General features: G+C 59.5%; 35 protein-coding genes and 4 pseudogenes. 19 read left to right on the top strand and 20 right to left on the bottom strand.

The window, feature by feature from the left end; genetic code table 11:
• Positions 1 to 705 precede the first annotated feature (705 nt).
• The 3 genes from NKH30_RS30520 (at position 706) to NKH30_RS30510 (ending at position 1,822) form a co-directional block, all read left to right on the top strand.
• Positions 706 to 933: a hypothetical protein gene (locus tag NKH30_RS30520; protein WP_352542989.1), complete on the top strand. Its 228-nt coding sequence runs from the start codon at positions 706 to 708 to the stop codon at positions 931 to 933.
• 307 nt (positions 934 to 1,240) lie between these two features.
• On the top strand, positions 1,241 to 1,435 hold the full coding sequence (locus tag NKH30_RS30515; RefSeq protein WP_352981439.1) for a hypothetical protein: 195 nt from the start codon (positions 1,241 to 1,243) through the stop codon (positions 1,433 to 1,435).
• Positions 1,436 to 1,594: 159 nt separating this feature from the next.
• The gene (locus NKH30_RS30510) at positions 1,595 to 1,822 is read left to right on the top strand and encodes a hypothetical protein (RefSeq protein ID WP_352997822.1); all 228 of its coding nucleotides are present in this window, start codon (positions 1,595 to 1,597) and stop codon (positions 1,820 to 1,822) included.
• Positions 1,823 to 2,039: 217 nt separating this feature from the next.
• Here NKH30_RS30510 and NKH30_RS30505 read toward each other — a convergent pair whose 3' ends face one another.
• Positions 2,040 to 2,234 carry a hypothetical protein gene (locus NKH30_RS30505; protein ID WP_352997820.1) on the bottom strand — a complete coding sequence of 65 codons (195 nt, stop codon included), beginning with the start codon at positions 2,232 to 2,234 and terminating at the stop codon, positions 2,040 to 2,042.
• 283 nt (positions 2,235 to 2,517) lie between these two features.
• Between NKH30_RS30505 and NKH30_RS30500 the strand changes: the two are divergent.
• Positions 2,518 to 2,757 (top strand): annotated as a pseudogene (locus NKH30_RS30500) (DUF982 domain-containing protein); the annotation flags it as partial.
• A gap of 842 nt (positions 2,758 to 3,599) precedes the next feature.
• Here the strand turns inward: NKH30_RS30500 and NKH30_RS30495 are convergent.
• From NKH30_RS30495 to NKH30_RS30420, 15 genes and pseudogenes are all read right to left on the bottom strand, one after another.
• Positions 3,600 to 4,088 carry a hypothetical protein gene (locus NKH30_RS30495; protein ID WP_352637760.1) on the bottom strand — a complete coding sequence of 163 codons (489 nt, stop codon included), beginning with the start codon at positions 4,086 to 4,088 and terminating at the stop codon, positions 3,600 to 3,602.
• Positions 4,089 to 4,157: 69 nt separating this feature from the next.
• A pseudogene (locus tag NKH30_RS30490) lies at positions 4,158 to 4,375 on the bottom strand (cupin domain-containing protein); the annotation flags it as partial.
• A 129-nt stretch (positions 4,376 to 4,504) separates the two neighbouring features.
• Complete coding sequence (locus tag NKH30_RS30485; RefSeq protein ID WP_352819735.1) at positions 4,505 to 5,053, bottom strand: class I SAM-dependent methyltransferase; 549 nt, start codon at positions 5,051 to 5,053, stop codon at positions 4,505 to 4,507.
• Positions 5,054 to 5,177: 124 nt separating this feature from the next.
• The gene (locus NKH30_RS30480; RefSeq protein WP_352981079.1) at positions 5,178 to 6,008 is read right to left on the bottom strand and encodes a PA3715 family protein; all 831 of its coding nucleotides are present in this window, start codon (positions 6,006 to 6,008) and stop codon (positions 5,178 to 5,180) included.
• A gap of 453 nt (positions 6,009 to 6,461) precedes the next feature.
• Positions 6,462 to 6,818, bottom strand: a complete 357-nt coding sequence (locus NKH30_RS30475) for a GYD domain-containing protein (RefSeq protein WP_352819738.1) — start codon at positions 6,816 to 6,818, stop codon at positions 6,462 to 6,464.
• 74 nt (positions 6,819 to 6,892) lie between these two features.
• Complete coding sequence (locus NKH30_RS30470; protein WP_352997818.1) at positions 6,893 to 9,193, bottom strand: AGE family epimerase/isomerase; 2,301 nt, start codon at positions 9,191 to 9,193, stop codon at positions 6,893 to 6,895.
• 1,099 nt (positions 9,194 to 10,292) lie between these two features.
• A complete protein-coding gene (gmd, locus tag NKH30_RS30460) occupies positions 10,293 to 11,363 on the bottom strand; it encodes a GDP-mannose 4,6-dehydratase (RefSeq protein ID WP_352502827.1) in 1,071 nt (356 codons plus the stop codon).
• A 460-nt stretch (positions 11,364 to 11,823) separates the two neighbouring features.
• Positions 11,824 to 12,522, bottom strand: a complete 699-nt coding sequence (locus tag NKH30_RS30455; RefSeq protein WP_352819742.1) for an FkbM family methyltransferase — start codon at positions 12,520 to 12,522, stop codon at positions 11,824 to 11,826.
• A 720-nt stretch (positions 12,523 to 13,242) separates the two neighbouring features.
• Positions 13,243 to 14,019: a phosphatase PAP2 family protein gene (locus tag NKH30_RS30450; RefSeq protein WP_352997816.1), complete on the bottom strand. Its 777-nt coding sequence runs from the start codon at positions 14,017 to 14,019 to the stop codon at positions 13,243 to 13,245.
• A 45-nt stretch (positions 14,020 to 14,064) separates the two neighbouring features.
• Positions 14,065 to 15,402, bottom strand: a complete 1,338-nt coding sequence (locus NKH30_RS30445; protein WP_352819746.1) for an NAD(P)H-dependent oxidoreductase — start codon at positions 15,400 to 15,402, stop codon at positions 14,065 to 14,067.
• A 45-nt stretch (positions 15,403 to 15,447) separates the two neighbouring features.
• Positions 15,448 to 15,981, bottom strand: coding sequence for a dTDP-4-dehydrorhamnose 3,5-epimerase (gene rfbC, locus NKH30_RS30440; RefSeq protein ID WP_352473828.1), 534 nt, complete (start codon positions 15,979 to 15,981; stop codon positions 15,448 to 15,450).
• A gap of 106 nt (positions 15,982 to 16,087) precedes the next feature.
• A complete protein-coding gene (locus tag NKH30_RS30435) occupies positions 16,088 to 17,170 on the bottom strand; it encodes a GHMP family kinase ATP-binding protein (RefSeq protein ID WP_352819748.1) in 1,083 nt (360 codons plus the stop codon).
• A gap of 33 nt (positions 17,171 to 17,203) precedes the next feature.
• A complete protein-coding gene (locus NKH30_RS30430) occupies positions 17,204 to 18,259 on the bottom strand; it encodes an NAD-dependent epimerase/dehydratase family protein (protein ID WP_352819750.1) in 1,056 nt (351 codons plus the stop codon).
• The gene (locus NKH30_RS30425; protein WP_352997814.1) at positions 18,252 to 19,520 is read right to left on the bottom strand and encodes an HAD-IIIA family hydrolase; all 1,269 of its coding nucleotides are present in this window, start codon (positions 19,518 to 19,520) and stop codon (positions 18,252 to 18,254) included. Before NKH30_RS30425 ends, NKH30_RS30430 begins: the two co-directional genes overlap by 8 nt.
• A complete protein-coding gene (locus NKH30_RS30420) occupies positions 19,517 to 20,170 on the bottom strand; it encodes an SIS domain-containing protein (RefSeq protein WP_352542506.1) in 654 nt (217 codons plus the stop codon). The genes NKH30_RS30425 and NKH30_RS30420 overlap by 4 nt, the downstream gene beginning before the upstream one ends.
• A 138-nt stretch (positions 20,171 to 20,308) precedes the next feature.
• Between NKH30_RS30420 and NKH30_RS30415 the strand changes: the two are divergent.
• Positions 20,309 to 20,428, top strand: a pseudogene (locus NKH30_RS30415) (bifunctional Delta(1)-pyrroline-2-carboxylate/Delta(1)-piperideine-2-carboxylate reductase); the annotation flags it as partial.
• A gap of 202 nt (positions 20,429 to 20,630) precedes the next feature.
• Here NKH30_RS30415 and NKH30_RS30410 read toward each other — a convergent pair.
• Positions 20,631 to 20,756: pseudogene (locus NKH30_RS30410) on the bottom strand (helix-turn-helix domain-containing protein); the annotation flags it as partial.
• A gap of 271 nt (positions 20,757 to 21,027) precedes the next feature.
• Between NKH30_RS30410 and NKH30_RS30405 the strand changes: the two are divergent.
• From NKH30_RS30405 to NKH30_RS30370, 8 genes are all read left to right on the top strand, one after another.
• Entirely contained in the window at positions 21,028 to 21,816 is a 789-nt protein-coding gene (locus tag NKH30_RS30405; protein WP_352997812.1) for a WecB/TagA/CpsF family glycosyltransferase, read from the top strand.
• Positions 21,817 to 21,978: 162 nt separating this feature from the next.
• The gene (locus tag NKH30_RS30400) at positions 21,979 to 23,298 is read left to right on the top strand and encodes an oligosaccharide flippase family protein (RefSeq protein ID WP_352922099.1); all 1,320 of its coding nucleotides are present in this window, start codon (positions 21,979 to 21,981) and stop codon (positions 23,296 to 23,298) included.
• A 10-nt stretch (positions 23,299 to 23,308) separates the two neighbouring features.
• Entirely contained in the window at positions 23,309 to 25,033 is a 1,725-nt protein-coding gene (locus NKH30_RS30395; RefSeq protein WP_352997810.1) for a GumC family protein, read from the top strand.
• A complete protein-coding gene (locus NKH30_RS30390; RefSeq protein WP_352473817.1) occupies positions 25,030 to 26,370 on the top strand; it encodes a hypothetical protein in 1,341 nt (446 codons plus the stop codon). Before NKH30_RS30395 ends, NKH30_RS30390 begins: the two co-directional genes overlap by 4 nt.
• Positions 26,371 to 26,666: 296 nt before the next feature.
• A complete protein-coding gene (locus tag NKH30_RS30385; RefSeq protein WP_352818837.1) occupies positions 26,667 to 27,944 on the top strand; it encodes a polysaccharide biosynthesis/export family protein in 1,278 nt (425 codons plus the stop codon).
• On the top strand, positions 27,850 to 29,148 hold the full coding sequence (locus tag NKH30_RS30380) for a glycosyltransferase family 4 protein (protein WP_352473815.1): 1,299 nt from the start codon (positions 27,850 to 27,852) through the stop codon (positions 29,146 to 29,148). The genes NKH30_RS30385 and NKH30_RS30380 overlap by 95 nt, the downstream gene beginning before the upstream one ends.
• 277 nt (positions 29,149 to 29,425) lie before the next feature.
• The gene (locus NKH30_RS30375; protein WP_352542502.1) at positions 29,426 to 30,451 is read left to right on the top strand and encodes a glycosyltransferase family 4 protein; all 1,026 of its coding nucleotides are present in this window, start codon (positions 29,426 to 29,428) and stop codon (positions 30,449 to 30,451) included.
• Positions 30,452 to 30,556: 105 nt separating this feature from the next.
• A complete protein-coding gene (locus NKH30_RS30370) occupies positions 30,557 to 30,961 on the top strand; it encodes a recombinase family protein (RefSeq protein ID WP_352473812.1) in 405 nt (134 codons plus the stop codon).
• 19 nt (positions 30,962 to 30,980) lie between these two features.
• Here the strand turns inward: NKH30_RS30370 and NKH30_RS30365 are convergent, their stop codons facing one another.
• Positions 30,981 to 32,102: a right-handed parallel beta-helix repeat-containing protein gene (locus NKH30_RS30365; protein WP_352997808.1), complete on the bottom strand. Its 1,122-nt coding sequence runs from the start codon at positions 32,100 to 32,102 to the stop codon at positions 30,981 to 30,983.
• Positions 32,103 to 32,412: 310 nt separating this feature from the next.
• Here NKH30_RS30365 and NKH30_RS30360 point away from each other — a divergent pair, with 310 nt between their 5' ends.
• The 6 genes from NKH30_RS30360 (at position 32,413) to NKH30_RS30335 (ending at position 40,064) form a co-directional block, all read left to right on the top strand.
• The gene (locus NKH30_RS30360; protein ID WP_352473810.1) at positions 32,413 to 34,074 is read left to right on the top strand and encodes a GMC family oxidoreductase; all 1,662 of its coding nucleotides are present in this window, start codon (positions 32,413 to 32,415) and stop codon (positions 34,072 to 34,074) included.
• Between the two features lie 34 nt (positions 34,075 to 34,108).
• Complete coding sequence (locus tag NKH30_RS30355; protein ID WP_352997806.1) at positions 34,109 to 35,269, top strand: glycosyltransferase; 1,161 nt, start codon at positions 34,109 to 34,111, stop codon at positions 35,267 to 35,269.
• A 435-nt stretch (positions 35,270 to 35,704) separates the two neighbouring features.
• Complete coding sequence (locus NKH30_RS30350; RefSeq protein ID WP_352542499.1) at positions 35,705 to 37,150, top strand: undecaprenyl-phosphate glucose phosphotransferase; 1,446 nt, start codon at positions 35,705 to 35,707, stop codon at positions 37,148 to 37,150.
• Between the two features lie 410 nt (positions 37,151 to 37,560).
• Positions 37,561 to 38,721 carry a PqqD family peptide modification chaperone gene (locus NKH30_RS30345; RefSeq protein WP_352818828.1) on the top strand — a complete coding sequence of 387 codons (1,161 nt, stop codon included), beginning with the start codon at positions 37,561 to 37,563 and terminating at the stop codon, positions 38,719 to 38,721.
• On the top strand, positions 38,718 to 39,719 hold the full coding sequence (locus NKH30_RS30340) for a nucleotidyltransferase family protein (RefSeq protein WP_352818825.1): 1,002 nt from the start codon (positions 38,718 to 38,720) through the stop codon (positions 39,717 to 39,719). Before NKH30_RS30345 ends, NKH30_RS30340 begins: the two co-directional genes overlap by 4 nt.
• A 105-nt stretch (positions 39,720 to 39,824) precedes the next feature.
• On the top strand, positions 39,825 to 40,064 hold the full coding sequence (locus tag NKH30_RS30335; protein ID WP_352542497.1) for a hypothetical protein: 240 nt from the start codon (positions 39,825 to 39,827) through the stop codon (positions 40,062 to 40,064).
• A gap of 43 nt (positions 40,065 to 40,107) precedes the next feature.
• Here NKH30_RS30335 and NKH30_RS30330 read toward each other — a convergent pair whose 3' ends face one another.
• Positions 40,108 to 40,299, bottom strand: a complete 192-nt coding sequence (locus tag NKH30_RS30330) for a beta-barrel domain-containing protein (RefSeq protein ID WP_352997804.1) — start codon at positions 40,297 to 40,299, stop codon at positions 40,108 to 40,110.
• Positions 40,300 to 40,939: 640 nt separating this feature from the next.
• On the bottom strand, positions 40,940 to 41,121 hold a 182-nt coding region (locus NKH30_RS30325; RefSeq protein ID WP_352997802.1), incomplete at its 5' end, for a transposase domain-containing protein.

Below are 41,121 nucleotides of genomic sequence, written 5' to 3'. Positions count from 1 at the left end.
GTGTTTTCGAAAGAGTTCGCGAGAAGGCAACGGGTCAAGTAGTTCAGTGTTCGATCTGGAGGAATTGAAGCTGCTCGGCCTCGATCCGACAGGCAATCGATTAGGGCCCAGGGGTGACTACGATAAACCTCATTCCCGTTAATCTCCGGCCCCTGTTTCGAGGCAAGAGAATCGCACGCGCGGCCTCGTCGAGGAATTCCGCACGTATGGGCATGTATGGGGCCCTGTCGAGCCGCGACATCTACTTAATGTCTACTTTAGACAGTCGCCGCGAGCATAATTTTTGATAACAGGTCAGGGTCGCGGGATGCCGAGCCGCTTGAAATACCGAGTTGTGCGGGTGCTCGCGATCGTCCCGCCTCAACCGCGCAAGTGCGCCATCATCGCCGGCGAGCGCCATAGCCAAACCGGGAGCGCTTATTCTCGACGGAGCGCCGGGCATTGTCTGATTGTGAAGACGGGGCTTGATCACCAGCCGCCTGAGTGTGTCGTCGCTTGCGCTGTAGTCGTGCCTGAACAGATCAATGACCCTCTGGACCGTGATCGCCTCTGCCCGTGGCAGGTAGAGCGGCCGAAGCCGTTCGCCTGTTTCTGGCGCTGTTTTGACAGGGAGTGCATTGGTCATTCGGCCCATCGCGCTTTTCTGCGGCCCGCCGTTTCGCCCGACATCAGGGAACGATATCGCCCCCCATGTATTAGAAACCCATGGACACTATGGAACCCCACGGCCACGGGATAGCGGTCGATATTTTGACATCGGAAGTTGCCAATGCCAGGCAGCGCATCCACCGGACCGAGCTCGCGCTTCAACGTACTGAAGAAATGCTGGCCGAAAATCTCGCGCTGTGCAGCAGGATACGAACTGCGGTCGAGGCCGCAGACCGCTTGATGGAGATCGATCCCCCCAGCTTTGAACGACGTCGCACGGGTTGAACTGGGCCGGCGTTTCATTCGTCGCGGCCTTGCGGCACCCTGCCGCAAGAGCCTGCCCTATTGGCAGCGTGAGCAAACATTGGACAGAAGCATTCCAACGTTCACGATGTGCAACGCCGACGCCAGACCGACACGAATCTTCAGTTCAAAGAGCGAGGATAATGCTGCGGCAAACGAAGGTGGCACGGAGGGTCTTCGCGCGAGCCAGTTATCCGATCTCCCGCTCAGAAATTTATACTTAATATTCCGACGTCCTGATGGAACCCATTCGTTGCGGGCGAGTTGCGGCTCATTGGGAGGGACTTCCATGGCAACCAGCAACAAAGCAGACCATCAGTCTGTCTCCGAAGCGTTTCGGAAACTGATCCGTTCCGAGGGCTATCGTCATAACGTACAAACGTTCTTAAATCTGGGGGTCGAACCAGAACTGCCGCCAACCCTACAGTCATTACTTGCGGCTATTGATCGGGCCAAAGAGGGGCCGACCGAAGAAGTCCCTTAGCGGGCTGGCTGAGCTCAAAGCGGAAGAGTACAGAGGCTCGCTCCGTACTTGTTTCTCTGGTTCCCGCTAAGAAATTTCCATCAAACATTCTTCTTGATTTTTCCCGACAGAGGATCATGAATGTTCCGCGTGGGTTCTCGCTGAGGTGGGAGGCCTAGTATGAACGTTTGGACGAACTGCCGACCGAGCAAAGTGACTGCCCATAAGCTTGTTAAAGAGCTGATCTTACAAGCCGGTCGCGGCCAAATCATCTCCGTGAAAGAGACCATCGCAGCGGTGCGCCGAGCCGGGCCGCATCTGGTGGAAAGTGACTGCGCGCTGGTCGAGCTTATTATCGAGATTGGCCCAGCCTTTGGCCTGTTCGTCGCGTTCGACCTTCGCGAATAGCCACATGGCAACCCATTGGTTCAACCCTCTATGAGATCGAGAGGGGCACGGGGAACTTCGCGCGAGCTGGTCGTCCAATCCCGGCTCAGAGATTCTCACCAAATTATTCGCTTCCCCTTCGGAACCCTTTCACAACGAAAGTGTTTCAGACCGAATGTGGGAACGACCTTATGCCGGCACGACCAACAGCAGGACAGCCTTTCAACGGCTGATCAGCTCAGAAGATAATCGTCAGATGCTCCGCAACAGGCTTGGTCTCGAAGTCGACGAGAAACTGCCGGCGTCCCTTGCTGCATTGTTGCAGGAGCTTGAGCGGCGAGAGCAGGTCGAGGTTGATTGGAGCGCCACCACTTTGGCAGCGCGGGCTTCTATGGCCTTCGACGAACCAGAAGGAAGCTTCAGTGACCCTCATGGCCATGCTGCGTAGGGGACGTGCCTTCCGAGGGATGATCAGTTCGGAAGACTACTGCCGGAAGCTGCGCAGGCTCCTAAGGTTTGTAGGCGAACCAACTCTGACACCGACGCTTGCCACACTGGCGCGGGAGCTTTCAGAGCAGTCTGAGCTGCGGAAGCTGGAATCGGCCGACAAAATTCCATAGTTGCCCGACATTTCCCCACATGACAACCCACTGGTTCAACCCTCCGATCCCTGTCAAGACTGAGCGTCTCGGGATCATCCGCAATGTCAACAACGCCGAGGCAGCCGGCGAGGAACTGATGAACTGGACCAAGCGTGGCCCTTGTGGGACGTCGCGGTGCGTGTTTGCATGGCCGTGATTTTCGACGAGATGGAACCTGAGAAGGCTCGCAAGGCGTTCCTGGCTGCTGCAAAGAGGAGGGGACGTTACTCCCCCCAATGGCAACTAGCTAACTTGGATGGCGGTAAAGATTCTCTGACCAACACCGCCTTCGCGAAAGGGGCCCGCCGCCGGTGAGGAAGAGAGGCGACGGACCCCCCTACAGCGGCTGCACATCACGAAGAATCCGCTGCCGCCTCTAAACCCGCGAGGGCCTACATCGTTCCGTTAGCTGCGGCTAAACGGGGTTGGTCGGCGGGCTCTTGCGGCTTTAAGTTCCTCTTATGGGTCCTCTCTGGTTCTCTCTGACTTCGGATAGGAGGCGCGGGGGTCGCTTTCGCCGCTTCGGCGGTCCCGTCCGGCTGTGCTTTTCGGACAAACGCAAGGTATGAGTCCGAAGTATGCTACAATTTTCGGACACGCGTTGGCGGCCTCCATCGTCCTTCGGACGTGGCGCTCGGCCAGGCCGCGCGGCTGGTTGTCATCGTCCTCGGCTTCAATTCACATAGTGGCTACGCAGGTATTATTTGAGAAGTTGCACAGCGCATGGAATTTCAAAGGATACACGGCCTTCGCGCTAATACGATAGCATCCCACCTTCCAGCTTCTCAAATTAAGCGCCTATCCTGACGCCAGTGTCCGTAAGGACCACCTGTCCTGGCATTGCCTATCAGTGCAACGACTTCGAGCGGGCCGCCGAGCCGCTGAGCAACTGTTGCACAGGACCAAGCAGCGTGGCCCAAATGGCCCAGCGCAGTGCAGCTCTGCCAGCATGCCTTTGATCGATCAGGTGAAACGCGAAGTGGTCCGCGGGGCGTTTCTCGAAACGGCCAAGGAACAAGGAAACCTACTGCCTCGTTAGCATCTGCGACTGAAAGCCCTACTCTCGGCCGGGCTCGAATCTAACAAAGAGCATCGTCGGCTCTGCAGCATGGCGGCGGTCATGGAACTGGCAAGCGAGGACCCATTGGCTTGTCCGACTATCGTTGCGCCTTCAGCAGACGCTCTAGCGTTGAAAAGTCACTCATGTCGCGGTAGGGCGTCAGGTCAAGATCCTTGGGAATCTTCTTGAGCTTCTCTTCGGAGATCGGTTTTTCGTTCTTTTTGTTGACGGCCTGGTAAGCGGACCAGCCAACACCCGCTGCCTTCACGGCATCGCGTTCGGCTCGAAGGGCGATCTGATGCGCGTGCAGGTAATGAAGCCCGAGTTTGTCCAGGAGCGCCTTTTCAACGATCTCGTGCGTTAGCAGAAATGGGGCAAGCCGGACCTTGGCCGATTTCCAATCCATAGTGCGAGGCATATGGCGATCGATATAAATCGTCCTGCCATCTTTGCTGTAGCCAGCAATGTATGGGATATCGAAATCATGAACGATCTTAACCCGACGATGCAGCGCCCGCACAGCGTCACTCAGTACATCATCGTCCAAGTCTTCGGAAACGTGGCGGACTTCATCTTCAAGCTTCATTTTTTCCACACTGAGACCAGCGGCGCTTCCTCCCATAGACCGGGAGACTTCCCGTGGACGGCCAACTGGGTGACCGGTGCCGGCCGGAAGAACTGCCACGTCGCCGGCCTTCAAGGACAATGTACGGCCCCTGTTGCCCCGAACCGAACCTTGCCGGTTCCGCGCGCAACCCCAAGCACTTCATTTTTGCGGGAATGGTAATGAACGTAGTGGTAGATGCCGTCCCGCCAGCCGCTACTCCAGCCATTGGCCTTGAAAAGCTCTTCCAGCACGGCTGCGGAGTCAACCTCAATGTCAAAGGCATAGGCCCGACGTCCATCCGCAAGGTGCTTTCTGCCGGCGAATCGGGCTCTCCCGGGACTGCGTTGCAGGCAGGCAGCGGGTCTGCGCCCGCTGCTGCCACATGGATGTCATCTCTATGGCTGCGGATTTCGTAAGGCGGGTTTCTCAAGCACGAGCACATGACTACCAAGAGGCGATGTGTGAGTGCTCTTGACCTGGAACCCCTCGTCAGAAAGCGTTTCGATGAATTCGCCATCCGTTCCAGGCGGAACGCGGGCAACGACGTTCGAGGTGCGCCTCACAATATTGGAAAGCACCCTTCGCGCCTTGCCTGGGCCGATGTTGCGCTGCATGTGCTGATAGACGGCCAGCAGCAGGACGATATCGTATTTCGGTAGAAGGATATTGCCGAGGCGCCGGCTGCCAAGATTCAGGCGATCGAACCTGGCATGTACCGGGGAGCCACTCAACAACATCTTTGCGGTCTCGATGTGCGGCTTGGCAATGTCGATCCCGTGGATCGAGCTGGGTTTCAGCTTGGATATCTCATAGGCGACAACACCCATATTGCAGCCAACATCGAGAATGGATTTTCCGGCGTAGTCGACCTTTGCGGAGAATAGCCCGTCAAGTCTGTCGTCCCACGTTCCGGCAAAACCCCTTTTGAATCTTGACCACCACAAATCATCAGCTCCTTTGAGAAGAGCCCCCTTGAGCGCCTCCTACCACGAGAGAATTAACGGTCGATACCCGTTCAACTGGAATTGATGACATTGACGAACCAAGGCAGGGACGTGTGCGGCCGCCTCACAACCCCATCACCTTGAGTGCCGCGGGAACCGCATAGCGGCTGCCATCATAGCGCATCCAGTAGGTCCGCTTCGCAGGCTTGCCAGGATGGGACTGGCATTCGCCACTATGGTCGGGGGAGGGATTATCGGTATTCGACCGCTCAATCGCGGTGATATCGTGATAGCCATGATGGCGCGCCGGGCTTATCGCCAGGCTGACCTGGCTGGAATGAAAGTATCCGGCGCAACTACCATCGCTATCGCCGCCAGAGCCGGCCACCACGAGGCCGTCGAGCACCACGCGTAGCGTATCGCCGGTGAGAGCGTATAGCCGCAGGTCGGTTTCAGTGAAGGGAGCGGTCAGCGAATGGTGCGCCATTTCGATGCGCAGGCCGAATGCGCTGACATTGGGGGCCAGTGCATAGCGGCTGGTGTCGAATTCCACCTTCTCGATGACAATCGCGTCATCGGTCATCAGACCGGGCTGGAGCAGGCGCTGGCGCACGCGCAGCGTATTCCTGTCGACGACCAGAAGCTCGATATCGCCGACATGCAGGTGGTCGCTGTTAGCGCTGTCAATCAGCGGCACTGCGACCAACAGCAGGTCGACATGGGCGGGCCAAATCTTGCAGACCAGGCCAAATGGCGCTTCGCTCTCCGTGAACGTTGAGGTGATGCTAGTATGAGGTTCAAGCGTGAACGAGGTGCCGTCGGCGCTCTTTCGGGCGTTGGGATAGGCCTGCTGCACCAGCGCGGCGGCATCCCCGCAATCGCCCGCCGCGGCCTTGGCGGGCGACAGGCTGGCAAGGGCGGCGCCGAGCAACAGGACAGGCAACACTATTCGCATGGAGTTCTCGCGTCGCAGGGCCGGGTTCGGCCAGGGCCCTTCTACGCGAGATTGGTGGCGGCGCACAGGGCAGGGAAGTGACGGATAGCACCACCCGCTGCGTCAGGACCATAGGTATCCTGGAAAGTCGTAAAGTCCGAGCACCCTTAGGGACGGTGATCATGAGAACGCCGCCCGAGCGGCCAATTTTTGCCAATGCTGTTCGAGCTACCTGAAACAGATACTGACAATGTGATCTCGATTGCCTTGTCGCGCTCCGATTAGATAAAGAAGCGCTCCGAGAAGAAGCCTTTACAAAACCGGACCTCGCCGGTCCGTCAAGCGCACCTTCTAGGGCCCCGTGAGCCGGGCGCGTTCGCTGTCGGCGGTATCAAAGCAGAACCAATGCCGCGCCTGCTTCGGCTTTCCGAAACCGCAGCGTGTCTTTCCTTGAGACTTGGCAGCACGGCGCGTTCAACGGAACCGTGCTGCCTTCAATGTACAGCCAGTTATCCAATCAGCCGGCGGGCTTGTAAACGCGGCAGCCTTTTTGGCGGCTGCGAGCGCCGCCTTCATGTCGAGTTCTTCCAGGACAACTAGCTCGTTTATCCAGCCGCTTGCCCGGACCGCCAGTGCTAGGTCCATCCCATTGGCCTGGTCCGGAACCTCAGCATTGATGACAATATCATAGGCGCCGCGAGTAAACATCATACCGCATACCTTGCCACCAACGCTTTCCAAAACCGCCTTGATTGCAGCTTCTCGGTCTGAGCCTTGCATCAATCCCTTGTAGGAATGGGGCGGACAGTTTCCCAGGATTGTCACTTTCATGGGTATTCCTCCCGATCTTGTACTAGTTTCGTTATTGGTCGTTTGACCAACACGGAGCTATGGCGGACGGTTGGTCAGCCGTAACCCTGCATCGCAACGCTTTTGCTCACATCCAAAGCTGGCAGCGGGAAAGGTTCGACTTGCCCTGCGGTCTTGTCCAGATACTGCATCAACGCCGTCACGAGGTGGTAGAAAATGCTCGCGGGCACCTCCGTCGCCAGTGACCTTCCGCGCTCGTCAATTCTGTCGATCCACAAGCCTAGCGGTGCGGGATCGATATGCCATTTGAAGAGGCGGGCAACACGAGCTTCGATCTCAGGTTTCAGATCAGGCCCGCCGATGCCGTCCAGGGCGACGGCCGCCTTGACGGCTTCGCATTGCGGCCAGCTGCGGGAGAGCCGGTCGAAGGGAATTCCCTGCCGCGACACGGCTGCATAAGCCAAGCCCGTGGCCCGGTTCAATCCGCTGGCGATCGCCGACGAATAGAGCTTCCTTGCATAGGCTGCCAAGTCTTTCTGCCCGCTTGCCCGCGCGAAATCGATGAGGAGCGAGGCCCATTCGAAATGGTGCCCTGGTTCGGTCCACTGTCCCTCCTCTCCCGACAACGGTAGCCAATCGACATCGAAATGTTCCCCAAGCGTCCAGCTCTCCTGATCGAAGAAATGGCACCGGAAGAGATCGACGACACGTGCCGCCCGACGGAGATATGCACGCTCGCCGGTGACGCGATGCCAGGCAAGGAAGGATTCCAGCATGTGCATGTGCGGGTTCGAGAACCGCACCCCCTTCCAGCCGGGGGTCTCGAGGAAGCCGTTCAGACTGACGTCCTCGAGATGGGTGTCGATGAAATGGAAGGTCTCTTGTGCCAGCTGCAGGGCATCCTGATGGCCGCATCGGTGAGCATGGGCAAGCGCCAGGAGCACGCAGGAATGGTCGTAGGCGTCCTCCGTCGGGTCAGCCACGCTGCCATTGGAATTAAGGATGCGCACCCAGCCACCGCGTTCGGTGCGGCCGTGTTTGGCGATAAACTCGATGCCGTGGTCGATGAGTTTGTCGGCCGGTCCAACCCAGCCGCGTTCTTTGGCCACCGCGAACGCGTAAATCTGGCGAGCCATCGTCCGCATGCGCTTGGGTTTGCCCAACGACCTTGCATCGAAACCGAGCGCCTCGTGGAAGCCGCCATACGCATCGTCAACACCTGCAGTGGACCACAGCGGCAAGGTTTCGTTGAAGAGCCAGTGCTCGACCCGCTTGCGCCATGACCCGCTGATGATGAGCCGGTCATCCGACCCTGTGAACTTCGTTTCAAGGCGTCCGCTCTTCTCGAGTTGTTCGACGACTTTCTTCACGTTCTGGCTGTGGCTGACAGGAGCGACGAATACCGCGTCCGGTGTCGTGACCACCGCCACATGCTTCATTCCAATGACTGTCAGCAGTCTGCCCTTGCTTCTGAGATAGGAGTTGCCGCAATCCATGGCGACAACGTCGCCCATTACGACATTGCCGTCGCGGTCCGTCGGGCTGGCTTCCAGCAGCGATTGCCACGATCCAAGGTCGTTCCAGCGGAAGGAAGCCGTAACCATCGCAATACCGCGTGCATGCTCCATGACTGCGTAGTCGATCGACGTCGACGGGACAGCCGAATAGAAGCCATGGGGCAGGTAGATGCCCAAGACGTCCGTCCGTGCAGCCTTATGGGCCCGTTCCGCGGTGTCCCAGATGTCTGGCCGGAACTCGAGAAATGCCTTCCGCATCGTGTCGGCACGAAACAGGAAGATGCCGGCGTTCCAGTAGAATCTTCCCGAAGCCACATATTTGCGGGCCGTCTCGGCATTGGGCTTTTCGACAAAATGTGAAACGGCGGCCCCGCCGTCACCATTTGCCGTAACCTCGATGTAGCCGTACCCGGTTTCAGGATGGGTCGGCCTGATGCCGAATACGACAATGCTTCCTGAATCGGCGGCAGGCATGCTCGCCTCGACGGTTTGCCAGAACTGCATTTCGGTCGATATCTGATGGTCGGAGGGCACCACGAGCACAAGCGCGTCACCGCCATATTCGGAGATCGTCTGCAACGTGGCTATGGCCACCGCAGCGGCGGTATTGCGGCCGACGGGCTCGAAAATCGGTCTGCCCCCGTTCAGGCCGAGCGGACCGATGTCCGAGATAACGCGGTCGGCATGCCGTTCGGAGGCTATCAGATAGATCGGCGTCTCGCCGTCCGAGCGCGCCTTGAGGCGTCGGACAGTCTTCGCAAGCATCGAGCCGTCGCCCGAAAGGTCATGGAATTGCTTGGGATTGTCTTCGCGCGACAGCGGCCACAGCCGCGAGCCGACGCCCCCGCTCATCACAAAACTGACGATCCGCTCCGGCATGATCCAGTCCCCTCAAATTTCTGGTTGTAGGCTCCGACCTCTGGATTGCGGCGCAGCACGGCATCGACAGCCCCGAACATCTCGCGACGAAGCCGAATGCGTTCGGCCTGGCTTGTCCGACTGTGTCCTGGGTCACGCATTTTGCTCGGCTCTTGCGCAGACAGACGTAGCACGCTGCCGGGCGGGAGGCTCCTTCATGAATTGGGGTAGCCCTAACGCCCCGATTGGCACCCCCTAGTCCAATAGGAGCATGCCTGTCGGCGACCGAAAGGATGTCTCGTGCGTGCTGCTCGGGCTGACGACAAGGGTGGGCTGGGCTGCAACATGCCGGTGACCGCGTTCAAGTTCCGGTTCCGCGAGAATGGCGACGAAAGGCATTTCGGAGGCTGGCTCGCCTCTCAAGGCTTTCAAGGAGTCAGCGAAACGTCGTCTGTTCAGAGAAGGAATGACGGATTAGGCCGCGCTCTCATTGGACCGACGCAAACGGCGAGTACCCGAACGCACGCCCGCGAGATCGATACCTCACGCGGAACTGGCGTTCAACCGCCGATGGCAGATCTCGCCGGAATGAGAGATGTCATTCGTGGACAGGACGAGAGCGGCTGCCGCCCAGGCTGCCAAAGGCGCAGGCCCATAGGTCTAGAATTGGCGGCGTCTATCTTTCGTGAAGTTGCAGGCACGCCTAGGCCGAAATACTCCCAAAGCGAGGTGAACCAAGCGCTTTTCTGGAGTCGGAGAACGTCAACAAGGGACGCTGACCGGCAACTCCCGGCGTGCCAAGTCGATTTTCCGGAACGGCCGCGAAGGCGGCAAGCGGATCGTCTGCGGCTCCGCGCGCAGCGGCGTGTTGAGGTCGGCCGAACGGAGATCGTTTTGCTGACGCTCCTCGTCGGCGTCATGGTCGGGTCGAAATCGAACAGAAGGTCGCCAGCCTTCACGCTCTGTCCATCGCGCACGTGGGTAGCGCGGACAACGCCCCTCTCTAAAGGCTGGTGCGCCCGCTTGGCACGATCTTGCCGGTCGCGTTTGCGACGATATTGATGCTGCCAAGACGCACATCACGGAGCCGGTAAGTGTTGTTCATGACCGGTGGCGCTTTCTAGACGCTACTGTCCCTATGCCAGCGCTCTCGCTCCAGACGTTTCAGATCGGCCGCCACCATTTCCGCCACGAGGTCGCTGAACGTCGTCTTAGGCGACCAGCCGAGCTTTGAGCGGGCTTTCGCCGGATTTCCCATCAGGAGATCGACCTCCGTTGGACGGAAATGGCGTGGGTCGATTCGGACGAGGATTTCTCCTGTCTTGCCATCCCGGCCGATCTCGTTCACCCCCTTACCTTCCCAGACGATGACGCGGCCGACTGCCCGAAAGGCACGCTCTACGAACTCTCGAACCGAGTGGGTTTCGCCCGTGGCGAGGACGAAGTCGTCTGGCTCGGCGTGCTGAAGAATCCGCCACATGCCCTCCACATAGTCGCGAGCATGCCCCCAGTCGCGTTTCGCATCCAGATTTCCAAGATAGAGGGCGGACTGAAAGCCTCGCTCGATACCTGCAACCGCACGTGTGATCTTGCGGGTCACAAACGTCTCGCCGCGCGTGGGGCCTTCATGATTAAACAGTATGCCATTGGAAGCGAACATTCCGTACGCTTCACGGTAGTTGATCGTGATCCAATAGGCATAGAGTTTGGCCGCCGCATAGGGAGAGCGCGGGTAGAACGGCGTCTTCTCCGTCTGGGGCACCTCTTGGACTTTGCCGAACAGCTCGGAGGTTGATGCCTGATAAAAGCGCACCCGCTCTCCCATCTTCAGGATGCGGATGGCTTCAAGCAGCCTGAGTGTGCCAAGGGCATCGGCGTTGCCGGTATATTCAGGCGTCTCGAAGCTTACCTGGACATGGCTTTGGGCCGCCAGATTGTAGATTTCGGTAGGGCGCGTCTCCTGAACGATGCGAATGAGATTGGTCGCATCGGTCAGGTCGGCGTAGTGGAGAAAAAAGCGTGCGTCCGGTTCGTGCGGATCGACGTAGATGTCGTCGATGCGTTCGGTATTGAAGGAGGAGGATCTGCGTTTCAGTCCGTGGACAGTATAGCCGTTCTCCAGCAGCAGTCTGGCAAGGTAGGCACCGTCCTGACCGGTCACACCAGTTATGAGCGCAATGCGATCTGTCATCGGGTCCCATCCAATCCTTGAGGGCTGTGGTGGCCTCGTCGACCGACGGTCTGCCCCACACTCCTCTAACGAAAGGCGAAAGTGCCTTGTTCTGCCAGAGTGTCTTTGTGGCAGGCACGCCAGCAAAAGAGGTAATCCCCACCGCTCAATGCCCGTCACAGCTACTTCCCGTGCGTCCCTTTCTGCTTGGCTAGCCTCTTCAGCCTATGCTCCTATGGCATGGACGTAGCCGCCCTGCCGCGAGCCGTCACTTCACAAGCGCTTGCGCCACCGCTTCTCCGGGAGCTGCATGCCGGCCATGCTGCCGTCGGCAATGCCGAACATGTGGGTCGGCTGATCAGTGCGGCGCGGGCGATGCCGCCGAGAAACGGGTCTCGGGTCACCTGGCAAGCGTGGCGTCAGGTTGTTGCCGACGATCCCGCCACCGACGGCGGCTTGTCGAAAGTTCTCGTAAGGCTTGCTATCGCGTCAGCAAAAATGACAACTCGTGGCCCGCAGGAGAAACATGGAACAGGGTGTAACCCTGGCCCTTTATCGCTTCCACTGTTCGGTAGGTTTGCTCCACGGGAGTGCGGTGCCACCAGTGGTGAAACTCGACGAGAATCTGTCTCGGTAAGACATCAGATCCAAGCACCTCTGGAAGGACGTCGTGCTCTGCCCCCTCGACGTCGAGTTTCAGCACATCGACAGTTGCCAGTCCGAGCATATCCAGGATAGTAGAATAACGCCTCACGTTGCAGACAATGCTCTTGCCTGTAACCAACTTCGTGGAAAAATTGCTGCGTGTGTCATCTTCGGACACAGCAAACGTTTGCTCCCCGTCGAAATTAGATATTCCCAAGGGGTAGATCCGCACAGTGGGGGGTAATTCCTGAGCGGCAATCCAGTCAAGACTGGCCGGAGTCGGATCAAACCCAAAGACCTTTGCACCGAATACTTTGCTGACTTCCAGATCAAATGAAATATCGTCCCCTAAGCCAAAGGAAAGAACAATAGGGGAGGAAGCAGCTAGAAGAGGCTCGACCGCAACGACCCAACCTCCATATGCGGAGCCGAGTTTTTGTGTAGGAATAGAGCATTCGGGCCGGAGAAGATGATCGAATCCTAAGGCCGCTCTTACAACTCGCTTACAATACCGGAGCCCATCTGGATTGTACATCAATGGTTGCCTTTGGCTTATTCTTAGTAGCTGTTCCGCTTGACTGCGCCGTCCTCACTGTGTCCGCCGTCCTCACTGTGTCCAAAATAGACAACAGCGCCAGATGGGGTTCAGTCTGGCCTAACGCGGAGCGGCTATCGACCTGTGAATTTTATATCGATTCCCTCCCGCGACCAGAGTGTCATTGTGGCAGGCGCTCCAACAAAAGGAGGTAATCCCGTCGCTCGGCGTTCGTAACAGATGCTGCGGAGCATCGCCTTGGGCTCGGCCAACGTCGTCGCCCTACCGCGTAGGAAGTAGGAGCCGCCCGCTGCGAGCGCCGGCTCACGAGTCGCCTCGTCCCCGGGGCCGTGCCGGCCACTGCGGAGCCAAAGAAGTGGCAATCCTGTTCGTTGCGGAGCTGAACGCAGGAAGGGCCGGCAGTTCGAATCGGTCTTGGCGGGTTGCAACGAAATTGACCTTGGGTTCGCCGAGCGAAGAGATCGGGCTTGTCGAACAGCGCGGCGCGCGCAGTGTGCTGGCTACCTCAAAATGGCAGAGGTAGTAGGGCCAGTGGAAGCCGTAGAGCGGCCTTATCCAGCTTGCCGGATGCCTAATCCGCTTCATTGAGGTAATCCGCCGCTGTTGCGAACACCTTCAGCATGATTGTTGTTGTCCGGCCAAGATGACGCTTCAGCGCGGCGATGCACGTCATGTCGCTGGCCGGCTTCACACCAGTTCCTATTGCAGAAGCCCTTTGGCAAGTTCGCGCAACGCCTGGAACGCAACAACAAGGTATGAGGCCAGAAAGCTGCACAGATAGAAGCTTGATGGGGCGCCGCGCTCCCACCGGAGAACCAGGGCGCCGAGTTCAAGGCTCGGGTGCGTTTGTGCTACCCATACCAGGGTGGCGGCCAAGGCGAGGCTACCCAGAGCATTGGTCGGGTAATGCAGCCCCAAGTAGACTCGCGCAAGCTCTACCACCAAGGTGCAGGCCAGGGCGAGGAGTCCGAGTTCGAAGCGAACAGGAAGAATGGCGATCGCTAGACCCGCGAACAGAACCGCTCGCTCGCTGGGGAACCCGGGGGTGCCGGCGAACGGCGCTGAGCGCAGAACGGCAGCGTCGCCCAGAACGTCGGGGATATGAAGTCCAAGTGCGGAGTCAAAAATCGGCTTTGGCGTCGTCGGCAGAGCGCCCTGCAGGAAATGCGCGACGAGCGCCGCGAGGACAGCTGCGCAGACGCCGCTCACCAGCCTTGCCCTCGACTCCGGCCCGTCATGGGCGAACCAGCAATACCAAAGCAAGGACACAACTATAGCGCCCTCGGTTGTTGGGTAGACGGCACCGAAAGCGAGCCGGCTGGCGAAGGGCTGATTGCTCGCTACGGTGTTGACGGCCGTTGCGAGGGGCCTGTCGATCCAATCCGGGTTAAGGGCCAGGAAAGTCGTACCCACAAAGAGGAGGCAAAGCGCGGCGGCATGCGTCAGGCAATGGAAATCGGACATCAGTTCGGCCATCTCAACTCTAAGGTTCGGGCGGCGGAACATCTGAAGTCCCGCTAACTAGGCGGTTGCAGAAACCTCGCGGCGCAGGGAGGCTGCAGAGCGGCCGAAGAAGGCAAGATCCTGCTCCCGGCGCAGTGTGTCGCAAAGCCGCCCGATCGGAAGCTCGATGTCGTCATAGCCGAGCACCTCGTCCCGCTTCACGTCGCGCAGCAGCCGGCAGCCCTCGGCGAGCCCGATCGGCACAAGCCGCTCGGCGTGCACCGTTCGCGCGTTCTCGCAGAGCCCGTAGGTCATGTAATGTCCAAGGCCATCGAGGATCTCTCCGGCACTAAGGTCCCGCTTGGCGGCGGCCACCACATCAACGGTCGGCGCGCCCAGGGGCGCAATCGCAGCATCGCGGAATATTGCGGCCCTGGCGACCGTGGAGGGCACCTCGAAATGACACAGATGATAGGGCCAATAGAAACAGTAGAGCGGTCCGGGGCCCATCTTGTAGAGTGAGAGATAGTTCTTCTCGACGGCATCCTCTGTGGTGCCAAGAACGAAGATGCCGGGGTTGGGCATGGCGCCGACACAATAATCAACTATCCCCGGCCCCTCGAGGAGCTGATTGAGCGGATACCACCCGACCGCCCCCTGGATCGGGGTACCAGGCTCGACCACAGGCCCGTACATGCCGCGCTTCGCCACCCGCATGCCTGTGGCGTTGGCGACGATGGCGTTCTCGAACGAGATCTTCGTGCCGTCCGCGAAGGAGGTGACCATTGGGGCCTTCATCCCCCACTTCTTGGCAAAACCCTCCTGAGTCGTCGGATTTCGGTAGGGATCGTGCAGGCCCTTGATGTTCCCGCAAAGCACCGGACGTATGCCCAGGCCCCTGACCCAACGGTAGAGGTTCATGATAACGCCGGGCTGATCCCCCTCCACATTGGTGAGGACCACTCCTGCCCGGTCGGCATACACTTTCAGGATCGGTCCGATCGTGCCGTCGAGTTCGGCGTTCATCAGAGCAACATGCTTGCCGTGCCGGATCGCCCGCATTGTGACGTGAGCAGCGAACTCGATCGCGCCTGTCGCCTCGACGACGACGTCGATGTCGTCGGCCTCGCAAATGTGCATCGGGTCGGCCGTGATCGAGCGGCGACCGCGCGCCACGAGATCCTCAAGCGCTTTGGTGCTGGTCGCCTCGGTCACGTCGTCTTCACCTGCGGCGGCATAGGCATCTCGCGCCTTTTCCACGTGCCTGTTGGAAATCGCCACGAGCTCCATGCCTGGGACATATCGCAGCATCTGCAGCGCGATGCCTTGGGCCATGAAGCCGGCCCCCACCATACCCACGCGAATTGGCCGCCCCTGAGCCTGGAGCCTCTCCAACTCCCTGTCGACAATGAACATTTACGTCTCCCCTGTGCTGCTCCCGAAAGGTCGGGTGGCGAAAGGTTAGCGGTCATAATCGGGCCAGCTTCGGTCCTTTTCAGAAATCAGCGCCGGCGCATCCACCGGCCACTTCACTGCGAAAGCAGGATCGTTCCAGCGAACACCACGCTCGGCCGCCGGTGTGTAGAATTCGGAGACGAGATATGTCGCCTCGGAGTGGTCCTCCATGGTGAGAAAGGCGTTCGCGCAGCCCTTCGGGATGACCAGCATCCGTTGGTTCGCCGCTGACAGTTCCACCGTGAGGTGCTGCTTATAGGTGGGCGATCGGGAACGCAGGTCGATCAGCACGTCGTACAGGCTGCCCCGGATGCAGCGAAGCATCTTGTCCTCGCACTGGGGAGCCAGCTGGTAATGGAAGCCGCGCAGTGTATGCTTGTGCCTGTTGTATGAAATATTCACCTGCACGACACGATCCGGAAGCCCCTGCTCGGCAAACTCCCGCGAACACCAGCCGCGTGCGAAAAAGCCCCGCTCGTCTTCGAATTTCTGCAGTTCCACCAGGGTGGCGCCGGGAATATCGGTCTTTGTGAAAAGCATCGTAGATCCATTGGTCAAATGAGTGTCACGTCGGGTTGCATCTCCGACGACCTCTGCTCAGGGTGGCTCGCGCCGGCGGTCCTCTTGTGCGATCGAAGGACGGCCATCAGACTTGCGCCGGATGCAAGAGGCGCGAGCCGTGGACTTCATAGCCGATAGGCACATAGGCTAGGTGTGAGAGTGCGCGTCTTACACTTTCCCGGCGTTCCGGCTTGACCGCGAACATAAGGAATCCGCCGCCGCCGGCGCCGCACAGCTTGCCGCCTTCCGCACCTGCGTCCCTGGCGAGGTCGTAGTGGCCATTGATCGCCGCGTTGCTCACGCGGGACGCCAAACTCCGCTTCATCTCCCACCCTGCGTGAAGGACGGCACCGAAGCGTTCTACGTCGATGACGGGCTCCGCAAAGATCTCCTGAAGCATGAAGGCATCGTCCCGCATCCGCCTGAGCGTATCGAGATTGCTTGACGTTTTCGCCTTCTGCTCTGCCAGCACGGAACTGGCCGGCCGCTGATGCGACGTCCAGAACATCATCAGGTTGCTGAAGAGATGTTCGATGGCGCCATTGCGCACCCGCTGCGGCTCGACCGTTACCGCGCCGCCCGGCTGGAAGCGGAACAGGTTCATGCCCCCGAACGCGGCGGCATACTGGTCCTGCTTGCCAATCGGCTCCTCGAGGATGTCCATCTCGATGTGACATGCCTCTTCGGCCAGTTGGCCAGGGGTGACACGTTCTCCCCGGAATGCATGCAGGGCGTTGAGCAGTCCCACCGTGAACGAGCTCGACCCCCCCATGCCCGTCGAGGCAGGCATGTCTCCGACCGTCGAGATGTAAATCGGCGGTTCGATCTCCAGGAAACGCAGGCATTCGCGAGCGATGTTGTTCTTGATCTCGCCTATGGTGTTTACCTGCTCCGTCTGTGAATAGTTCAAGCGGATGGGTTCATTAAAGATCTCGCTGTGACGCTTGACGGTGACATAGATGTACTTGTCCACTGCCGCGCTGAAGACCGCGCCGCAATCGAGATTGTAGAAATCGGGCAGATCGGTACCGCCGCCAGCAAAACTGACGCGCAAAGGAGTGCGCGTCAGGACGAGAGACGGTAGACGCTGTGCAGCGCGATCGATGATGGTCGGAAGGTCCAGTCCTGACCGGCGCTCCACCGCTTTGGTCCCGTCTAGCTGTTCCATATTTTGCCCCCTCGAAAATCGACGGAATGAAAATTAGGCAACACGCGGCTGTGCGGTTCGCCAGCGCAGCTGACCATCGAGCATCCCCGCCTTGAGCAAATGATCGAGCCAGCGCAGCCGCGTGAAGCGCTTGTCGGTAAAGTCTTCAAATCTAAGTGCGATCGAGCGGAACGCCTCGCAAAGGTCGTGTGCTCCCTTTCGCGCTGTCCACTGAAACTCGAAATCCGGGAAAGTCCGTGAGAACTTGCTGAAGTCCGCCTTGTAGGTCCTTTGATCCGCGCCCAGCTTCGGTGTCATTGTGAGCTGCGCGCCAGCGACGGCCTCAACGGCGATCTCCGCTATCTCGCGCACCTGAAGATTTAGGCTTTCAACACCCATGTTGAACGCCTCATTGTGGATGTCCTGTAGTGGCGCCTCCAGCATCAATTTGAAATAGCGCGCGACATCCTGGACATGAACCACGGGCCGCCATGGCGTGCCATCGCTATGCACTTCGACACGTCCAGTGGTGAAGGCGCTGCCCACGAAATTGTTCAGCACGGTGTCGAAGCGCATTCGCGGCGACAGACCATAGACGGTGCCGTTGCGGCAATAGACGGGCGAGAACCCGTCGTCCGCCAGCGCGCGCAGCGCTTCTTCGGCAACAACCTTCGATCTTGCGTATTCTGTTTGCGGCGCCAGCGGGGCGGTTTCGTCGACGACGGCGGCTTCCGACATGCCATACATGATGCAAGAGGAGGAAAATAGGAACCGCCGGATGCCCGCCGCCTTGGCCATCGTGGCCAGACGAACTGTTCCTTCCGCATTGATCTGCCTCGTCCAATCCGCGTTGAGATTTCCGATCGGGTCGTTCGAGAGTGCCGCCAGATGGATCACCGCGTCAAAGCCCTGCAGATCCGGGGGTTCGATGGCGCGTAGATCCTTTGTGATCTCGGGCACACTGGTATTGTCGGCTCCCAGGGTGCACGCACGAAAATATCCCATATCCAGCCCGACCACCTCATAGCCCGCCGCCTGCAACACGGGCACCATGACAGAACCGAGATATCCATTGTGTCCGGTGACGAGAACGCGTGTTGGTTCATTCATGTCTGCCCTCGCTCCGCTTCGAAAGGAGTTGACGGGTGAGGTCCAGAAGCGAGCATCGCTCGCTTACTTGCGCATATAGGCAGTCCGCGGCTTCGGCCGCTTGACGGTCACGATCGTCATCGCCGACAAAGAGTGTGCGTGTGAGGTCGAGATCAAAGTCGCGCTGTGCCTGATACAGCATACCGGGTTTGGGCTTGCGGCAGTCGCAGCCGTCGTCCCAGCCGTGTGGGCAGTGGTAGATCTCCGCGATCTTGCCGCCGACGGCTTCGCACTCGGCGCACATGCGCTGGTGAAGCGCCTCGAGATCAGCGGCGGTCATCGCTCCGCGCGCTATCCCTGCCTGGTTGGAGATGATGATTATGCGGTAGCCAGCCTCGTTCAGAAGGGCCAACGCCTGCTTTGCACCCGGAACCCACTCCCACTGGTCCCATGAACACACATATTGAGCCCGTGGCGGTCTGCAGTTGAGTACGCCGTCCCTGTCTACGAGCATGGTTTTTTCGCGGCTAATAAAGCGCTCCGTCGCGGGTAGACGCTCGATCGAGCCCACGCTGTAATAGCGGTGCTCGCTCACGAAGCCGGCGAGGCGATGCTGCGTCGCGAGCGGCGTGTAGATGGCCTCCTCGAAGAGGGTGTCCTCGTCGGGCAGGAGTTCGAGGGCGAGATCGGTTAGTATGGCATAGCTGATCTCGACTCCCTGCAGCCCGGGCGTGGTGCGGAGCCGGTCGAAGACGGTCACATTGTCGTTCGCATCAAGGATCACGCTGCCGCGTGAATAGCCGTCCTTGTTGCTGTAGACCGTAATCATTCCAGGCTTGCCGGCCGCACAGAAGCGTTGCCACAGCCGCTCCATGCGCATCGGCCAGTAATTGTCGCAATACAGCAGCAGGAAGCACGGATCTATGAGGTGACGGGCATTGGATACCCGGCTGCTGGTGAGGTCGTCGGGACGGGTGACGGCATATTCGATACTGACCCCGAACCTCCTGCCGTCGCCGAAATGGTCCATCACCACATGGGGCAAATACCCGAGTAGAAGAAGAACCCTTTCGAACCCCTCCTGCCGCAGCTGTTCGATCTGGTATTCCAAAAAAGGGCGGCCGAGCACCGGCACCATTGGTTTCGGGCGATCGAGTGTGATCGGCCGCATGCGCGTGCCACGCCCGCCGGCCAGGATGACCGCCTGACGCGGCCGGCTGTAGCCGCGGCCTTCGACATCTGCCTTTTGCAGGCAGGGCGAGCTCGGCAGGACAATATTCATTGACCGCGCTCCGGTCGGTCGGCGATGAGGTATCGCGTGATGGCATGACAGATCGCGGCGTGGACGTCCTCGACGAGTTCGTAGGTGCCTTTTTCGGACCGCACCCATACTGGCTGATCGACGAGCTCTTTAAGCGTGCCGCCGTCAAAACCGACAATGCCGATGGTGGCTACCTTCCTTTCGCGAGCGAGTTCGACTGCCCGCACGAGATTAAGCGAGTTCCCGCTGGCTGAAATCACTATGAGCACGTCACCCGGCTTGGCGAAGTTCTCCATCTGGCCGGCAAAGATACGCTCGTAGCCTTCGTCATTGCCGAGTGCCGTCATCCAGGAGACGTTGTCTGTCAGGCCTATGACCCGGATTGGCTGCCTTCCCGAGCGTTTCGTGGCCTTACCGAGGTCATTGACCCAGTGGGAGGCGGTCGCTGCGCTGCCGCCGTTGCCGGCGACGAAGACTGTGCCGCCCGCATCGCGTACGGCGCGCAGCAACTGTATCGCCTCCTGCACGGCGTCCGTATCGATCTGCGCCAATGCGATGCAAAGCGATGCCAGATAATCCTGCGTGAATTCTTTAGGCTGCAACCAGAGGGCATCATCCCGCGAAGATTTGCGACATGCCGTCACTCCCTGATCGATCGCGAGCTCTGTCATGCCACCCTCGATTGCTGCAATGGTGAGCGATCATCACAGCGTGCGAGCACTTCGAGTTCAATTGCTATTCCGAACGGGAAGCTGGCGGGCGGCGCTCATCGGAGGTACTTAAAAGGAATATCCCTTGTTCTCCGTACAGCTGACACGTCGGCACATGGCCATATCGGCGTCAAGATCGTCACGGTGTCGCCCGACAACAATGCCGTAGGCAAACCCGCGGTGATGGGGCTTTACCTCCTGGTCGACGGCGCGACGGGCCGCTCCTTCCATGCGCTCTTTCGGCAGCGCGGAGAGAACAAGTTGATAGATGGGTAACGCTTTGAACCGGATACCCGACGAGACGCTCCAGTTCGCCGATCCGAGCCAATGCCTTCGAAAGCTCGTCAAGCGCTTCCGACGGCAATGCCGGCGCTGCACCGCCCGGGTCGTCCGCCTCACCTAGCCGGCGTACCGCTCGCGGCGGACCCATGCGACCGCGCAGAGCTGCTGGCCCGCCTGCACGAAACTGCTTCTGCCAGCGATAGAGACCCTTGCCAGAGATGCCGAGCTCCCGCGCCAACTTGCTCATATTGGCGCCCGCAGCCATGCGTTACACCGCCGCTCTCTTGAATTCGCCACTGAACCGCCGCCCCGGGTTCTTCTCTCCTCATCAGCTCTCCTTAACGAATGGAGAACTGTTACCCTTTTCGTGTCTCAGAATCGGGGTGCACCACACCGGTTCGGACAGGATATTCGGATATTCCTTTTAAGTACCTCCGATGAGCGCCGCCCGCCAGCTTCCCGTTCGGAATAGCATTTGCACTCGAAGTGCCCGCACGCTGTGATGATGGCTCACCATTGCAGCAATCGAGGGTGGCATGACAGAGCTCGCGATCGATCAGGGAGTGGTGCGCGAGCAAGTGCTTGGGGTACCCGTGCACGCGCTGGGCTTGGCGCAGGCAGTCAACTGCGTCTTCGACTGGGCCCTGCGGCGGGAGAGCCGAACGGTTTTCCTGTGCAATGCCCACAGTGTCGTCACCGCCCGCCGCAATCGCGCCCATGCCGAAGCGATGGATAGCGCCGATCTTGTCGCGCCCGATGGAGCGCCGGTGGCCTGGATGCTGAGACGGCAGGGACACGCGGATCAGCGGCGCATCGCCGGACCGGACCTGATGTGGATTTGTTGCCGGAGGGCATCGGAACTGGGCTCGGCAATGTTCCTGTACGGCGGCAGCCCGGGCACTCTCCAGCGTCTCGAACAGTGCATTCGAACCGAGTTTGCCGGCATAAACATCGTGGGCTCTTACTCACCTCCGCCCCGCCCTCTGTCGGCCGAGGAGGATGAGGCAGTGGTCGGAATGATCAATCAGTCCGGTGCGAGGATCATGTGGGTGGGGCTCGGATGTCCCAAGCAGGAAAGCTGGATGCAGGCGCATCGCGGCCGGATCAATGCGGTCATGTTAGGGGTAGGAGCAGCTTTCGATTTCCACGCCGGAGACGTCAAACGGGCGCCGCAATGGATGCAGAAGAGCGGGCTGGAATGGCTGCACCGGCTCTTCCAGGATCCCCGCCGGCTGGCGAGCAGGTATCTCGTGACGAACAGCCTGTTCATCCTGGCTTTGTTGCAGGCAACGCTGCTTCCCAGGCGCAGACTTCGTGACGGTTAGAGGGAGGCGGAACCAGTGAACACACTTGGACCGCCGTATTGCCGATCTGCGCCAACTTCTTCACGGCCGGCTGTTCTTTGGCGCTGCTTCTGGGAGGCGGCGCTGCCATATCTGGACTGGGTGGTTTGCATTGCCTCGACAGGCACCTGACTGGAGGCTACCATGACCCTGAGCAAACAGGCCGCCAGTCTGGCTGTCCTGCATGTCACCGACGTCCTGCAGCCGCTGATCATCTTGCCCTATGCCGGGCGTGTCCTCGGACCCATGAGTTTCGGGCGCTACGCGTATGCGCTCGCCATCGGACAACTCGCTGCCGTCGTTGTGGCCTATGGATTTCATTGGACGGCGCAGCGCAGGGTAGCTTCCCTCCGATACGAGCCGGCGGCGATCGCGTCCCTGGTTGCTCAGGTCATGGCCACCAAGGCAGTGCTGTTCATTGCCGTATGCCTGGTGGGCCTTGTGCTGGCCGGCGACGTGCTGGCGCTCAGTAGGCCGACATTCCTGTGCGCGATGCTCTCGGCCGCCGGCGGCATTATTTTTCCGGCATGGCTCTTCGTCGGCCTTGAACGCGCCTGGCAGGCGGCCGTCGCCGTGGTTGTTGCTCGCGTTCTGGCGCTCGTCTGTTTCGTCGCCATGGTCGCATCACCTGACCAGGTCGCACTCGCCGTTGCCATCCAGAGCGCAGTTCCCGTCGTCAGTGGCGTCATCTGCTTACCTTTCATCCTTCCCTTTGGGTTCGGCGGCTTCAGGTCCGTCACGCTTTCGACGATTGGAATGCAGCTGCGCAATGGCTGGAGGGGATGCCTTTTCATAGCCGTGGAGACTGCCCTCGTCACCCTCCCTGTTGCCCTTGTCCAGCATTTCGCAGGCTATGTCGCAGCCGGGCAATATTCTGTCGCCGAAAAGTTTCTGTTAGCCTCGAGAGTATTTTTCAAGTTGCTTATGGATACTTTCATACCGAGGGTTTCATACTACGCTCATGTCGATCCGGCTGCCGGGGTTCGATTGATAAGAAGATCACTATTCACCGTAGCGGGCGGGGCGGCGATGAGTATTGGAATGTTCTTTATTGCTCCATACATAATTTTGATTCTGTTTGGAGATAAATTTTCAGGAGCGACACCTATAGTGCGTGCGATGGCAATCATACCATTTCTTATGAATATAAATACATTCACATCAAATGTATTTATGTTTAGTTACGGATATGAAAACGAATGGGCGGCCCTTAATGCAGCCGGTCTGCTAGTATTCCTGGTGGCCGCATATTCTTTGTCTTTCGTCATGGCGGAGCAAGCCATTGTTTACGCGATGGTGGCGAAGGAAGTCGTCGTGCTGGTGGTTTCAGCCGGCTTCTTCCTCATTGGCGGAGCGGCAGTCCTTCGCACGGCGGCGGCTTGCGACGCAGGCCGGGTGCGAGCACATCCCCCGGCGTCCCAATCCGCGCCGTTGGAGCACGAGGCCGATCGTTTCCAGTCGTAGGAGAGTCTGTATGTTCGCCACCGATCACTTCGTCGTTCAGCCGTCCGGGTCGCCTCACCAGCAGATACCTCCCAAGGATCGCGACGAGCTGACCGTGAAAGACATCTTGAGATTTATTCGAAGCAGTTGGCGCCTTTGCCTCCTCTGGATGGTTGTAAGCCTTGGTGTCGGCGGCGCATATACAGTCCTTTCGCCTGGATATTACAGCGCTTATGCGACGATCCTCCTTTCATCTCCGCCCGCTCCGCAACCGGGCGAAGCTCAGGCGGATGAGAGGGTCTATGTAGAGAGCCAGATACAGGTCATTCAGTCGGACGAAGTCGTCGGACGTGTTGTTGACCACACTGGCTTAGCGGAAGACGAAGAGTTTGTGACGGACGACAGCTTGCGCACCCGGATATCCAGCTATGTGCAGGGCCAATTGGCGTCTCACTTCGGCACCGAACTGCCGACGGCGGAGCCAAATATTCGGGATGAGGCGATGGTCCTTGTGAGGCGCGCGTTTTCTGTTCTTCAGATGGGTTCCTCCAGCGCCGTCGAGATCGGGGTCACCTCTTCCGATCCTCAGTTCTCCGCCATGCTCGCGAACGCGATCGCCGACGGTTACATCGGAAATCAGCGCGAGCGCAGGCAGGCGGCTGGCGCGGAAGAAGCATCTGATCTGCACAAGCGGCTGGCGGAACTTCGGGAAAAGGCTTTTGTGACCGAATCACTGAAGGAACTCCAATCGGACCCTGAATCTGCGGAGAGGGCAAGAGTCCTTTTCCGCGAGCAGCAGAGCGCGGCCGAGGTTTATCGCTCGCTTTACAATGCCCTTCTGCAGCGGACCCTCTCCGATTTTAGCGCCTCGTCGCTGATCCCGAGCGCAAGGGTCATCACCGCGGCCGAACCGCCTCGCCAACGCAGTTGGCCGCCAGCCGTCCTGATGGTAGCCCTCTCCCTTATGGCCGGTGGGGTTGCCGGCGTTGGTCACGCATTGATCAGGCAAGCAATGAACCACCGCCTGATAACGGTCGAGGATGTGCACAGGTCGACCGGCCTTGATCGGATTGTAGGGATACGCAGAATTCCCCGCCGCAGGTGGAATGTTGTGGGGCCATGCGAGCAGTCTTTGCAGCCCGTCTACTCAAAGGACGCTCCCGAGCTTCACAGCTCGCTGAGCAAAATTGCCAGCCGTATGCGCGGAGTTCAGGGCCGCCAAGGCGGATTTGTAATCGGCGTTGCTTCACCCCTCGCGAAGTCCGGAAGCTCCACGGTGGCGGTTCATCTCGCAAGGCTCATTGCGGCGACCGGGCAAAAGACACTGCTCATTGATGCCAATTGGCAAAAGCCATCGATGAACCAGCCAATGGTGAACGCGGAGGCAGGTCGCAAGCTCGCAAGGGCGTTTGCCATCATTCCCGCGCATCAGGGAGGGCTGGAAGTTCTGGTTCTCAGGCCCACCGGGTCAATCTCCGAGTTGAATGCCTCGCTCTCCATCTCCGCTGCACTCCAGCATCTGCAGCAAGAATACAGTTGTATAGTGGTTGATTTTCACAGCACCGATCGCATCGCTGATCTGGAAGCTGCCATGGGCGTCATCAACGAGGTCCTTTTGGTGTTGCAGGCACGCCGCACTTTCGCGGATCACCTCAAGGGAATCCTGCGCATCATCCCTGCAGAGAAACTCTCGGCAGTAATTTTGACCAGGATGAACCGTGCGGCTTTCAGTCCTAACCGGGAATACAGGCCATGACCTCGCCAGCGACATTGTCACGCAGGAAGGGTTCAAAGCCGGTCGACCTCGTTTCCAGCCATTCCCCTGACGTGCTCGACTACACCCTCTTTCTCTCGGGCATTTGGCTGGCCTGCGCCCTCGCAATATCCCTGCGCCTGCTTGGCCTTTTCTTCATAGTGGTCCCGGTCGGTGTCTGTCTGGCCTATGCCTTGCTGCGGCAGACGGTGCCGCCTCGTCTGCTCGCGGTCTACACCGCCTTCTGCCTCTTCATTGCCCTGCTGTCCAGATACAGGCTGATGCCGGATTCCTGGCAGGTTCACTTCCTTCAAGAAGCAGTCACAAGGCAAATCGTCCCGATTGTTGGATTCTTCGCCGTCGCATGGGCGTCCAAGGCTTATTTCCGCCGCAGGCTGATGAGCGGCAATGCCTTTTTTGGTGCACCCGTTTTCCTGTTCCTGTCTCTCGTTGTCGCGCCGGCGGTGATGTTTCAGCAGGACGTGCAATATCCGCGCGCATCTGGGCAAGCCGCGATAGTGATTCTTTATGGTGCGCTGATCAACAACATGGTCATTGCCGTGTTTTTCATTGCAGGCGGTATCTTTCTGACGAACGACTGGCGCCGATACGGCGGCATTTTGCTCCTTTTGGGAATAGCCCTCGCCAGCCCCTTGGCTCAGTTCAAGGTGCTTGCGGTCACGACGATCGTCATTCTGATTGGCGTGCCCGGCCGGTTGATGGCCGCAGCTTTGGCGACCGCACTGACTTCGGCTTATGCCGTCGGGCTCAACTTCATACCTCAAACCTTTGCTCTGGACCCGAACTCCGGGATCCGACTCGCGTTCATTTCGGACGCACTCGTATCCGTTGCGGATACATACGGGTTTGGCATCGGATTTGGGAGGGAATCTGTCCGATGGCGATACGAGTTTCCCGGATTCGAGGATATTACCTTTCTTCCCGACACCCATAATATTACGCATGCCAGAATGCTTGAGGTACTCTCGACAGGAATTCACAATTCGTTCTTTCAAGCCATATTGCGGACGGGGGTCATTGGTTTCATTTTGATCGTGTCTGCCATTTTGGTGGCCTTCCCGCCAAATCGACTGCCACGCGGTGTTCGCAATCATGCGTCCACGGTCTTCATCACGATTTTCCTCGCCATGTTCGTCAATCCGGCCCTGGAGAGCCCTCTACAGATTGTGGGAATTGCTTTCTCATACGGCTATTTGATTGCGCTTCGCGCCAGCGTTCCGGCCTTGGCTGTGGAACTTCCTCCAGTTGAACCGGATCGAACGCAGCATTACGCTTGTTCATACATCGGAACGAACATGGATGCGGCCCTCCCGACATAGGGCAGGCTATTGGTCTCGGTAGAAGGGATCGCGTTGTACGATTTTGGCGCGGCAGGAGCGGGGGAGCCGTCCACTGATGTGCCCGCTCATGCGGCGGCGCCGTGCCGGTCCATCAGGAGTGCCTCGAAAGAGCCAGCGAGCCAGCCATTTTGCCTCGGCCTCGGCTATGCCTCTTCTGGTAGCATAGGGCCATCCACTGCGCAGGTTCGCCCGCGCGGGGAGAAACCCGTAATAAGCCGCCCGTAGAGATACGGGGGCAACCCGTTGGGGGACCCATGAAGCTGTTGAGATCCTTGTTGTCGGCGCTGTCGATGACCATGGCTTCGACCCGCCTCGCTTCGTTTGCTGGCGCCATCGCTCTGATTCCGACAGCGGCACTTGCCGACTACAAGCTAAAGCCCGGAGATACGCTGGAAGTATCGGTCCCTGGTATTCCGGATTTCAGGCAGCGATTGCTGATCGGAGTGGACGGCGAGGTGAACTTGGCGCTGGTTGGAGCGGTTCAAATCAGCGGCCTTTCCGTTCAACAAGCGCAGGAAATAATCGCCGGCAGTCTCGCCAGCAAGCCCTATCGGCGGGGGACCGAGGACGGCCGTGAAATAACGCAGCTGATCCAGACGGACCAGGTCTTCGTTTCGCTTGCCGAATACCGGCCCATCTATGTTTATGGTGATGTGGCCAGGCCGGGAGAGTACATCTTCCGGCCGGGTATGACTGTCCGACAGTCTGTGGCGGTTGCGGGTGGCTACAGCGCTGCCCAGGTTCGCATCGCCAATCCGCTCATGGAAGCGGCCGATTTCCGTTCCGAGTACAAAGCCCTATGGGCGCAATTCGCAACGGAACAGGTTCGCATTTGGCGCCTTCGCACCGAACTCGGCGAAGAAGTCGAACATGTCGAGAACGCACCGGTGCCTGAGGCGCTCGCCGAACGATTGAAGCAAACGGCAACAGCGCATATCGAAGCTCGTCAGTCAGACAGTGAAAAGGACAAGGAGCTTCTGCGACGTGCTGTCGAGGAGGCTAACATGCAACTGGGGCTCCTGTCTGAAAAGAAGAAGAAGGACGAGGAGGGAAGCCAGGCCGACACCGACGACTACGAGAGAGTCAGGACGCTGTTTCAGAAGGGCCTGGCGGCGACCACGCGCCTATCTGAAGCCCGTCGAGCGGCGCTTATGTCATCAACCCAACTGCTCGATACGATCGTCCAGGCATCGAACATCGAGCGCCAGCGCGGCGAATATGTCAGACAGATGAACAAGATCGACAGTGAACGACGAATCGCGGCCTTGGGAGAGCTACAGGAGGCCTATATGAATCTGGCCCAGACCTCGGCGCGTCTTGAGGGTACTGCGCAGAAGCTGGCGCTTACAGGTCAAGCGCAATCCACCTTGCTGATAGCCGCGGGTCGGCCCGAGATAACAGTGCATAGAAAGCGAGAGCAGGGCGCCGAGACGCTCCCTGGCAGCGAAGATCTCGGGCTTGCGCCCGGCGACGTTGTGGAGGTCGTTTTGCCAAAGGTCGACTTTTCCGGAGCCGTCGCGTCGTCGCCACCGGCGTCCGGGATGCCGAATTGAGATTCGGACGTGGCGGACTGCGATGCGCGTCTTAATGGTTCATAATTTCTACCAGATAAGGGCCGGAGAGGACAGCGTGGTTCGGGAGGAGCTCGCGTGCCTCAAGCAGAATGGGGTCGACGTCGAGCTGTTCTCCGCCACGAATGACGATATCGTGTCGGTCGCGCGGAAGATTTCTAGCGCCGTGGGGGTCATCTACAACCCTCATTCACGGCGGACCCTGTCCCGAAAATTGGCGGAATTTTCACCGGATGTCGTCCATATCCACAATTTCTTTCCTCTCCTGAGCCCCTCCATCCTGGATGCGTGCCGCGAGGCCGGCGTGCCATCAGTGATGACCTTGCACAATTTCAGGATTCTCTGTCCCAGCGCCTTGCTTTATCCCGATGAGAGGCTTCGGGAGCGAAGTCTCCGCCACGCCTGCTGGTGGACTGTTCCGAAGAAGGTCTACAGGAATTCCCTGGCGGGCACGCTCGCCGTCGCCGCAATGGTCGAGTTTCACAAGCGGGCCGGCACCTGGTCCCGCAAGGTCGACCGCTTCATTGCCCTTACCGACTGGGCCAGGCACAAGCTTGTGGAAGGCGGCCTGCCGGCCGAACGCATCGTCGTCAAGCCGAATGCGGTTGCCAGGCCGCCGATCTTCGGTGACCTTCGTCGCAATGGAGGGCTGTTCGTCGGACGACTGGATGAGCACCACAAGGGAGTGGCCACGCTGCTCGAGGCGTGGAAGGAGATCGACTATCCGCTGCGGATCATCGGCGACGGGCCGTTGGCTCCGCTCGTCGAGCAGTCTGCGGGCGAGCGCGTGGAATATCTCGGGCGTCAGTCGCGCGACACGGTGCTGAAGGAGATGCAGGCTGCAGCATTCCTGCTCTTTCCGTCGAAAGGCTATGAATTGTTTCCCATGACCGTCATCGAGGCCTTCGCAAGCCGGCTGCCGGTCATCTGCACGGATTTGCCGTGGATCAAGGGGGTCGTTGAGCCAGACGTCACCGGCCTTGTCGTTCCTGTCGGCAATGCCGGCGCGTTGGCCGATCAGGTGCGCTGGGCGCTTTCAAACCGATCTGCCTTGCAGGAAGTGGCAGGCAGGGCCTATGCCGCCTATCAGGAGCGGTACACGCCCGAAGCAAACTTCAATCGGCTGATGGCCATCTATGAACCCCTGGTCAGGCGCCCGATCCGGGCCTTAGCGGCAGTGTCGTGAGGTGGGCCGGAACATGGGCTGGCAGGAACCGACCAGGGCGGCCCATAGGGCAGACCAAGCTTCACGCGTCAACAAGCGCAGTGCGGGCCGGGGTACTCCCCATTTGCTCGAGGATCGATCCTGCCGCCTCGCATACTTCGGCGAGGTCCTCTTTTGCTTCCATTGCTGAAACACGGTGCCACTGGAGGCTGCGGCCGCCCGCAGGCACCTGTTGTCACGGTTCGATCGAATGCGCATTGTCTTGACCCGGCGCGAACCTTTGGATTCACCTGATGGTGTGAGCATCTTCATTGTGGCACTTGCCCAGGCGTTGCTCGAACTGGGGCACCAGGTGCAGATCGTGGTCGGCACCTTCGAAAGCGCGAAATTCCAGCGACTTCTTTCGCCTCGCCTCAAGTTGCCGATAATCGGATTGAGCCGCACGCGGTTGACCGGACCGGCCTCAGTCGCGGCATGGCTGCGGGCGATCGGTATCATCAATCGGTTCCGGCCGGACCTTGTCATCCACAGCGAGACGGTGCCGCTACCGCTGCGTGGCACGATCGTCCAGGTCGTTCACGATCTCGAGAGGCGGAAAGGGCCGCTTGCGGCAGTATGGCGAGCCATTCGACGCGCGAGCATGCGGCGCTGCCACTACGTCGTCGCCTCCACGACCGAGCTTCAGGAGGAACTGGTGCGAGATCTTGGGCTGCCAAGCGACCAAATCCTGAAAATTCCCAAATGCATCGATCGCCAGTCATATGCGTCTCGTGGGCTGGCAGAGCGCGAGCGGGCAATCCTCCATGCCGGCACGTCGCCCTACAAGGTGCCAGAGGCGACGATCCGGGCATTCGGCGCCCTCAACGACCCTTCCGTACGGCTCTACCTGACGGGTGACATCACACGACCGGTGACGAAGGCGGTCGACGCTCTTCCTGAAGCGATACGGGGGCACGTGGTCCTTCTCGGGATGGCAGAGGGAGCACGCGTTCGCGAACTACACAGCCGCGTTCGCGTCGCCGCTTTCCCCACGCGCTATACGGTCCCTGTCGCCTCGGCAACGGTGATGGAGGCGATCGCCACCGGCACGCCCATCGTCGGGTCTTCAAGGCTCAGCCGGGATCTGCTCGCGGATGGCGTGAATGGGGCAGTGGTCGAACCACAGGCCGAGGCGATGGCCGCAGCGCTGAAGGCTGTGCTGGACGATGATGACCTTTGGTCGCGTTTGTCGGCAGGTGCCGGCCAGTGGGTGGGACGGTTCGATGCACAGGGAGTCGCAAAGCAATATCTCGAGCTCGCGGATCTCTGCGGACATGGGAGATGACAAAGGGACTGCCGAGCCGCAGCGGCATTCAGGCTCGCAGATCGTCAGCGGCTTCCTCGGGCACCTTGGACCCTCGCTGAAAGCTTCTTACGATTGGGGATTGCGATGATCATCGGCTACTGTCGTATCAACACCTTCGAACCCGCTGCCAGGCTGGAGGCGCAAAAGCTTTATCTTGCCCGCTTGGGAGCCGAGAAGTTCTTCTGCGAGAAGACTGGCATATTCGGTTCGACGCCGGAGCTCGAGAGGGCGATCGCATGTGTCAGGAAAGGAGACGTGATTGCGGTCACGAAGCCGTACCGTGTTGCGCGCACAACCCGCGAAGTGCTGGCGCTCATCGAAAGGCTTGGCAGCAAGCATGTCGGTCTTCGCATCGTCGACACACCTATCGATACGAGCACGACGACGGGACGCATGATTCTTGCATCAGCGCCTCTCTGGACGCTTGGGATGTCGCCGTCGCGGTCAATGCTGTCAGACCTGCTTCTCTTTTGGCGTCGTCGTCGATAGGGCCACATCGGATCTCTGCTCACTGCCAGTTGAAGGCAAGCCGCAATGGCGGTCTGGGATCAAATGGCTTGCGCTCGATGGACCAACCGGCATGCACGGCCGCCCTTTGCCAGATGAGGTTGCGGGGACTGGCGAGCGCGTAGACGCAGCAGTCCCTAACACTGTGCTTTTCAGCGCCTTCTGATATCCGGGTATGGAACGACAGGCCGTTGGATGTCGGGGCGTCCCTGCCGTCCCGTGGCTCATTGTAGGTGTCCCGGCTCCGGCAGCGGTTGAACGAACAACCGCCACTGCCGACCTTGCCCTGCGGAACGGCCGAGAAGGCGCCGTTGCCCTGTTGAACGGCATCGACGTCATCGACCCGGCAATTGAAGCTTCCCTCCAGCATGACGCCAGCGCCCGTGGGACTGTTGTTGTAGAAGACGAGTCCACGTCGAATTGTACAGCGATCCGAGTGAAAGGCGGAAATGTTGTCCTCGGTCCAGGAGGTGGGACCGTTCTCGGCCGAGAATTCTTCCAGGCTCGTATCCGGAGAGCGGTCGAACTGCACATTCTGTCCACGGGGGAACGGCCCGCGCGCGTCGTGGAGTTCGAGGAAGCTCATCTGGGTGCCTGGACAGTCGAAGACATAGATATTGGAGGAGCCGCGGGACGCCTTGACACGGATGATGATCGCATCGGGGCAGCTTTCCAGCTCTATGTTGTTGCGGTTCTGGCTTGGTTCGGTCCCCGGGGGAACGCCGACATGATCGATCTCGAGATCCTGCAAGCGTATTCCGGCGGCTCCGCGGGCGTATATTCCGCTGCCCATGGCATGACGAATGCGGCAGCTGCGTACGATGACGCCCTGATGGAGTGCCGTGATCCCGTTGCCATAGGGGGCGTAAATGTCAAGGTTTTCAAGGATCTGCCCATCCGCGCGCGTGAGCACGGGTCCACTTGGACGCGCAAGGGAGACGGCACCCCCGAACCATTTATCGCCCGATCGCCCCTGGGCCAGGGGCACCGCTGCACCGACGGCACCCGAGGCAGGCAGCGCTAGCAGCCCGGCAAGGAGACGGCGCCGATTAAGGCGCCGGGGTTCAAGAGACTGCCGGCCGCGCAACATGAAATTTATCAGCCCGCCCAGTTCGGGTGCCAAACGTCGATTCGGCTTGTGCGGAGACGTCGAGGTGGCCAACGCGATGCAGATAAACCCTACCTCTCGGCAAGGCGGCTTCTTCGGTCAGGTTGTCGTCAGGCATCCCCATTTTTCCCCTGTGCGCCAGCGGCGCAGGTTCGCGAAGAATGCACATCGGCGGCAGGCTTATGCACGCACAGCACTTCGCACACCATCTCTCCATTCTGGCCGCCGCGAAAGCCCTCCATAAGGCTTAACTCCGATGGGCAAAGTGCCATCGGCCGGATTCCCTGCCATTCTCTGAAGCTGGTAATAAGCGGAGCGCGAGGCGATGTCGGTTGAAGCGGACGTCTTTGACTATGTGATCGTCGGAGCCGGGGCGGCAGGCTGCGTCTTGGCCAATCGTCTGGCGGCTGATGGGACCAATATGGTCTGCCTGCTCGAGGCGGGCCCGGCCGACAGCAGCATCCTTCTGCACATTCCGGCGGGACTCTACAAGACATCCTCGAATCCGAAATATGCCTGGCAGTTCGACACGGAGCCTAGTCCGGGGACGGCCAACCGTTCTATTCCGATGTCGCAGGGCAAGACACTAGGCGGTTCGACCGCAATTAACGGGATGAACTACAACCGCGGCGCGGCTGCAGACTTCGACGAGTGGGCCCACCAGGGCAATCGAGGCTGGGGCTACGCCGACGTGCTGTCCTATTTCAAGAGAACCGAGCGGAGGCTTGGGGCATGCGATCCCTTCTACCGCGGGACGGACGGACTGCTTCCAGTTACCGATTGCGATTGGCGACATCCACTGTGTGATGCATTCATCGAGGCCGCGCTCAATGCCGGCATCCCGCGTAATCCCGACTACAATGCGGCAAGCCAGGCCGGTGTGGGCTACTATCAGCGCTATATCGATAACGGATGGCGCGTGAGCGCAGCGCGGGCTTTCCTACGGCCGATCGCCAGAAAGAAGAACTTGGACGTCCGCACGAACGCGCAGGCCACGGCCGTCCTGTTCGAGGGAAAGCGTGCCATCGGCGTTCGATATGGACGAGGGGGGCCGGGTCATCCCACCAGCTGTGTGAAGGCCCGTCGAGAGGTGATCCTCTCCGCTGGCGCGGCGAACTCACCAAAGCTGCTGCAGCTGTCAGGCGTGGGTGCTGCGAGAATGCTCTCCGGCCTTGGAATTCCGGTTGTGCACGAATCCCCCGGTGTCGGTGCAAATGTTCAGGACCACTACATAGTCCACCTGATCGCCCGGGTGGAGGGCATCGAAACGGTCAGCGGACACGGCTTCGCCCTCCTGCGCGAGGCAGCGAAATGGATGCTGGGCCGCCCGAACTTTCTCGCCGTCAGCCCGTCGCTCGTCTACGGGTTCGTCAACTCGCGGGATCTTCACTCCACCCCCGATATCCAGCTTGACCTTGCCCTGGGCAATTATACCGATCACGGTGGCGCGCGGCGGTTGCCGGTCATCAAGCTTGGCTATTATCAGTTGCGACCGAAGAGCGTCGGACATGTTCGGGCGGTCTCGGCAGATCCGTCACAAGCGCCGCTGATCCAGCCCAACTATCTCGCCGATGATCAGGACCGACAGGTCGTCATCAACGGCATGAAGACTGTGCAGCAGCTGTTTCGGGCCCCCGAGCTCAGGCGCTACAACTGCACGGAAGAGCTTCCCGGCCCGAAAACAACGGACGACGCCGACCGGCTGCAGTTTGCCCGCGAAACCGGGCTGACAGCCTATCATTTGTGCGGATCGTGCCGGATGGGCCCATCCGCTAGTGTTGAATCTGTCGTGGACGACCAGTTGCGGGTCCACGGCCTCGAGGGCCTGCGGGTCGTTGATGCTTCCATTATGCCCTCCGTTCCCTCGGCCAACACTTCGGCCGCTGTCTTTATGATCGCGGAAAAGGCAGCAGACATGATCCTGGGTCGGCAACCCCTCCCGGCACTGGAGCACTATGCGCCGGGCCAACCTGCGGCGGCCGAATAGTTGAAAGTCGAATGACAAGTGCCGGGAGAATTCCTTGAAGAGACGTACACTGGTTGCCTCTGAATTCAATGCGAAGGACCGGGCTCACTTTGCGTCGGCGTATGAGTTTTGCCGCATCGTTGCCGAATGCGAGGATGCCGATCTGATCGCCCCTGGCATCGACAACTACCTAACGAGACGCTTTCACGCCATTTTGCCAAAGCACGACCCTCACAACGTCCAGCGTGACTTCAACAGACTGACAAACGCGTTTCGCAAAGGGCTGGGGTTAATGAATGCGCCAAGCATTGAGCATGTTCGGCTCACGCAAGATTATGACCTTTTCTTCTTCGTCGCCTGGAGTCCGCAAAGCCTTGTAGAATTGTCTCGGATCCACGACTGGCGCCGCCGATGCAAGGTTGCTGTCGCGTATCTGTTCGAGCTCTGGTCGAGCACTCTCGAAGAGGACCGCCGATATCTGAAGCTCCTGGACCAGTTCGACCACGTGTTCCTGTTGCACAGCGCGTGCATACCTCGCCTGCCTCAATACACCCGCACGCCCTGTTCCTTCCTTGCCACGGCCGTCGACGGCCTCATTGCAACGCCGTACCTATCGCCGGTCAAACGCGTGATCGACGTATACTCGATCGGGAACCGAGCCGCGAAGATACACCGACAGCTTCTGAAGCTGGCCGAAGAGCGGGACCTCTTCTATCTCTACGACACGCTCGCAAGCACAGATTCCCGGGTGAAGGCGTGGCATGAGCATCGTTTGCTGCTCGCCAATATCATCAGGCGCACGCGCTATTTCATGGCTTTCAGTCCAGCGACGCTTGCAAACTCGAAGGCCGTCACGGTTGCCGGCGAGCAGGTGCTGCCTGCCCGTCTTTTCGAAGGGGCCGCGGGGGGCGCCGTCATGCTTGGGACCGCGCCGCAATGCGCCGAATTCGGCGCGCACTTCGACTGGCCAGACGCAGTGATCGAGGTATCACCAGACTCGAGCCATATCGCAGACGTAATTGGCGAACTCGACGCAAACCCCTGCCGTACGGAATTGTTGCGCCGGACAAGTACGGTCCGTTGCCTGGAGATGCACGATTGGGTCTACCGTTGGGATCACATCCTAGCCACGATCGGCATGCAGTCGCTCCCACGCCTCCACGTTCGCAAGCTCCAGCTGCGACGGATCGCCGCCGATGCTATGGCGCTCGCCTAGACGATCAGGCCCTAAAATGAGACCCGGTTTCGGGTTCGGCGCTCAGCGGTGCCCAAAAAAAGAGAAAGAGCGGCAGTTTCGAACCGGTCGCTTCCGTCGGAGCGTCCGCCGCTCCAGGCCTGCGCGCGAGAGCATATCATTTCGAGGTACTCGAAAGACTAACAGGCGCCGGAAGCGGGCAAGGAAGGTCGGTGTGTCCGCCGGCTCTACCCTTTGGGGTTAGAGCTTATGCCGAATTGGATTCGCGCAGTGTCGCTGCCATGCTCTGGCCATTCCCCGTGCTACCGCAGCCACCGCAATCGAACTTCGCGTGAAGGGGCAATGATCGCAGGCGAGGGGTGCCACGTCACGCTGGGCACTCCGGTGGTTTTCAGCAGAGGAGGGGGGTCGTCCGATGTTGGTCGATGAATGCGGCTTCGAACGCAGGTGAACGTCATGGCACTTCTTCATGAAGGCCCCCGTGCGGGCGCCACGTCAAACGCACCGCGGTGGAACGCGCCCCTCAAGGTCAATGTTCTTCTGCAGTCGTCTCCGCTTCTCGAGGCAATGTCCGTCGTGCTGCTCAGCATCGGCTCGGGAATGGTATATGATCTTGTGAGTTTCGGACATTTCGGCGAGTACGGCCGGAACTTCGGGCTCGGTGTTGTTGTAGCCGCCCTTTTTTCGACTTCCGCATATGCGCGCGGCCTGTATCTGAGTTCCGAGCTGCGGTCGCTGGCCTCTCAGATCAAGGAGGTCGCGCTGATCTGGACGGCGGTCTTTCTTTGCCTGTCGGTTGTGGCGCTTGCACTCAAGGTGGGAGACATGTTTTCGCGCCAAGCCCTCATGCTGTTCTTCGTGACGGGACTTGGCGGCATCATCTTCGTGCGCCTTGGCGCCGGACGACTGTTTGCCTCGCTGACCAGGTCGGACATGCTTGCCAAACCGCAAGTAGTGATCGTAACGCAATCGGACGTGCGCGTGCCAAGCGGCGTTGTCCAGGCAATCGAGGCTTCCGGATGCCAGGTCTGCCAAACGATTACATTGCCTGCTGCATCCAGCGAGAGCTCGCTCCTTGAGTGTATGGATAAGCTCATTGAACATGTGCGTCGGCGTTCGGTCGACGAGATAGTCCTTGCTGTCAGTTGGGCTGACATATCCCTGATTGAGAAAATCACGGCCCACCTTTGCGTGGTCGCGGTACCCGTAAGGCTCCTACCGGACCACGTCGTTAGCGCACTCTTGAAGCGACCTGTCGTCAACCTGGGGGGGACGAGGGCGATAGAATTGCAAAGCGCGCCCCTGACGGCGCCTCAGCTCCTGATGAAGCGGCTCTTCGATCTTGTGCTGACCACTGTCGCCCTCCCATTTCTTCTGCCCCCTTTGGCCGTTGTTGCGGCGCTGATTGCGCTCGAATCCAGGGCGCCGGTGCTCTTCTGTCAGCGTCGGGCCGGGTTCAATGGCCGCACGTTCAAGATCTATAAGTTCCGAACGATGACGATCCTGGAGGACGGGCCCATTGTCCATCAAGCCTGCAGGGGCGATCCCCGCGTCACCCGCGTTGGGCGCATATTGAGAAGGTTTAGTATCGACGAGATTCCACAGCTATGGAACGTGCTGAAGGGCGACATGTCGTTGGTAGGCCCACGGCCGCACGCGCTCGCGCATGACAGCGAATACAGCCAGATCATCTCTCTTTATCCGGCTCGGCACAAGGTGAAGCCGGGGGTCACCGGCTGGGCACAAATAAATGGCTGGCGCGGCGCGACGCCTGATGTTTACATGATGATCAAGCGTGTCGAACACGATATGTGGTACGTCAACAACTGGTCGGTCTGGCTCGACGTAAAGATCCTGCTTCTGACCATCCCCCGCATCTGGACGGGGCGAAACGCCGTCTAGCCCAACTTTGCCGATTTATGTGGCAAGTGATTGATTTGCAAGGAGTGGCGGCTGGCCGACGACCCATCGATTAACTGCCAAGCGACACCCCACTCGGAAAAAGCGAACCTCTTCTTCGGTATAAATTGAATACGACTTTGGGTGAGGCTCGACACCATGAGAGGTGCGGCTCTACTACAAAAGGCGCTGTTACAGAACAACTGAATGCAAGCGATGATCAGGGCGAAAAACAGCGACCGCTCAATGCATAACCTGCGACTTCAAGCAAAAGTGCCCGCACGGCAACGGCGTTGGCAAGTTACCGCTTTGGGAGCGGAGGGGGAATGCCATGAAGATCGTGTCTCTCTGGTCGTGAGTTCCACTCGAATCGAACGATCTCCACGCCCAGACAAACGAGGATGACGGCTTCTGTGAGCCCGCAACAAACCCGAACCACTGACCGAACTGCGGGGCCTCCCCTTGTAGAGTACGCTACGGCGAGGTTAGTTCCCCAAGGTCGGCTTGCATGCATCAAAGGGCAAAACATCCTGCTCAGTTCAACGCAGGGGGTAGTCTTTGCGCTCAATGACACTGCGGCGGATATCTGGCGCTCGCTTGAAGAAGGCGTGCCGGTCCAGGCTATCTTGGGCGAGATGGCAGCCCGTGGCGTTGATAGGCAAGAGGCCTATGGCTATGTCGAGGCTGCCCTTCAAGACTGGGAACGGCTCGGCCTAATCCAGCCTGCTCCACCGCCGTGCCCAACCGCAGCTCATCAACATATCTGCCAGGTCGTTGCTGTTCCAGGCGTGTGTGTGCGCATACTGTATCCGGCTGCCGTCGCCTTTCCGGCCGCGACCGTATTTCAGCATCTCGAAGTTCGAAACAGGGCCGTCGACGTCCTATTCCATCTGGTTGAGCGTGGGCAGCGGATCCACCTGTTCCGGGATGGCCACTGGACTAATTCCTGTGGTCGAGACCAGATACCGATTATGGTCAAAGGGCAACTGCTGGCCGAAGTGCTTGGGCACAGTGAATATGAACTCGCCCTGCATGCGGCGGCGCTGTTCAAGAACGGCCGCACGCTCCTCCTTTGTGGTAACCCTGGCTCGGGCAAGACGACCCTGACATTGGCGCTGGTCCACGCGGGGTTTGGCTTCGCGGCAGACGATGTGACACTTCTCGACTCGGCCGGACAGAGTATCGGCCTTGCTTTTGCGCCTTCAGTCAAATCGGGATCATGGTCCATTCTCGGACAATATTTCCCCGAACTCGGCAGGTCTCGGGTTTACCGGCGTCCCGATCGCAGGCGTGTGCGTTTTCTTGTGCCTAGGGATCATGTCCCTACCGTTCCCCGGCCCGTGGGCTGGGTGGTCTTGCTCTGTCGGACACAGGATGCCAAACCTTCCCTGCGCGTGATCGACCCGAGCGAGATCCTGGGTGGCTTGCTGAACGGCGCCTTTGCGCGGAATAAAGAGCTAAGTAGCACTGCATTCGACGCTCTTTGCCAAGTCATCCGCTCGGCAGAGGGCTTTTGCCTGACCTATGCCAAATTGGGTGACGGGTTGGAACTGCTGAAGGCGGCGTGCCGATGAAGCCTACCAGGGATGCGTTCGAGGCCCTGATCGCGGGACTTAACGGGCGCCTGGTGGTAACGGCCGACTGGCTGGCGGTAATTGCACTCGCCAACCACACTCTGCTTACGCCCGTCTTGTGCGCCACTCTTGCGCACACGGGCCAGCTTGACCGGCTCCCCGAAGGGGTGGGCCAGTATCTTCAGTTCATTTACGGCTGCAACCGGGAACGCAATTTGCGCTTGCGCAGGCAGCTGAACGAAGCCGTTGCTGCCCTCAATCAGGGGAGCGTCGTTCCGGTCCTGCTCAAAGGGGCCGTTCCCTTGTTCCTTTCGTCGAGCGGCAGGGTTCCCGACAGAATCATGAGCGATCTCGACTTGGCTGTGGAAACGACAAAAGAAGGGGCTGCCCGGGCTTGTCTTGCCAAGCTTGGCTACGCCGAAGTGACGGTCGCTGGTGGCATGGCGCGCCCGCAAGATGTCGGTCTCCTGGAGCTCCGGCCGTACCGGGAAATTGACCGCGAGCCCCCGAGGCTTGCCCGCCGTCACGGGCTTAGGGCGAAAATCCCCGCCCCACAGTCTAGGGCCCTCCACTGGATCATGCATGATCTCATCAAGGAGGCGGACTACTGGCGCGGAAGGACCGACTTTCGCCACCTTTATGATCTGGCACGGCTGGCGGAGCAGCATAAGCTGGATTGGGCGGAGCTCCGAACATCCTTGCCCGATCAGAATGCGCGGAATGCGTTCGATACTCAACTCTTGGCCTTGAGTCACTTCTTTGGCGTCATAGCACCGGCGCAATATGTGCGGCGTCCCTTGGTTCGCTTTCAACACTGGCGGCGCGTCTTCCCCTTGTACCATCCCGTCCTCGGCGTTCCATTGCGCCTGGTCGGCAATTCGCTGTGGGGTATGTGGCGACTCCTACATGGCGATGGCTGGGGCCGACGGAGTCCGCTCGACTTTGGACGCCGCGCAACCAGCATCCTCCTTGACGGCGATCTCGGGTCAAAAGTGTAGTAATACTTAATTTCCTGGTTGTATCTTGATGGCGCCTTGTCTTCACAAAAGGCATATGTCAAGTTAGAGCGTTGGAGTTGTTACACAAGGATAGGAGTACATTCGATGAAGAGCGGGAAGTCTTCCAAAGGAAATACAGACAGCCAGGTGCCGGAAGAACAGGCGCGTCGAGAATTTCTAAAGAACGCCGGGCGTTTTGCTGTTGTAACACCTCCATCCATTGCTCTGTTGCTTGGCACGAGCTTAAACTCGCAAGCTATTGCCGCATCGCATGGCGCGCGTCCCGGGAATGGATTCGGCGACACGGGCCACGTCCACTCTGGTCCTCCTGGGCAAAATCCTTAGAATGGTTGCTTTGGTCGTTCTGACCGTTCCTCGTCTCTGCGGTCTATCCTGATCCCGGCATACCGGGCCTGAGTTTCTCGCGGACCTGTTCGGGGAACTGAGAGACCTGCACGGAACCTTTCAATTCGTAGTAGGGCTCACGCGTCACTTCCTCATGGGCGCGTCCGCCGGCAACGGTCTGCACCTCGCCGATCGCGACTGGCGTCGAGCGAGCCTTGAACGAAGGCAGTCGCATCTCGGCAGGAAGGCCCTCGGCAACATTGTTGATGAGTTGATGTCGACAGGCGACTCTTCGCCGGACGGTCAAGTGTCGTCATCAGGGATGATCTCCATCAAGGTTTCGCCGGCGCGAACCGACGGCTCCTATCGTGTGTACCTTAAAGCCGACAACGCTCCCGGACCGCGGTGCGCGCTCGGTCGGTTGAGCACGTCATCTGCAACGTGCAGCTTTTCGCCAGCTTCGGCGAGGTTGGCGACTTGTCTCGGCAATCGTGACTAGTTGCTGCCGTCGCTCGTCGGCCCGAACGTAGCGCCGGCACCGCGGCAGCCCGTCTGGGATGGAGGGCGCGCCGGACGGCCGGCGTCAGAGGCAGGCGTCCGGCAATCGGCGGGTTCTCCTGGAATATGCTTTCCAGGCGCACATGGGCGCTGCGCGCCGACGCGATACTTTTCCATTGCATGATCTCGTCGGGGCAAGCGCCCGACCATAATGAGTGACGCCGCAAACAGGACGCGCCCCGGAGATTTCCTGGTTAATAGCCAGGTACGCACCGACTCCCATTATGGCCGTTTGAATGTAAGCGCGATTTTCCCTGCACGTTGACGCCGGCGCTTTCGACGGATGGCCTTCGAATTGGGAACGGTATCTGGTCTGATCAGACTGCTGTTGCTTTGGCGAAGTTGAAGGGCAGCAGATCGTAGATATCAGCGTCCTCGTTGCGTTGAGGCAATTCGGTGAGGACGTGGCGCAGCCACGCTAACGGCTCGACGCCACAAGCGCGACAGGTCAACATCAGGCTGTAGATGACGGCGCTGGCCCTGGCTCCGTCGACGGTAT

It is taken from the genome of Mesorhizobium sp. M1273, assembly GCF_040318195.1.
Taxonomy (GTDB): domain Bacteria; phylum Pseudomonadota; class Alphaproteobacteria; order Rhizobiales; family Rhizobiaceae; genus Mesorhizobium.
This window is presented reverse-complemented; position numbering and strand designations above follow the sequence as displayed.

Bases quoted from the DNA above. Each gene is read 5' to 3' on its own strand.
- NKH30_RS30520 (WP_352542989.1), top strand. From the start codon at position 706: ATGGACACTATGGAACCCCACGGCCACGGGATAGCGGTCGATATTTTG.
- NKH30_RS30515 (WP_352981439.1), top strand. From the start codon at position 1,241: ATGGCAACCAGCAACAAAGCAGACCATCAGTCTGTCTCCGAAGCGTTT.
- NKH30_RS30510 (WP_352997822.1), top strand. From the start codon at position 1,595: ATGAACGTTTGGACGAACTGCCGACCGAGCAAAGTGACTGCCCATAAG.
- NKH30_RS30505 (WP_352997820.1), bottom strand. From the start codon at position 2,234: ATGAGGGTCACTGAAGCTTCCTTCTGGTTCGTCGAAGGCCATAGAAGC.
- NKH30_RS30495 (WP_352637760.1), bottom strand. From the start codon at position 4,088: ATGAAGCTTGAAGATGAAGTCCGCCACGTTTCCGAAGACTTGGACGAT.
- NKH30_RS30480 (WP_352981079.1), bottom strand. From the start codon at position 6,008: ATGCGAATAGTGTTGCCTGTCCTGTTGCTCGGCGCCGCCCTTGCCAGC.
- NKH30_RS30475 (WP_352819738.1), bottom strand. From the start codon at position 6,818: ATGAAAGTGACAATCCTGGGAAACTGTCCGCCCCATTCCTACAAGGGA.
- NKH30_RS30470 (WP_352997818.1), bottom strand. From the start codon at position 9,193: ATGCCGGAGCGGATCGTCAGTTTTGTGATGAGCGGGGGCGTCGGCTCG.
- gmd (WP_352502827.1), bottom strand. From the start codon at position 11,363: ATGACAGATCGCATTGCGCTCATAACTGGTGTGACCGGTCAGGACGGT.
- NKH30_RS30455 (WP_352819742.1), bottom strand. From the start codon at position 12,522: ATGTACAATCCAGATGGGCTCCGGTATTGTAAGCGAGTTGTAAGAGCG.
- NKH30_RS30450 (WP_352997816.1), bottom strand. From the start codon at position 14,019: ATGGCCGAACTGATGTCCGATTTCCATTGCCTGACGCATGCCGCCGCG.
- NKH30_RS30445 (WP_352819746.1), bottom strand. From the start codon at position 15,402: ATGTTCATTGTCGACAGGGAGTTGGAGAGGCTCCAGGCTCAGGGGCGG.
- rfbC (WP_352473828.1), bottom strand. From the start codon at position 15,981: ATGCTTTTCACAAAGACCGATATTCCCGGCGCCACCCTGGTGGAACTG.
- NKH30_RS30435 (WP_352819748.1), bottom strand. From the start codon at position 17,170: ATGGAACAGCTAGACGGGACCAAAGCGGTGGAGCGCCGGTCAGGACTG.
- NKH30_RS30430 (WP_352819750.1), bottom strand. From the start codon at position 18,259: ATGAATGAACCAACACGCGTTCTCGTCACCGGACACAATGGATATCTC.
- NKH30_RS30425 (WP_352997814.1), bottom strand. From the start codon at position 19,520: ATGAATATTGTCCTGCCGAGCTCGCCCTGCCTGCAAAAGGCAGATGTC.
- NKH30_RS30420 (WP_352542506.1), bottom strand. From the start codon at position 20,170: ATGACAGAGCTCGCGATCGATCAGGGAGTGACGGCATGTCGCAAATCT.
- NKH30_RS30405 (WP_352997812.1), top strand. From the start codon at position 21,028: ATGACAGAGCTCGCGATCGATCAGGGAGTGGTGCGCGAGCAAGTGCTT.
- NKH30_RS30400 (WP_352922099.1), top strand. From the start codon at position 21,979: ATGACCCTGAGCAAACAGGCCGCCAGTCTGGCTGTCCTGCATGTCACC.
- NKH30_RS30395 (WP_352997810.1), top strand. From the start codon at position 23,309: ATGTTCGCCACCGATCACTTCGTCGTTCAGCCGTCCGGGTCGCCTCAC.
- NKH30_RS30390 (WP_352473817.1), top strand. From the start codon at position 25,030: ATGACCTCGCCAGCGACATTGTCACGCAGGAAGGGTTCAAAGCCGGTC.
- NKH30_RS30370 (WP_352473812.1), top strand. From the start codon at position 30,557: ATGATCATCGGCTACTGTCGTATCAACACCTTCGAACCCGCTGCCAGG.
- NKH30_RS30360 (WP_352473810.1), top strand. From the start codon at position 32,413: ATGTCGGTTGAAGCGGACGTCTTTGACTATGTGATCGTCGGAGCCGGG.
- NKH30_RS30350 (WP_352542499.1), top strand. From the start codon at position 35,705: ATGGCACTTCTTCATGAAGGCCCCCGTGCGGGCGCCACGTCAAACGCA.
- NKH30_RS30340 (WP_352818825.1), top strand. From the start codon at position 38,718: ATGAAGCCTACCAGGGATGCGTTCGAGGCCCTGATCGCGGGACTTAAC.
- NKH30_RS30335 (WP_352542497.1), top strand. From the start codon at position 39,825: ATGAAGAGCGGGAAGTCTTCCAAAGGAAATACAGACAGCCAGGTGCCG.
- NKH30_RS30330 (WP_352997804.1), bottom strand. From the start codon at position 40,299: ATGCGACTGCCTTCGTTCAAGGCTCGCTCGACGCCAGTCGCGATCGGC.